Below are 57,671 nucleotides of genomic sequence, written 5' to 3'. Positions count from 1 at the left end.
GCCTACGGTCGCCCGGATGCGAGGCTCTCCGATATTCGGGAGGCGGCGGTTGAATCTGGGGCAGCCGAGTTCATCGAAACCTTGCCGGATCAGTATGATACCTCGATCGCTGAGGGCGGTCAAAACCTATCGGGGGGACAGCGACAGCGCCTAGCTATCGCGCGGGCACTCGTCACTAAGGCTCCCATACTCATCCTCGACGAACCCACGAATGCGCTGGACTTGAAGCACGAGCAGTGGGTATTAGAGACTTTGCAACGTCTACGTCGCAACAGAACCATCATCTTGGTCACGCACCGACTCGAAACTGCAGTAGACTGCGATCGGATTTTTGTGATGCAGGAGGGCGAGATTAAGGAGTCTGGCACCCACGGCGAACTCCTTACCCAGCAGGGGTTCTATTACCGAATGTTGGGCTACAACCCAGTCAGGTCAATAGGGCTTACTGATAAACCCTGCATCGAGTAGGAGTACGACATGGCGAACTTATTTCTTATCCTTTTGCTTCAATTGGTTGCCTGTCTGCCTAGTAAATTATCTTTTGGGTTAGTAGTGATGACTTCAGCCCTCCTTTAGCTTCGGCAGAAAAACTAAAGTCTTTACTAAGAACTAGGTTTAAGGTTTTTGTCCAAGTACAGACGAGAGGAGATTACTACTAAAAATATTGTTTCATACATCACAATACCATGCCGGGTACTTTTTGATAAACTTGTGCGATCTGGCAGCGAAAATCTATACTCATTAACTCTAACTCATCTCCTTGTCGGTAAATCTGAGAAACCCAATTTCCCTCAGCATTAAGCCGAAAACACTCAATTTTAATCTCAGATTGAGTGATGAGTACGTATTCTTGCAAACTCGGAGAAGTTTGGTAATCGGCAAATTTATCGCCTCTGTCGAAAGCTGCTGTTGAGGGCGACAATACCTCAACTACTAAAGATGGATATAAAATGAAATCTTCCGTAGTTGAGGTATCCCTTTCGTCGCAAGTCACCGCTACATCAGGATAGTAATAGCAATTTGCCTCTTCCAGTCGGACTTTTATATCTGATGAAAGAACTAAGCAGGAACTCTCGCGGAGATGATTGTTAAGCAAACTTGCTAAATTTACTGAAATAACAATATGAGGTTTTTTTGCCCCTGTCATTGCATAAACCTGTCCGCGTCTGTATTCGTGTTTGATCGGGCTTACTCGCTCGCCTTCTAGGTAATCTTCTGGGGAGATGTAGAAATTATTTTTGCTGATAACCATTGATTTTTACTCCGCTGATTTTATCTGATCCTATGTGTTGGAACTCACATATTTTGGGAAGGAAACGGCAGTGCCGTTTCCCTACAAATTTAACAAAACTCCAGAAATCGTGCGTGCCATAATTTGCCACTTTCCGTCAAACCCTGCGATCGCACTTTAATTTTGACATTTTTGGGGTTAGCCTCGTAGAGTCGGGCAATTTCCTGCATTTCCTCCCCGCTAAACCCGGTTCCCACTGTTCCTACTGGCACTAATTTGCCATCAATTTCTTGCGCTACTTTGACGGCGCTAAACGGCCTCCCCGCTACTTTTGTCGCCGTCAAACCCACAATAAACAAATCGTGTTCTTGACAGTATTTAGTTCTCACCATCGGATATTTTTTCACATCTTTTCCGCCGACATAGTGACAGTTGTGCAACACCCAAACTTCGCCTTCTTTGTTTTCAGATTCCTGCTGATTTGCCAGGACGAGTTTTTCGGCGGTGGTGCGAAATGTCGGTACAACTTCAAAGGCTGGGGATAAATTCGCCAGCATTTCGCCAACTTCAACTCCCGCTGCAATTCGTTCGGATTCTGCCACGGAAGTTAAATCATTGCCTTTGAAAAACAAACTTTTAAAAATGGCATAAATTGCGCTGGGCTGGATTGTCGGAAAACCGCTTTCAATATTAACTGTAGCAGCTTGTGCGCCGGTGCGGTGTTCGCTGCCCGTACAGCTTTTGTAATACAGTTCGCCGTCTAAAACAAAGGTGCCAATTTTAGCGGCTGTGTCGATTAATGTGCGATCGATCTCAATCGATGCTTGTTGCCGGAGGTTAGTCGATCGCGATTGGTAGTATACTTTATCTGGCGTCGCAATGACCACTACTCGATTGCCGTCGCGTTTTGGCTGTCCCCAATAATCGGGATTTTCGATGTAATAAGAACGTTCACTCGGCGCGTCAACCGGCTGCATGGTGACAATCCTTCCCGGCTGCAAATGCGGTGGCAATTCGGGAACTACGGGGTCATTAACAGTCTCTATTCTGGCAGCGGTAGTTGATTTTGCAGCCGCAGCAAGATTGGTGCTAGATTTGTTTGGAGTATTGAGGGCGATCGGCTTTTCTCCGGTTTCTAATTCAAACGCTCTTTTCCAAAAGCCGATCGCCATTTCCGGGTATCCTTCCGACTCGGCGCAGAGTGCAAAACCAATAACTTTTGCCGTACCGATGCCGCGCCCGTAATCAGCCAAATACTGCACGGCCCCCGCTTCTCCCATCAAGTGCAATCCTCGCGTAACGATGCGATTGTTCCAGCGTTCTCGAATGTCGGCGCTAATTTTTTTAGCTGCTTTTCGCTTGGCTTCTGCGTATTCGGTGCAGTCCATACTGCCTCCTTTATGTAGGGCTATTGATATACTATACTAAAGATTGATTTATTAGTCAAGGTTAATTTGACAATTAGGTAGTGTGAATAAATTTAACTCTTTCATTTGTGAACTAGATTTATTTTTTAACCGCAGAGGCGCAGAGGGCACAGAGGAAGAGAAGAAAGAGAGGGATGGGGTGTAGTGTTTTGATTGTCAAACGCGGTAATCTGTTCGCTGCCAATGCTAAGATAACTTCGATCGCGCATTGCGACCAATAAAGCCCTGAGTTGTGTCTTACTCGCGTTGAGTTCGCCAACTGCCGATCGCAGGTTTGATAATTTAAGATCGAGTTTAATCTTACTGTTATGATGCGATTGATTTTGTACAGCAAACCCGGATGCCACTTGTGCGAAGGGTTGCAAGAAAAACTCGAACAGATTGAAAGCCTCAATTTTCAACTCGAAGTCCGAGATATTACCGAACGCGATGACTGGTTTCAAGCTTATCAGTACGAAGTTCCTGTTTTGTTTAAAGTGCAGCCCCAACCAACAAATTCTGCTGGCGAGGCTGCATTCTCCGCTGAAGAACTGTTACCCCGCCCTTCTCCCCGCTGTAGTGTCGTCCAATTGGAGCAAATGTTACAGAAATATTTGCAAATCGATCCGTCACAATAATACGATTTACTCAGATGTTGCACCCTTGTCAAGAACGGGCTCTCCGGCCCGTTCCACAAACAATGAGTTTTCTTGTGGAACAGGCATCTTGCCTGTTCCTAAACAAGTAATTGAATGGTGCAAAATGTGAGATTTACCCAAAAACTCAGGTTTTAATCCTGACATCGGGGTACTCGGTGTGCAGCTTACTCTAGGCAGATAGATTTTACATCGCGCACCAAAAAAAATTAGGCTTTGCACCGCCCACAGCAAAAACCTGTAGAGAGTGGCTCAAAAATCGGTTCCGCCAGTCATATTCAAGACATTCAAGCGAGGAGTTTTTCAGATGAAATTGAGAGAATTATTAGCAGCAGTTCCCAGCATTTCCTTTGACGCCAAACATCCCGCCCTCGATGCCGAAGTCAAGGGTTTATCCACTAATTCCCACGCTTGTCAGGCGGGCGATTTGTTTTTGGGAATGCCGGGAACTCGGGTTGATGGGGGAGATTTTTGGCAAAGTGCGATCGAATCTGGTGCACTTGCCGCCATAATTTCCACCCAAGCAGCCGAGAAGACACCTTCCCAACCCCCCCTTGCTAAGGGGGGGCTAGAAGAGGTTCCCTGCGTCATCGCAGCAGCGGATATGGCTCAAGTTTGCGGTCAAATAGCAACTGCTTTTTACGGCAATCCAGCTAGCAAATTAAAACTTGTCGGCGTTACCGGGACTAACGGCAAAACTACAACAACTCATTTAATCGAATTTTTGCTTAATGAAATGCAGTTGCCGACGGCGATTTTCGGCACGCTTTATACTCGCTGGCCGGGATTCCAAAAAACTGCACTTTACACCACACCTTTTGCAGTTGACCTGCAAAAGCAATTAGCAGAAGCTGTAGCAGCCGGATGCAAACACGGCGTGATGGAAGTCAGTTCCCACGCTTTAGCGCAGCAGCGAGTTTTAGGGTGTAATTTTGACGTTGCTGTCTTTACAAATTTGACTCAAGACCATCTCGATTATCACCGCGATATGGAGGATTATTTTGAGGCTAAGTCGCTTTTATTTGGTTCCGATTACCTCAAAAATCGCGCTGTAATTAATATTGACGATCCCTACGGGCAGCGGATAGTTGAAAGTTTAAAGTCCGACCGAGTTTGGAGTTATAGCACTGTTCTGAAAACGGCAGATTTGTATGCTTTTGATTTGGAGTATCAGCCCAATGGAGTTAAGGGAATGCTGCACACTCCGAAGGGCGAAACGGCTTTTGTTTTGCCTTTAGTCGGTCAGTTCAATTTATCAAATATGTTGGCTGCTGTTGGTGCTGCTTTAGAATTGGGTTTAGATTTGTCCGCAATTGTGGAGAAATTATCTCAGTTTTCGGGAGTTCCGGGACGGATGGAACGGGTGCAAATTAGTCCCGACCAAGATATTAGCGTTATTGTGGATTACGCGCACACTCCAGACAGTTTGGAGAACTTGTTGAAGGCGTCGCGGCCGTTTATTCCGGGTCAGATGATTTGCGTGTTTGGCTGCGGTGGCGATCGCGATCGCACTAAGCGGCCGATCATGGGTAAAATTGTGGCAGAATTAGCCGATTTAACTGTTGTTACTTCCGACAATCCGCGCACTGAAAATCCCGATCGCATTTTGGAGGATGTTTTAGCAGGAATTCCCGCCGCAGTAAAGCCGATGGTTTTGTGCGATCGCGCCGCTGCAATTCGCACTGCTATTATGGACGCTAAACCCGGAGATGGCGTGCTGATTGCAGGAAAGGGACACGAAGATTATCAAATTTTGGGTACAGAAAAAGTCCATTTTGACGATCGAGAACAAGCGCGAGATGCCTTGAAAGCCAGAATGAATTCGGTTAACTGACTTCGGTTAACTGTTAACGGTTAACCGAATCCGGTTAACCGTTAACGGTTAGCTGTTCGCGCGCTGCGAAATTTGTTATATTTTTAAGTATTAATACCAAGGAAGAATCTGATTTGCACTAGATTGTAAGAGTAAATCAAATATTTATCTAAAAAATAATTATTGCTATGATAGAATTAACTGGCTATCAAATTCTCGCTCGAATTTATTCAGGCACTCGCACCCTAGTTTATCGCGGAATTCGCCTCTCGGACCAAAAACCGGTCGCCATCAAAGTCTTGCGAAACGAGTATCCCAGCTTCAGCGAACTCTTGCATTTTCGCAATCAATACACGATCGCCAAAAACCTGAATTTGCCCGGAATCATCCAAACCTACAGCTTGGAGCCCTACCGCAACGGCTATGCGCTGATTGTGGAAGACTTCGGGGGAATTTCTCTGAAGGAATGGACGGGGAAAGGAAAAGCCGTGCAATCTCTGGTTGATTTTTTCCAAATTGCGATCGATCTAAGCAATACATTAGATATACTTTACCGCCACCGCATCATTCACAAAGACATTAAACCCGCCAATATTTTAATAAATCCTGAGACTAAACAAGTCAAACTCATTGACTTTAGTATTGCATCTTTGCTGCCGCGAGAAACTCAAATGCTGATGAGTCCCAACGTGATCGAAGGAACACTCAGCTACTTATCTCCCGAACAAACAGGAAGAATGAATCGCGGCCTTGACTACCGCACAGATTTTTATTCATTAGGTATAACTTTTTACGAATTGCTGACAGGAAAATTGCCATTTCAATCCAGCGATCCGATGGAATTGATCCACTGCCATATTGCCCAGCACCCACCATCTGTACGTGAAATTAATCCCGAAATACCCATTGTCCTCTCGGAAATTGTCAGCAAATTGATTGCCAAGAATGCCGAATGTCGCTATCAGAGTGCATTAGGGCTGAAAGCAGATTTAAAAAAATGTTTGCAACAACTCAATGATACAGGTAAAATTGAGAGTTTTGCCATTGGGCGACGAGATTTTTGCGATCGCTTTATCATACCCGAAAAACTCTACGGCAGAGCAACCGAAGTCGCTGCATTATTAGCAGCATTCGAGCGAATAGCAAACCCCTCTAAATCTCGTTCCCCACAAGAGCCTGGGAACGAGAGAAACCAGGGAAAAGAAGACTCACGCCTTACTAAGGGCGGCTGGGCGGACTCGAACTTATCCCGCAGCCAAATGATGCTAGTTGCCGGATTTTCCGGCATTGGGAAAACCGCTGTAGTCAATGAAATTCACAAACCCATAGTTCGGCAACGCGGTTATTTTATCAAAGGCAAATACGACCAATTTCAACGCAACATTCCCTTTAGTGCTTTTGTGCAAGCCTTCCGAGATTTAATGGATCAATTACTCTCAGAAAGCGACGCTCAGCTAGAACGATGGCAAAGGAAAATTATCAAGGCTCTTGGCGAAAACGGTCAAGTTATTGTAGAAGTAATTCCTGAATTGGAACGAATTATTGGGAAACAACAGCCTGTCTCTGAACTTTCGGGAAGTGCCGCCGAAAATCGTTTCAATTTACTATTTAAAAAATTTATCTCGGTTTTTGCTACAAAAGAACATCCCTTAGTGATTTTTTTGGATGATTTGCAATGGTCAGATTCAGCATCTCTGAAGCTTTTGCAAGTGTTGATGAGTGAAAAAGATAGTCAGAATTTGCTGGTAATTGGGGCATATCGAGATAACGAAGTATCTCCGGCTCATCCATTTATGTTGGCAGTAGCAGAGATGGAAAAATCCCAAGTAACGGTAAATACTATTACCTTGGAACCTCTGAGTCAAACGGATATTAACGATTTGATAGCAGATACGCTCTCGTGCGAGATCCCTCTTGCTCAGCCATTAACCGAGTTAGTTTATCAAAAAACCAAAGGCAATCCATTTTTTGCCACGCAATTTCTCAGGGCGCTACAGGAAGATGGGCTGATTGCGTTTGATCCCACCCCCCTTTCATGCCCCCTTACGGAGGGGGGAGAGAGGGGGGTAACATCCCCCGTTATCAGGGGAGGACACAGGGGGGTAACAGGGGGGTGGCAGTGCGATATCGCCAAAGTCAAAGCCCTAACTATCACCGATGATGTAGTGGAGTTTATGGCGGTGCAATTGCAGAAATTGCCGCCAAAAACTCAGGATGTGCTGAAGTTGGCTGCGTGCATTGGAGCGCAGTTTGATTTGAATACATTGGCGGTAGTCAGCGAGAAGTCGCCGGAAGAAACTGCTGCCGATTTATGGAAATCCTTGCAAGAAGGATTCATCTTACCAACCAGTGAAATTTACAAGTTTTATATAGGGAAAGAAGAGGGGAAAAGCACCCCCAACGTGCCAAATACCGCCGCTCAATTACCTCACTACAAATTTCTCCACGATCGGGTTCAGCAAGCTGCTTATTCATTAATTCCCGCTCACCAAAAGCAAGCAACCCATCTCAAAATTGGACAGTTACTTCTTCCGAATTTCTCCGAGGTTGAAAGAGGAGAAGAGGTGTTCGATATTATTAATCACTTTATCATTGGCTCGGAGCTAATAACGCAGCAAGAAGAACGAACCAAGCTTGCTAAGATTAGCCTCTTTGCAGGGCAGAGAGCTAAACTCTCAACTGCTTATGAATCGGCGACTAAATATCTCGCTTTCGGTTTAACTTTTCTACCAGCTAATAAATGGGAGTCGGCTTATAAATTAACATTTACGATGTATCTAGAAAGCCTTGAGGCTGAATTTTTAGCAGGTCATTTTGAGGAAGCTGAAAATTTGATAAAAATCGCATTTAGTTATGCCAACTCAAGTCTTGAGCGAGCCAAAATTATTGCGATTCAGCTAACTCATTATCAAAATAATGCCCTGTATCAAAAGGCGATTCAGGTAGGAATTGAAGGGCTGACACTGTTAGGCTTAGAACTGGCGATTATGCCAAACGAAGCAGAGTTAGAAGAGATGGCTCTGGAAGTTAAAAAAACCTTAAATCAGCGCCAAGTTGCAGGACTAATCGACGCACCACTCATTGTCGATGAAGAACGCCAGATGCAGATCAAACTGCTAATGAACATGGTACCGCCCACTTACCTGACTAATCAGGAGTTGTTAGTGTTGGTTGTTTTACACATGACCAATCTCTGTTTGCAATACGGGAATACAAATGTGGCGGGTTTTGTTTATGTTTGGTATGGAACAATTCTCTGCCAACGCTTTCAAGACTATGAAGTGGGCTATGAGTTTGGACTTTTAGGGTTGAAGGTGAATGAAAAATTTCATAACACCAGCCTGAATGGCAAAATTTATATGTCCTTCGGCAACTTTATCAACCATTGGCGCAAGCACGTCAGTTCCAATCTTGTTCTGCAACAAGCTGCTTATCAGGGGGCAATGGAGGTAGGTGATTTTTCTTGGTGTCATCACAGTGCTCTGTTCAGTTTCTGGCAGCAGGCGATCGTCTCAAGCGATATTCACAGTTTGCTGGCTCGACATGAAAAGTACATCAGCTTTGCGGAACGGACTGAGATTACGACAGCATTTGCCCTAATTCTTCAGTGCAAGCTCCTAGAGAACTTGCAAGGGCTAACGATAGGAAAGTATAGCCTTAGCTCTGAAACATTTGATGAAGAGTCGGCGCTAGCAACATTCAATGAAATTGGCTATGGCTATGGCAGTAGCACTTACTATTTCGCTAAAGCATTTTTGTTTTTTACCTATGGTGAGTATGCTAAAGCTTATGAAATGTTAGTAGCGGCGGCCGACTTTTCTAATGCACTATATGGACAATTTCAACGTGTTGTGCATTGTTTTTATCAGTCTTTGACTGTATTGCAACTTTATGGGGAAGCACCGGAAAAACTACCCAAAGATTATCAAGAAATTCTTCAGAATAATCGGCAACAACTTCAAATTTGGGCACACAACTGTCCTGAAAACTGTCTGTCCAAATTTCTGCTTTTAGAGGCGGAGATGGCTCGTGTTGCTGAAGAAAAATGGCCGGCTGCTGAGTTGTACGATCGCGCCATTCAACTCGCTAAAGAAAACGAATTCCTCCACGAAGAAGCCTTAGCAAACGAACTCGCAGCTAAATTATACCTCAATTGGGGCAAAGAAAAAGTTGCCGCAGGCTATATGCAGGAAGCCTACTATTGTTACGCTCGCTGGGGAGCAAAAGCCAAAACCGATGACCTAGAAAAACGTTATCCCGATCTGCTGCGTCCCATCTTACAACAGTGCGTCCAACCCTTCACTATTTTAGAAACCCTATCCACCCTCACCAATCCCACCTACTCAATTCCTTCGATCACCCATCACACTACCTCAAGCACCTCCATTAACCAGGCTCTAGATTTTTCGACTCTGCTGCAAATCTCCCAAATGATTTCCAGCACGATCGACCTGGATGAGTTACTGCAAATTGTGACCCAAACCATGCTACAAAACTCTGGAGCCGATCGCTGTGTACTGATGCTGTGCCAAGATCAACAATGGCAAGTGCGGGCGATAGCTACCTGGGAAAACATTAGCCTGCAAAGGGAACCCCTAGAGAACAATCCCACCGTTCCCGTTAAATTAATCCAGTATGTCAAAAACACCCTAGCAGCAGTTGCCATCGATCACCTCAAAACTGATCTGCCTGTGATTGACGATTATTTAGAGCACCACCAACCAGAGAGTTTGCTGGGTTTGCCAATTCTAAATCAGGGGAATCTGGTCGGCATTTTGTATCTAGAAAATCGGATCACAAGTGGGGTGTTTAGTCGCGATCGCCTCCTAGTGCTGAATTTTCTCTCTAGTCAAGCGGCGATCGCTCTGGAGAATGCCCGCCTCTATCACCAAGTGCAGCAGACTTTGAATGAACTTCAGCAAGCTCAGATGCAAATGATCCAAAGTGAAAAGATGTCAGCATTAGGTAATCTAGTGGCAGGGGTTGCCCATGAAATCAACAACCCCGTTGGTTTTATTGCCGGGAACATTAATGAAGCTCATGCTGGAGTTCAAGACTTAATTGATTATTTGCGCCTGTATCAAGAAAAGTTTCCTCCATCCGAAGCAGAATTGATTGAGAAAGCAGAGGAAATAGATTTAGATTATCTAGTAGAAGATTTACCCAAGATGTTGAGTTCAATGAAAATAGGATGCGAGCGCATCAAAAACATCAGCACCTCCCTCCGCACTTTCTCTCGCGCCGATACGGCCCATAAAGTTGAGGCCAATATCCACGAAGGCCTCAACAGCACTTTGATGATTTTACGCCATCGCCTGAAAGCGAACGACAAGCATCCAGAAATTGAAATCATTAAAGAGTACGGCAATATTCCCAAAGTAAAATGTTATTTGGGACAATTAAACCAGGTATTTATGAATTTGTTAGCAAATGCGATCGATGCCTTAGAAGAATCGAATCAAGGACGGACTTTTGCCGAAATTCAAGCCCATCCCAATCACATCACTATTCAGACAAAAGTAGAAAGTGAAAAGGTAAAAATTTCCATCGCCGATAACGGAAAAGGAATGTCAGAAGAGGTGAAAAATCATATCTTCGACCATCTATTTACCACTAAAGACGTGGGCAAAGGAACTGGGTTAGGACTGGCGATCGCGCGTCAAATTGTAGAAGAAAAACACGGCGGCAAACTGAGTTGTTTTTCTACACCGGGAGAAGGAACCGAGTTTGTCATTGAGATTTTAATTGATTAATGCGATCCGGCTGTAGGGGCGGGTTTTACCAACAATATTTGAGGCTCACAAACAATCTATAAAAACCCGCCCCCACCCAACCAATAACCCTGATTAACCTGATGTTCGATCCCCTTCAAAAAATATTAATTCGGATTTGTCGTTGGGCTGGGGCGGGTTTATTATATTGTTCATTTCTGACAGAGATGGTTGGTAAAACCCGCCCCTACAGATTTGGCCAATAATTAATCACTATTGCAACGGCAAAAATACCGTCATCACCTCGCCCTTTTGGGGCCGCTGGCGAATTACCAACTTCCCGCCAGCAGCCCGAAATAAATTCTTAGTCACGCTCAAATTTAAACTCAAACTTCCCGTCTCCGGCTGCACCATCAACAAAGGCCCGATCGATCGCAAAGGAGCATTCGCCGCTTCTGCAAAAGTCGATGCGACATTACCTTCAGGTAAGTGTTCCGATTCCAACTGCAACTTTAACTGATCGCCCGCCAATGTCACCTCCACCTGAATGCGACTCCCCGAAGGCAAAGTTCGAGTAAAATTCTCAATCAAATTAGTTAAAACCTGATCCAGCATCGTCGGATCGCTGACTACCGCTGGCAACTTTTTCGGCACAATAACTTCCAAAGTGTGGTTTCGCACAGCCGCCTGTTTTTGCCAGCGGGGAATGCTATTTTGTAGCACTTCACCGAGGGACATTGCTGTTAGCTGCACGCCAGAATTTTTAGCTTGCGACATTTCCAATTCCACGGCGCGGAAAATTAAACCGAAGCGATCGATCTGAGCGGTACACTCAGCATCAATCATTTCCAAACGCTTGACCACCACCGCATCGAGTTTGGGACGTTTCAGCAGCAGCCGAGTCAGCGTGCGGATAGTGGCCAAAGGAGTGCGGACTTCGTGGGCGATCGCCTGTAGCAATTCCACCTCTTTAGTAGCCAGAGGCATTGGAGATTTGCAGTTGATATCTGTAGCCGATAACTTGTGATGTCTATGGTTCAAACCATCATCACTTCTTTCATCTTTTATCCTGCCTGCTTCATCTTTCCCAAGCGGCAGATTATGCAACAGCAAGCGGCTGAACTGCATCACTGTTTGATAATTGGGCTCCACAGGCAAAAACTGCTGGAACAGCCCGTCTAATTTAGTAGAATTATTAGTTAATTTGCTAACCGGTAAATTGAAGCTACCGTCAGAATTGGCAAGCAAACATTCGCTTTCAGTCACCCGGCGCCGCAAAACCTCCCAAGCTTTGGCGACTACTTGCGGATCGAAAGAAAATAGAAAAGCCGGAATTCCGGCAGAATTTTCACCCAAAACCATCACCAGGCTAAAACTAGCAGTTAAAACCAAACAAAACTGCTCGTTGGCTAAGGGATCGCCACTTGCCAAAGCCAAAGCCGGGGCCGCCGCAGGCACTGATATTTGCACATCAGCCGCCGGCATTAAAGCTAAAGTTTGTCTGGCCCGAAAAGACCACAAAGCTGCATCGTTGTCGGGAATACTGGTAAAAATCCAATTGGCAAAGCCGTTGGCCAAAGCGGGGTCAGTCAAAACCGAAGACGGGCCAGACAACACCAATCCCTGACAGGAATTGGGGATTGTCGATCGACCATTTGCTCGATCGGCATCTGTTTTTTGTCCTGCTTTTTGCCGATCGAGCATTTGATTCAAAGCTGCGATCGCCCCGTACCATTCCTGTTCAGCTTTCAGCCGAGAAGCCCCACGGCTTGCAGGACACCGATGGCGGTTGTTTTCTCCCGCCAACTTAGCATCAAAGAGACGGAGGTCATTTTCTTGGCCTTCGGAGGCTAAAATTTCGCTTATTGTCGGTAAAAAGTAAGTATTCACAGTTATAAACCCACCTTCGGAGGCATGAAGGGTGAAGTATTTATGTATAGGAAAGTTCAGGAGTTAGGAGTCAGTCGATTTTAGATTTTAGATTTTAGATTTTAGATTTACCCCACAGATAAATCTGGGAGATTGAACTAGGGTCTAAAATTTTTATCTTTCCACGACTTAAGTACGTGGCACGGTATCCGTTTTTGGGCTGGGTCAAGCACCAGCACGATCGAAAAATCCCGCATAATTTCTTGCGCCTTCCTCCTAACTCACAGGATATCCACATTTGTCAACGAACGATATTGGCAGAACCGTACCAATAAGTCGCAATCTCCGCGCTTGGGGCGATATTTTGGACGATCGCCCTGACAAAAGTGCAAAATGAAGTAAGTTAAACACCGTGCTTTCCTTATGCCCACCTCGATCGCCGACTCGAAAAATCTGCTGTCAGACTTAATGGCACGCTACCGCCACCAAGTCGATTATCTGGCAATTCGACTGGAAGAAGCCGAAGGCACCGACATCCTGCTGCGGGGCGAAAAAATTGAAACCCTCAGCGAAGGAGTCTCAATTGGCGGCCAAGTCAGGGCTTGTCACAAAGGCGGCTGGGGCTTTGCCAGTTTTAACCGACTTTCCACCCTCGCCGAAAGAATCGAAGAAGCCATCGCCGCGGCAAAACTGATCGGCGAAGAAGAAACGATCCTGGCGCCAGTTACGCCAGTACAAGACATTTGCTTGCTGCCGCTGACAGGAACAGACCCCCGTCTGGTTCCCCTAATTGACAAAAAGCAATTGTGCGATCGTTACGCGGCCATCCTCCGCAGCATTGACCCCCGCATCGCCACAATCTCCGTGCGCTACGGCGACAGCACCCAGCGCATCATCCTCGCCACCTCCGAAGGCACCATGCTAGAACAAGGTTGGGCAGACATGGAAATGCGCTTTGCCGCCACAGCCCGCAGCGGGGAAACCGTACAAACCGGCCGCGAAACTACTGGTTCCCGCAAAGCTTACGAAGATTTAACCGATCTTGATGTGCAAGTTCGCAGCGCCGCCCAGAGAGCCGTAGATTCCCTAGCCTTACCCCCCGTCCAAGGCAACACCTACACCGTCGTCATCGACCCAATTTTGACCGGATTATTCGTCCACGAAGCCTTCGGACACCTTTCCGAAGCCGACATGGCCTACGAAAATCCCGACATTTTGGAAATTATGACCCTCGGTCGCCAGTTCGGCCCCAAAAACTTGCAAATTTTCGACGGTGCAGCGCCAGAGGGACACCGGGGCAGCTATTTCTACGACGACGAAGGCACTCCGGCGACTACTACTCAGTTAATTAAAGACGGCGCTTTAGTCGGGCGACTGCACTCGCGGGAAACGGCGGGTAAATTGGGAGAAACGCCTACTGGTAATGCTCGCTGTTTGAATTATCATTATCCGCCGATCGTCCGCATGACGAATACTTGGATCGAACGAGGTGACACGCCAGTTGCAGACTTATTTTCTGGAATCAAAGAAGGGGTTTATGCGCGCAATTGGCAAGGCGGCACGACTAACTGCGAAATGTTTACTTTCAGTGCCGGCGAAGCTTGGATGATCCGCGACGGAAAACTAGACAATCCGGTGCGGGATGTTACTCTTTCGGGTAATGTTTTCAGCACTTTAGCTGATATTGAGGCGATCGGCGACGATTTCTACTGGGATGAATCCGGCGGCTGCGGCAAGGCAGGGCAAAGCGGTTTGCCCGTCGGCTGTGGCGGCCCGAGTTTGCGGATTCGCGATGTCGTTGTTGGTGGCGAAGCTGCTGAGGAGGATTGATATCAAGTCCGCTTAAATTCACATCAGGCATCATTCTTAGGAACAGGCTTTCCGGCTTGTTCCTAAGAAAATTAAATTGTCTGGTGGGGTGTCCCGCCCGCCCCAAAAATATAGAAATCTTAATCCTAGATTTTTGTTGGCATTCCGAGATTTAATTCTACATATCACTGACGTTATCTCGGCGAGAGCACCCCGGAGTCGGGGAGGAGTTACAGCGTTTTGATTTGCTACCGCTATCTTTAGCTAATAACAGTTTTTGAGATGTAGTAAACTGATTTTCCGATCTTAAACTGTTTTCTGGTTTTTGAGTAACAGCTATGGCGCTAGCCAATAGTGCGCTTAATAATGCCAATTGCTTCAGAGTATACATTGTGAAGTTTTAGCTCAAAGTTTCTTCTCCCCGATACAGACTTTTTTTTGCATATCCGGAACTAATGGCGGTTAATTTTTAGTTTGATAAATTCTGAATTCCTTCGTTAATATAAAAAAAGCAAAATTTACACAAGTAATAAGTCAGTAGATTTCGCTTTTTTTTTGCAAAAATAGCCATTTATTTGGGTTTATCTCCCGCCGCCTCGTGGTGGCGGGGTAGTTGGATCGTTGTTATCTGCGTAAAAGGTCTGAGTCTCGGCTACGGCGGTTAAAATTTCTGGAACACTGTTGTCTTGAGCAAAAAAGGTCGATCGAGTTTCTAAGCTTTGAGCATTAACTGCGCCAGCACTCAGTAACAGGCTTGACATCAGGATGGAAGAGTAAACGCGCATCATAAATTTTGGTGTTTGTATTTTCCCCTTCTTGATACGCAGTCTGTACTCTGCTATCAGGATAAAAAAATAATTGTGGCGAAGTCATCAATTAGTAAGTGACTGCACCTGCAATTTTTTTGATTTTTGGTTAAAAGCGGGTGAAATCCATCATCTAGCTCGCTTGTTCGCTGGTAATTTCTAGTTATCTGCTACTGGCGGGCCACCAGCAGAACTCAAGACCATGTTCAAAAAAATAATGCTACTCTTCTATGCCCGTATTCCCAACCCTGGTAGTTATAAATCATTCCCAAATCTAAAATCTAAAATCTAAAATCTAAAATGGTATCGCCCCTGGAATCCTTTTGAAACAGTCTTCCAAGAAAGAAACAAAAACCGCCAATTGTAAAGTTTTACTACTTTTATGATTAACTCGATAATTTATTGAGGTGAAGCGGCAACCCGGGGATTAAAGACACAACAGGAGAGTACCCAGGCGCGCCATCAGCACGTTACATATAAATATCTTGGTGAATGAGATTCCTTAAAGGGGGCAATGCCTAATTTTTCACATTAACTTCATAAATGGTTGCTATTGTATTTTTAAATAAATTGTGAACCTTTTATTTTTTCTGATCTTTTCTGATCTGGCTTTGTGACAAGAGCGCTGACGCGCCACTCCGAAAGAGGAGTCGAAAGCGGTTGGGGAAAAAAAAGCCCGTTCACAAAATCGTGGAGTCAATCTCAAATCTCAACTCTCAAATCGAACTGCCGCGCAGGAATTAAAAAAACCAGGTTTTAAAACTGATATCGCCGAGTCAATCTCAAGTATCAAATCTCACAGCGACTGACTTGCACATCTACCTGCAGGAATAGCGAGTCGAGGGTTGACGAGTTGTCCAAAATAACGTCAGCTTGTTGACACTTTTGAGCTAGTGGCAACTGGGCGTTAATACGGGCATTAGCTCGATCGTAACTTAAGCCGTCTCGCTGCATTAGTCGTTCTAACTGCACTTCGGGTGAACAGTACACTACCCAAATTTCGGTACACAAGTCAGTCATGTTAGCTTCAAACAGCAGCGGCACTACCAAAACCAAAGTCAACGTGTCAGCCTTGGCACAGAAACCGGGTTTTTTTTCAACAATACTCGGTTCTAGCTTGTGGTCAAACAAGTCGGTTTCTTGAGTCTTTGTACTTAAATCCTGTGTCCCTTGGGATACCAAACTCGATGCAGCAATGCAGCTTTGAGTTTCCTCAACTAATCGGCGGCGCACGTAAGGGTGAATCTGTTGTTCCAACCACTGCCGCTCGTCTGCGTTACAAAAAATAATACTTCCCAACTCTGGCCGATTTAAATTGCCGTCCGGGAGCAAAATACCCGCGCCGTATCGTTTTACAATAGAGTCAAGTATTGGCGAACCGGGGTTCACAGCTTCGCGGGCGTAAATATCGCCATCTAAAATCGGAAATCCACAGGCATCTGCCAGATAATTAGATATAGCGGTTTTACCCGTGGCGATGCCCCCAGTTAAACCGATCCGACGGACAATTAGATCGCTCATAATTTTCTCTGTTTAAACTTCCTGTGTTTCGACACTTACTGCCAGTCTTTGCTATGTTGGTGACACAATCAAATTTAGACTTAAATTTTAAGATTTGCGATCGAGAGTTCGCGTTAAGAAGTGTCAGCATAGGGGTGCGATCGACTCTTTTTTACCTAAAATCTCAATTTTCAACTCGAATTAAGGTCTAGACCGAGGCAAACTTATGAATGCTCAACGTGCTGTGCGGTCGATTCTGGCAGCAATTCCCTTTGCTGGATTTTTGATATTAGATTTTTTCCCCAACCTGGTTTTCCTCAAAGAAAACAGCAGGGGATGGGTACTGGTGGCAATTTATCCCCAATCTCAAATTGCTGCAGCACAATCCATTACTCCAGCCCCAGACGGCACCGGAACCACTGTCACCGCGCCAGGTACAGGGTCGCCTCCTCGCTACGACATTAAAGGTGGCACTACCTCCAGAGACGGAGCAAATTTGTTCCACAGTTTTACTCGGTTTGGTCTGAATGCTGGCGAAACTGCCAATTTCATCTCCAACCCAAGCGTTAAAAATATCCTCGGCCGCGTTGTCGGGGGCGACGCTTCCTTAATTAACGGCCTAATTCAAGTTAGCGGCGGCAATTCTAATTTGTTGCTGATGAATCCCGCAGGCATTATCTTCGGAGCAAATGCCCGACTCGATGTGTCCGGGTCTTTTTTTGCTACCACCGCTAGCGGTATCGGTTTTGACAACGGCTGGTTCAACGGTACTGGGGCGAACGACTTCGCGGCCCTCGTCGGAACGCCGAATGCTTTTGTTTTTGGCCCACAGCCCGCGAGTATTGTCAATGCCGGTAACTTGGCTGTCGGAACCGGGCAAAATTTGACTTTGCTCGGCGGTACGGTGATCAGTACGGGCCCACTTTCAGCCCCAGGCGGTCAAATTACTGTGGTGGCGGTTGGAGACAAAAATCTGGTGCGGTTTAGTCAAAACGGACTTTTGCTGAGTTTAGAAGTTTCTCCAGCAGCCGGAGTGTCGGGTTCCGAAGGTGTTCCCTTCTCTCCGCTGAGTTTACCTGGACTGCTTTCGGGCCCTGGCGTGGCTAACGCTACGGGTATAACTACGAACGCTCAAGGTGAAGTCGTGCTCACAGGCGGCCAAACAGTGCCTGCAGGTGCTGGAACTGCGCTGGTAGCGGGTTCTGCGGACGTGTCTGCCAGGGGGGGCGTCGGAGGCAGCGTCAACGTGTTGGGCGACAAGGTAGGGCTGTTTGGAGCGAAGATTGAGGCTTCGGGGCCGGACGGTGGCGGAACGGTGCGGATCGGGGGAGATTACCGAGGCGAGGGAACTGTGCCGAATGCCAGGATGACTTACGTGGATGGCAAAAGTTCGATCGCAGCCAACGCAACTGAATCAGGCAACGGCGGCCGAGTTTTGGTCTGGGCTGACAACACAACAGCATTTTTGGGCAGCATCAGCGCAAAGGGCGTTTCTGCAACGGGAACCGCAGGTGTTGGGGGGTTTGTGGAAGTTTCGGGCAAGCAAAGATTGATTTTTAACGGTAATGTTGATACCTCTGGGACAAACGGTTTGGGGACTTTGCTGTTAGATCCAGACAATATTTTCATTACAGATTCCCCAGAAGCTGCGGGCGATGCGGAAATAATTGCCAACAATAATATTTTGGCAACAGGAACGCTACCAGGACAGGAAAACAATTCTGAGCCTTCGCTGACAATTTCGGCTACAGCTTTGGAAAGTATGTCGGCTACGTCAAATGTGGTTCTCGAAGCCCTCAATGATATTACAATTGCTGATTTGGCGGACAATCAGTTGAGCTTTCAAGCAACTACTGGTTCGGTAACATTTAGAGCAGATGCCGATCGCAATGGTGCGGGTGCTTTTTCTATGAATGCGGCCGATACAATTAGCACCGGTGGCGGTGCGATCGCCCTGGAGGGAAGTCAAATTACTGCGGGCAATTTGTCAAGTAACGGCGGAAATATTAGTTTGATTAGTCCGGGTTCGACTGTTGCAAACAATATTTCTTCATCCAATCCCAGCACCGGCAGCAGCGGGAATATTGCGATCGAAGGCCTGAACGTAACGGCCCAAAAACTTGATGCCAGCGGCCCGGAAGCGGCGGGAAATGTAACTGTGACGGCTCGGAATGTTCTGGGGGTTAGCTCGATCGCAGCGGGTGCTGGAAACATTACTTTGACTGGTAATGAAATTAATTTCAAAGGCGACAAAAATTCAGTCAGCGGCACTGGCTTTTTGGTACTGCAACCTTGGAACCCCGGTCAAAATATTGCGATCGGCGGTTCTGGAGATGTCGGCACTAATATTTATTTGAATCTGACGGCAAACGACCTCGGAAGTTTGCAAAATGGATTTGCTGGAATTACGATCGGCCGCAGCAACGGTATCGGTTCAATTCTGATGGCCAACGATTTCACATTTTACGATCCGCTAATTATTCAATCGCCAGCGGGTTTGGGAACAATCACTACCACAAGTTCCCTGACAGGGGCCGACAATGCCTCAATTACTCTCAAAGCTGACGGCAATATCCGTACCGGAAATATCACTACCAACAATCAGGAAATTCGCATCGTCAGCACCGCAGGCAATGTCACAACCGGTCAGCTAGTTACTGGAACTGCGCGCACTATCAACACTTCTGTCAATTCTTCCCAAGATATACGCAATTCGGCGGGAGATGTTAGTGTTACCGCACAGGGCACGGTGACGGCCGGGGCGATCGACACGAGGGGCGATCGCGCGGGGAATGTGACGCTGACGGGACCTAATGGAGTCACTGCGGGCGCGATCGAAGCTGGCGGCTCGAAAAGACCGGGAAATATTACTTTAACCGGCAGCGAGATTGACTTGACGGGTGACAAAAATTCGATCGCCAGCAACGGCAATCTGGTGCTGCAACCGGCCGATCCCAGTCAAAATATTATAATTCAAGGTTCGGGCAGTACAGAAGCTCTGAACTTGACTGCTGCTGAATTGAACACTTTTCGGAATGGGTTTGCTTCGATCGCGATCGGACGTTCTGACGGTAGCGGTGCGATCTCGATTGGTTCTCCAGCGCCCAATTCAACGCCGAATTCCACGCCAGTAGCGGTGACATTTCAAGATCCGACGACGATTCAATCGCCGTCGGGCACCGGCGCGATCGTGGGAACGGGTGCGATCGTCGGCACTGATAACGCCACCATCTCTCTGATGGGCGGTACTGTAGCCGTCGGAGACGTTACCTCGACTGCGGGGATTAACATCACTAGCAGTCAAGGCAAGTTGACTGCTGGTACGGTTTCATCTCGCTCAACTTCCGGGGAGGCTGGCCCTATCAATATTCGCAGCGCCGGTGCGGTAGAAACCGGCAACATCGATGCTTTTGGTGCCAGAAGCGGCGGAAATATTTCGATTGCGGCGCCGGGCCGGATCGTTACAGGGGTGATCAATTCGAGTTCGCAGTCGGGAAGTGCGGGTTCGAGCCAAATTACCGGGCAGAAAGATGTTGAAGTTGTTTCGATCAAAGCTCGTGGCAATACGGGCGGCGATGTGGCAATCGAAGCTGGGGGAGCGTTTCTGGCTGCGGGAACAGGAACGGCTGCTGAACGCGCCGAGGTTAGCATTTCTACAGACGGGCTGGCTCGATCGGGTTCACAGACGCTGCTGCAAAGCACTTGCTCGTCGGGAACCTGCACGGCGGCGACTGTTGGGACGGGAAACTTGAAGTCGAACACTGCGACTTCCTCAACTGCGATCGGGCCGCTGGCGATCGTGCCGAGTCCGGCACCAACTACCACCGTGGAACTGAAAACTACAGCCAATTCTCAACAAATTGTGACTCAGGTGAGTCTCGGCCCCGCAGCGCAGGTGCCCAAGAGCACTAACGCAAATGTCTCGCCAGAAGCTGCTGCTGTCTCTTTTGAGGATCAGTCGAACGAGAATGCTGCCGGCTCGGTACTGCTGTCGCCGTCGGTGTTACAAGACAATTTAGGCGCGCCTGCGACGACAGAAAACGGCACCTTGCAGGCAACTTCACAGAAGTCGGCGAGTGCGGTAACAGCAGAAAGTATCGGGAATGTGAGGGTTCCTGAGATTTCTCGATCGAACTCGATCGCGCAAATAAATCCGATCGACGCAGTGCAGCAAAGGGATAGAACTCAGGGCCGGGAATTTGAACGTTACTTTGGGGGCACTGTCACTGAAAAGTCAGTCACGCAGCAAAGTATTCGAGATACTCTCAGCAGCGTCAATCAGTTGACTGGGGTTAAACCGGCCATCCTTTACGTGTGGGCGAAAGAAAAACATTTAGAACTTGTGTTGTTATTGCCAGACGGCAAAAATGTTTTTAAAAGCGTGCCTGCAAGCCGCGAGACAGTCTTGCAAGTTGCTAAAAAATTCACTAATGCTATCAGAAGTCCCAGGAGATTGAATACTGCTGACTACAAGCAACCTGCCGAGGAACTTTACCAGTGGTTAATTGCACCGCTGCAACCGGAATTGGAGGCTAACAAGATTGACACCTTGGTGTTTTCGATGGATGTCGGTTTGCGAACTTTGCCTTTGGCTGCTCTTTACGACGGCAAGCAGTTTTTGGTAGAAAAGTACAGTTTGGGCTTGATTCCGAGTTTGAGTTTAACTGATACTCGCTATGCCGATGTTAAGGGTTCTGAAGTGTTAGCGATGGGTGCGTCGAATTTTCCTGCCAAATACGATCAAAATCCTTTGCCTGCGGTGCCACTGGAAATATCGACAATTGTGGGCAAGATTTGGCCGGGTTCGTCTTTTCTCAATGAAGCTTTTACTTTGGCAAATTTGAAGCAGAAGCGCAATCAACCGCAATACAAAATTATTCATTTAGCTACTCACGGCGATTTTCAGCCTGGGGGAGCCCAAAATTCTTACATTCAGTTTTGGGATACTAAGTTGCGGTTGGATCAGTTGGATCAGTTGAAGTTATCTAACCCGCAGGTGGAGTTGTTGGTTTTGAGTGCGTGTACTACGGCGGTGGGGGACGAACAAGCTGAGTTGGGGTTTGCAGGGTTGGCGGTGCACGCGGGGGTAAAATCAGCTTTGGCGAGTTTGTGGTATGTCAGCGATGTTGCTACTTTGGGGCTGATGACTGAGTTTTACCAGGAGTTGCGTACAGCGCCGATTAAGGCTGAGGCTTTGCGGCAAGCGCAGTTGGCGATGTTGCGGGGAGAAGTGCGGTTGCAAGATGGTTATTTGGTACGATCGGGCAACAATCAAGCTCTGCCTTTGCCGTCGGAGTTGGCCACCAGGGGCGATCGAAATTTCTCGCATCCTTATTATTGGGCTGCTTTTACCATGATCGGTTCGCCTTGGTAATTCTGAAGGAAGAGGGTGCGATGCCCAAAAAACCGGGAGAGAACAAGTCGCAAAACTCGGAGGGTGGGAATACCTAAAAAAGTGCGGTCACTCACACTAGAGACCGCGACCTCAACATCCAAAACGGGATAAAATGGAACAATAAAATTTTAAAAAAAACTCGACTGCTAGCGCCAGAAATATTGAGCGTCTATAGCGGTTCTCAAAAAAGTGAGGTATGCCCACGGAGGCCTATGCCCTATGCCCTATGCCCTATGCCCTATGCCCTATGCCCATGAGTACCTCATATGAGAGCTCGAAAGGCTATACAAGTCTTTACTAAAAACTTTTAGCCCCGATAAATTATGATAATTCAATCAAAAAGTTTCGATTACCCAACAACAATCGCTCTTGGTTATCAAGCCATAACGCTCGGCGGTGAGAATAAACTCATTGGGAGCCACGCTTTCTCCGTTTTTCTCTACCATTCTTAACAAAATTTCCTAATGATCTAATGATGGGTTAGAGATAATAAAGCCAATCTTTTGGGAGTAGAGACAAAAACGATTGGTTTCTAACGCACGGCTGATTTTGGAAATCAAGTGCGTCTCACCACGTTGTCTAATTATATGAGTTCGCCATCATCTAGACGATAAACATGAACACAGTTGCGACCTTTGCCTTTGGCTACATAACAAGCTGCATCAGCCGCCCCCATAACCTCCATCAAATCTTGGCTGGTTTGGTTAATTGCAACAACTCCAATACTGACTCCTATGATAAAGGTTTTGCTATCCCAAATAAACCGAAACTGATGCACTATGTCTTTGAGCTTTTCCGCAATCTGAGTTGCTTTAGAGAGGGGACATTTAGTAAGCAAAAGACCAAATTCATCACCTCCCAAGCGAGCCAGTGTGTCATTAGCGCGGACTCCCTTTTGTAAAAGTCTAGTGATTTGGCGCAGTAGCTCATCGCCAGCAATATGACCTGCGGTATCGTTAACGACTTTGAACTTATCTAAATCTAAATAACAGAGAACGTGCTGCTGATTGCTATCTTGAACAGAGGCGATCGCCTCAATTAGTCGCTGCTCAAATCCTCGACGGTTGATTAAACCCGTCAGAGCATCGTGATTGGCTTCCCAAGAGAGTTGACGAGCAATATTGCGCGATTCGGTAACATCATGAAAGACGATGACTGCCCCGATAATTTGACCTTGGCAGTCTCGAATGGGTGCTGCTGAGTGTTCAATGGCATACTCAGTCCCATCGCGCGCAATGAGTATAGTATGGTTAGCTAACCCCACAATTCGCTTCTCCAATAGAGCCTTGTCGATCGGATTCTCTAATGGCTTTCGCGTTACTTCATTGACAATTTCAAAGACTGTAGACAGGGGGAGTCCCTTAGCCTCATGAGCCTTCCAGCCTGTCAGTTGCTCAGCGATAGGATTGAAAAATCGCACATTACCTTGAGCATTGGTAGTAATAACTGCATCACCAATCGATTGGAGAGTCACTTGAGCGAGTTCTTTTTCGGCAAAGAGGGATGCTTCGAGACGTTGGCGTTCTTCCATTTCTCTCAAGAGACGTAAATTCTGCTCTTGGAGGCTTTGTTGCAACCGTCGAATGGTTAGGTGAGTTTCGACACGAGCTAATACTTCTTCGACATGAAACGGCTTAGCAATATAATCTACGCCACCAACAGCCAGCCCCTGAACCTTATTGAAAGTTTCATTGAGAACACTCAAAAAAATTATCGGAATGCCTGCGGTTTGCTCGTCAGATTTTAATTTTTTACAAACTTCATAGCCATCAAAATCGGGCAATTTAATGTCGAGTAAAATTAGTTCCGTCCCTGGCGATTGGGCGGCTCGGATCGCCATTGCGCCTGTTGTGGCACAGCGAACTTTATAACCCTGTGCGATCAAAGTACGGCTCAGAAGACGCAAGTTATCAGGCAGATCGTCAACAATTAAAATATTGCCGCGGTAGTTGGTATGTGGCTCGCTAACTCTATCGCTAGTTCTATCGAGAATCCTACTCCTTTCCATAGTTTGTTGCCAGAGGACTATAAGCCTATGAATAAGAGTATAGTTGAATTATTAGGTTATAAACTCACTTTACGCAGCCAGAAGTCCTGCGATCGCAGAGTTCGAGGAGTGGCACGCTGGCACAGCCCATACAAAATCTGACTTGTGGAGGTAGGGAGAATCCCCCCGTGGTTGCCCTTCTTTGTTTTGGCTAACATTAAAAGGACATTTTTTTAACGCAATCTGCTGTATGAACAAGCACATTTCTGAAAGGGCAAGTCTACTCGTCATTGCGATCGGAGGTCTCGTGCTGCTAGATTGGCAATTTGACATCTCCCTACTCAAAAGTGGTTTTCCCGGTAAGACTTCGATGATGAAGCGGGCAATGGCAGAACTCAATCGCTAAGCACTTCAGCACTCATGAATAATGCAGGTTAGGTATGATTACACAATTTTTTGAAAGTGGAGGATTCATTCCTCATGGTCACTGCTATCTCTGGCAAACAAACTTAGTAGGATTACATATTTTATCCGATGGTTTAATTGCTTTAGCTTACTACTCCATCCCAATCATGCTAATCTACTTTGTTCGACAGCGCCCCGATACTCCTTTTCCGAAAGTATTATTTCTGTTTAGCGCCTTCATAATTGCCTGTGGTACAACTCATATCATGGAAATTTGGACGCTTTGGTTTCCTACTTATTGGGTTTATGGAGGACTTAAAGCTATTACTGCTCTGATTTCTGTATATACTGCATCTGAGCTAGTATTTTTAATTCCATCAGCCTTAGCTTTACCTAGTCCAGCTCAACTTATTGTGGCGATTCAAGCCTTAGAGAAGGAGATCGATGAGCGCAAGTGGGCTGAAAACGAACGCAAACAAATTGAGGTGGCTTTACGAAACAGTGAAGAGCAGTTTCGCAATGCCTTTGAAAATGCGTCCATTGGAAAGGCGATCGTTGCACTTGATGGGTACTGGGTTAAAGTAAATCCTGCCTTATGTCAGATTCTGGGCTACTCCTCAGAAGAGTTGTTAGCGTTAACTTTCCAAGACATTACCCATCCTGACGATTTAGACCTGGATCTTAGCTATGTACATCAGCTATTAGCAGGGATCATTTCAACTTACCAAATGGAAAAACGCTATTTCCATAAACAAGGACATATAATTTGGATTCTTCTTAATGGCTCGCTAGTACAAGATGAACAGGGAAATCCACTGCATTTTATTGCTCAGATCCAAGAAATTACCGCTAAAAAAGAAGCTCAAAAGGCGCTTGAGCTTCAGAGTCTTATTATCCATAACATGGCAGGTGGAGTGTGTTTAGTTAAAGCCTCAGACCTCACGATCGTCTACACCAATCCTAAATTTGACGCTATGTTTGGCTATGCAGAGGGTGAACTCGCCGGTCAACCCGTTGGTGTAATAAATTACGTCGATACAGAGGTTACACCCGACGAAACCGTTGAAGATGTTGTTGTTAAACTCGCTCGGGACGGAGAAGCACAATATGAAGTCCACAATAAGAAAAAAGATGGAACTCTCTTTTGGTGCAGGGTTCATACGTCTAGGTTTGAGCATCCTGAATATGGAACTGTATATGTTGCCGTTCAGGAGGATGTGACAGAGCTAAAACAAGCTGAGCAAGCCTTGCAATCTACCACAAATCGCCTCAACTTTCTCCTGAACTACAGCCCCGTCGTTATTTTTGGCTGTCAACCTTATGGCAATTATGCAGCAACGTTCATGAGCGAAAATATCAAAGATGTATTGGGCTATGAAAGGATTGATTTTTTAGAAGATTCTGACTTTTGGGTGCATAACTTACACCCAGATGATTTAGAACGAGTGGTTAATGGCTTAGACAATCTATTCGTCAATGATTTTTATTTCCATGAATACCGTCTTCGTCGCTCAGATGGGGTTTATCGCTGGATACTCTGTCAACTCAGACTAATTCGAGATCCTGCAGGTAGACCAGTGGAAATGTTGGGATATTTAATTGACATTAACGATCGCAAACAAGCCGAGTTGGAACTTCAGCAAGCTAAGGAAGGAGCAGAAACAGCAAACCGAGCCAAAAGTATGTTCCTGTCCAATATGAGCCACGAACTCCGTACTCCTCTCAATGCTATTTTGGGATTTACGCAATTGATGAGTTACGATCCTGTTCTGACTCCCGAACTCCAAGAAGATCTGGCGATCGTCAATCGTAGCGGCACACATTTATTGGCATTGATTAACGACATTTTAGATTTATCTAAAATAGAGACCGGAAAGATGACACTCTCTCTTTCTGACTTTGACCTAAAATCTTTGCTGATTTCTCTTGAAGAAATGTTGCAAATTAAAGCCAAATCGAAAGGATTGAAACTAATTTTCGATATCGACCCCAATCTTCCCCAATTTGTGCATACCGATGAGCACAAACTGTATCAAGTCTTAGTCAATCTGCTCGGTAATGGGATTAAGTTTACTAATAAAGGAAGCGTCACCTTACGAGTAAGATCGGAACAGAGCGACCAAACGTCCTGTCACCTATATTTTGAAATTGAGGATACTGGAGTGGGAATTGCTCCAACAGAAATTGAGAGTTTATTTAAGGCGTTCGTGCAAGCTGAAGCGGGGAATAAATTGAATCAAGGTACTGGTCTAGGTTTAGCTATCAGCCAAAGATTTGTCCAACTCATGGGTAGTCAGATTCGGGTTCAAAGCACATTGAATCAGGGCAGCATTTTTTACTTTGAACTTGGGGTAAAGTTACCTCAAGCAGTCTGCCTTGCCTCAGAATTGCTTAAACAAAGAGTAATTGGTATAGTTCCAGGACAACCAACTTACCGCATCCTTGTGGTTGAAGATATAGACGAAAATCGCCGCTTATTGGTCAAACTTCTTACCTCAGTCGGTTTTGAGGTGCGCGAAGCAACACAGGGAGTTGAAGCACTATTCCTGTGGGAAAGTTGGTCCCCACACCTGATTTGGATGGATCTACGAATGCCGATCATGGATGGCTACACAGCTACCAAACGCATTAGAGAACACTCTCAGGGACAAGAGACTGTCATTATTGCTTTAACTGCCAGTGCTTTTGAAGAAGATCGAGAGAAAGCTCTTATGGCTGGTTGTGACGACTTTATGAGCAAGCCATTTCAGGAATGCCTCGTCTTTGACAAACTCGCTCAATACTTGGGAGTAGAGTACATCTACACAGTTGTAGGAAAAGATCCCCAAAAACTATCTGTTGATTCTTTATCTCCAGAAGATCTAGCCGTGATGTCCTCTCAGTGGTTAGAAGAAATGTATCAAGCTGCCTACTATGTTGATCCTGAAGCCATGAACGAGCTAATCCAACAAATTCCCGCATCTAAATCAACCCTTTCCAGTTCGCTAATTGATTCTGTCAATAACTTTAACTATGACCAAATTGTGGAGTTAATTCGACCTCTGCTCCCGAATCCAGTTTAGCGATATAGTTTAAGGACAAAGAAGCTATAGCCTTTCTCAGTAACATGAGGTGTACGCTTGATAAGCGGGCATTGGGCATTGGGCATTGGGCATTGGGCATTGGGCATATCTCACTTTATTGAGAACTGTTGTATAGCGATCTAAGAACTGGCTAGGGAGTATCTCAATGAAAGCAGCCAAGCTAGAAATTGGATTTTTGAGGCTCTATTGCTGCGAGGAAAGAGTCAGAAGGAAGGAGCCAGAAGAAGTGTTTTTACAGATATGAGATGCTCCCCTCCCGATCCAAGTCGCTCTGACTTGCATTCCTCACGAAGAAATGGTAACGGTTATTTTATTTATTGAAGATGATATAATAAGTCAAAATTGAATTCTGCTAATTCCAAATTTTTTGCAAATTGAGAACAAATCCCGGTAAAACATTTTCCCCAGAAAGGGTGAGAGGAGATTGTAAAACTTCCACATCTTGACCGGGGCGATAAATTTCAACTTCGCGTTTTTTGCGGTTAATCAGCCAACCCAAACGGCAGCCATTTTCCATATACTCTTGCATTTTTTCCTGAGTCTTTTTTAAGCTGTCCGTTGGGGAGAGAATTTCCACAGCAAAATCGGGACAAAGCGGGATAAATTTTTCTCTTTGTTGAGGTGTCAAAGCTTCCCAGCGAGATTTCTCTACCCAAGACGCATCGGGAGAGCGATCGGCTTTATTGGGCAGAGTAAATCCTGTTGAGGAATCAAAGGCTTCACCGAGTTGGGTTTGTTCGTTCCAAAGTCCAATCTGTAAGTTGAATTTTGAGTTGCTTCTTCCCGTTTCTCCTCCGGTTGGCGGCATGACAATTAATTCTCCGTTGGCGTTGCGTTCGAGTTTCAAGTCTGGGTTTTCTTCGCACAGTTGATAAAACTGTTCTGAAGTTAGTTTAATCAGGGAGTTGAGGTTTAAGGTGATAGCAGTCATTGTTATTTACCTGCTGTTTTTATGAACTTGATTAAGAATTAAAAATGGGATTAGTCATTTTTAATTCTTAATTCTTAACTTCTAATTTTACTGCAATTGCTTGATTCTGTTGAGCGCGTCTTGATAGGCGCTGGTTCTGCCGCCTTGTTTGTAAAGTTCTGCTGCTTTTTGAAAGTCGGCAATTGCCTTCGGTTGGTTTTTTTGATCTAGGTAGGCTAGAGCCCTGTTGTAGTAGGCGTCAGCAAAGCCGGGATTGGCTTCGATCGCCCGCGTGTAAGCCAGAATCGGGTTAGTGCGTGTATCGGGAGTGCTGGCGATGGTGATGGCATTACCAATATTGAAATGCAATTCCGGTGTGTTGTTAGGTTTGAAAGAGAGTGCTTTGTTGAAAGCCTCGATCGCCTCGAAAGTAGATCCCTCATCTAAGTACACCAGTCCTCGAAAATAAAAGGCCTCAGCGTCTTTTGGGTTGAGGGTGGATAGGGGAACTGCGGTGGGGGGAGAATTGTCTACTTTCAAATCGGATTTGTTCATTCCCGCCGCCGCCAGTTTCGCCATAAAAGTATTGATCGGAACTGCTGCATTAAATCCCGTTTTAATCGGGGCGACTTCGCCGGAGCTCGTTTGGGCGAAACCGAATTCGCCTTGTCCGTGCAAGCCGATGACTCGGCCTTCGGAGTCAAAAACTGGGCCGCCACTCATGCCACTCCAGGTTACGGCCTGATACCGCAAAGTGTAACCTTCCGGGCGGTTGCTGGGGCGGCTGGTAACGAGTCCGGGAGAGAGTTCTGGTTCTCGTTGGGCGCCAAAAAGTCCGCCCGTAGCGGGGTAGCCGTAAACGAAGATTTGAGTGCCGATGACGGCTGTGTCGGAATCTGCGATCGTCGCCACTGGATATTCTTCGGGGCTTTCAAATTTGACTACGGCTAAATCCGCCTCTGTTTCGGCTGTTTGCAGCCCGGTGACAGAGGTTGCTTGATAGTTTTTGCCTGTGGAGGTGCGGACTGTGTATTTGAGATCGGGTTTTTCGACGACGTGGTTGACTGTTAAAACTGTGTAAGTTTTGCCGTTTTTGGCAATAATTACGCCAGAACCGTCTCCTAGGGAACTGTTAATTTGTACTGTCAGCGGCCCGGCAATGTTGGCGACTTGTTGGGGAGTTTTGGCGATCGCACTTTGGCTGATGATTATGGTTAGGGCAGCCGTAGTTCCTGCTAGCAAGGTGGTTAAGGTGTCGAAACGGGAAAAATTTACGTTCATGGTAGTTGCTGATTATATTAATTAGCCTAGTTGGAAATTCAAACATCAAAATGAATAGCTTCATTTTGATGTTTGAACTCTTAAAGGCTAAGTTTATTGCAACTGTTTGATTCTGTTAATTGCGTCTTGATAGGCGCTGGTTCTTCCGCCTTGCTTGTAAAGTTCTGCTGCTTTTTGAAAGTCGGCAATTGCTTTCGGTTGGTCTTGGTTGTCCAGGTAAGCTAAAGCTCGGTTGTAGTAAGCGTCGGCAAAACCGGGATTGGCTTCGATCGCCCGCGTGTATGCTTGAATAGCAGTGGAACCGCGTGTGGGACCGAGTTGGGGCACGCTGGCGGTCATGAAAGTGCGGGCATTACCGATATTAAAATACAATTCAGGGGTATATTTGGGCTTGAAAGCGAGTGCTCTGTTGAAATCGGCGATCGCCTCCCAAGCATCTCCTTGATCTAACAGCGAAAGTCCTCGAAAATAATAGGCTTGGGCATCTTGCGGATTGGCGGTGGATACCGGGCCACTGGTTGGGGGAGTATTGTCTACTTTCAACTCGGATTTGTTGATTCCCGCCGCCACTAGCTTGGCGATAAATGTATTGATGGGAACTGCTGCATTAAATCCGGTTTTAATCGGGGCGACTTCGCCGGAACTCGTTTGGGCGAAACCAAATTCGCCTTGTCCGTGTAAACCGATAACTCGGCCTTCGGAGTCAAAAACTGGGCCGCCACTCATGCCGCTCCAGGTTACGGCCTGATACCGCAAAGTGTAACCTTCCGGGCGGTTGCTGGGGCGGCTGGTAACGAGTCCCGGAGAGAGTTCTGGTTCTCGTTCGGCGCCAAAAAGTCCGCCCGTAGCGGGATAGCCGTAAACGAAGATTTGACTGCCGATGACGGCTTGATCGGAATCTGCGATCGTCGCGACTGGATATTCTTCGGGGCTTTCAAATTTGACTACGGCTAAATCCGGGTCAGTTTCGGCGGTTTGCAAACGGGTGACGGAGGTTGCTTGATAGTTTTTGCCTTGAGACGTGCGAACGGTGTATTTCACATCTGCTTTTTCTACGACGTGGTTGACTGTTAAAACTGTGTAAGTTTTGCCGTTTTTGGCAATAATTACGCCAGAACCGTCTCCGAGGGAACTGTTAATTTGTACTGTCAGCGGCCCGGCAATGCTGGCGACTTCTTGGGGGGTTTTGGCGATCGCGGGCTGACTGATGACTATGGTTAAGGCTGCGGTAGTTCCTGCTAGCAGGGTGGTTAAGGTGTCGTAACGAGAAAAATTTATATTCATGGCTATTGCTAATTAGTAGCTGGGTAGCGGGATTTGGTGGAGGAAGGGCGATCGGCGGTTTGTGCTTTTTTTCTGTGTAGTTTTATTACTGATTTGACGCAAAGGATCTCGGCTTTGTTCTTTAGTGATAATTTTACTCGCTTTTTTGTTCCTCGATTCCCTTTTTCACTCTAGGGTGCTTATGGGCGCACCTTACTTAATCTCGATGAAGGCTGCCCAACTTACTTATTAAAACTAAACAATACATGACTCTAACTCGGTGCTTAATTCTTCCTTAGTCATCGTTCCCCGCGCGACTCGCATGACTAAATCATATACTCCATCGTCCGTCAAATTCAGAGTGCAACCATTTAAACGCAAAAAGGTATCTGTCACTGCAAAAGCCGTTCGTTTATTGCCGTCAATAAAGGGATGATTCATCGCTATGTGATAGAGATAGGCGGCCGCTTGTTCGCTAATTGTTGGATGCAAAAAATACCCGCCAAAAGTTGCTGGCGGTTGAGCCAAAGCCGACTCTAACAAACCTTCGTCTCTGACGCCTGGAGTGCCGCCAAATCTCTCTATCTGTCTGGCGTGGATACTTAAAACCATACTTTTGCTGACAAAATTAGGAGTTGGCAAGGCGACGGTAAACCTCCTTTCTTTCGCGTTCTGAATCTAGATATGCCTGCCATGCTTTGGCTTCTAGTTTTTGTTGTTCTTCTTCACTCTTTAAGGAACGGACAAATTCAAGCACTTTCAGCAGCAAGGGTTCTGATACTTGGTCGAGTTCTTGAAGAAGTTGGTCTTTTGCGGTCATGTTTCTTTCCTCCTAATGATCGTACAACTATTTTACAACCTCGCTTGTGTCCATTCAACGATCGCCTCAGTCAATCCATCTAAGGTATATTCTTTGGCTTCAACGTCTAACTTACCCAATAAATTTTGGCAGCTTTTGGAAGTTTCCGGCCCGATGGATGCGATACAAACGCTTTCTAACCAATCGTTAGACAGGGACAATCCTGGGCTTTTTTCTAGGAGGTGACAAAAGTTATGCACAGTTTTGGAACTGGCAAATGTTATGATATTTACGGCTTGATTTTGGAGTGCGGATAGGGCGATCGGATCGATTGTTTCTGGACAGCAAGATTGGTAAGCTGGCACTTCTATTACTTGCGCTCCTTTGGCGGTGAATTCTTTAACTAAAACTTCTCTGCCGCCGCTTTCTACTCTGGGAAATAGGATTTTGCAGTTTGTAGGGGCGGTGCCCCCGTGCCCGCCCTGCCAGGGGAAGTTCTCGACGAGGGAATCGGCGACAAAGTTGGGGGGAATAAAGTCTGGTTGTAGAGAGTGCGATCGCAAACTTTCTGCTGTTTTTTTGCCGACAACTGCGATTTTAATGCCAAACAAGCTGCGGGCGTCTTTGCCTTTTGCTTGTAATCGTTGAAAAAAGCAGTCTACAGCGTTGTGGGAAGTGAGAATTAACCAGTGAAAGCTTGACAATTGTGCGATCGCACTGTCTAATGGTTCCCAAGTGGACGGTGGCCCAATTACCAAGGCGGGCATTTCGATAACGCGGGCTCCTTGTTGCTGGAGTCGATCGCTAAATTCAGCCGACTGAGAAACCGATCGCGTGACTAAAATGGTTTTTCCTGCTAATGGCAATTTGCTGTTATTAATGGTGACTGGTGTATCGATCATATTTGTGCTTTCTGGCTGGATTAAATATTCGCGCAATCTAACTACTTCCCCAATTACGATCACGCAAGGCGATAGAGATTGACCGGCTGTTTGGTGTACAATGTTGGAGAGAGTGCCGAGCCAAATTTGCTGTTCGGGGCGGCCGCAATCTCGGATAATGGCGATCGGAGTGTCGGTAGATCGTCCGTGCTTTTGCAATTGCCAAATTATCTCGCTTAAATTGCGCCCTCCCATCAATATTACCAAAGTTTCTATCTGCACTAATGCTTCCCATTCCAAAGCATCCGGTTCATGGGCGCTCATCACTGCAAAACAGCGACTCATCACCGGATCTGTGAGGGGAATTCCTGCTAGTAAAGGTGCGGCTAATGCGGAGGATATTCCGGGTATTACTTCAAACTCGCAGCCCGCTGTTTTTAATGCTTGAATTTCGGAACTAGAACGACCAAAAATAAACGGATCGCCACTTTTTAAGCGGATCACTTGTTTTCCTAGTTGGCAATTTTTTACCAGCAAACGGTTAATTTCTTGCTGCTGGGTGGAAGGTTTGCCGCCGCGTTTCCCGACTTCGATTTTTCGACAAGTTGCTGGGATTAATTCGAGTTGCGGGATGTCGATGAGAGCATCGTAAATTAAAACTTCTGCTTGGGATAGCAGTTTGTGCGATCGCACCGTCATCAAGTTACAATCTCCGGGCCCCGCACCGACTAGATAAACTTTCCCTTTGTGGTTTTTCACAATTCCTCCTCCATAGTATAATTTAAGGAAGAAGGAAGAAGGAAGAAGGAACAATGAGCAATTATGAAATAACAAATAACCAATGCCCAATGCCCAATGCCCAATGCCCAATCCCCAACGCCCATTCCTTAACCAGAAATCCTATATTTATGCAGATTATCATCATCACGGCCGCCGATGCAAATTACTTTGAATTGGTGCAAGGTACTATTTTATCGGTGCGGGAAAAACCAGAGGGTGAAAATGTGGCGATCGGCTTTTTCGATCTCGGCTGCACTCCCGAACAGTTGCAGTGGCTGGAAACACAAGTTAATATCATTAAAAAGCCCGATTGGGACTTTGACTTTCCTGGCAGAAATGAATCTCCCGAACATTTAAAAGGACTATTAGTTAGACCTTGTTTGCGAAAATACTTTCCCAATTTTGATATATACCTTTGGATAGATGCAGATGCTTGGGTGCAAGATTGGTCAAGTGTCGAACTGTTAGTTAAAGGCGCGGCAAAACGCGGGCTGGCAATAGTTCACGAATTAGATCGAAATTATAATTTACCTTACGGCAAACAGGCTTGGTACTGGCAATTTGTTTACCGCGATTATCAAGCAGTTTGTGGAGATGAAGTAGCCCAGCAGTTATACAGCTACCCTACCATCAATGCCGGGGTGTTTGCCCTGCACACAACCGCGCCGCACTGGGAAATTTGGGCAGAATACTTGGAACAGGGATTGCAAAATTCCGTTTTAATGACCGATCAAGTAGCATTAAATCGGTTAGTTTACGCTACTGAAATGTTCGACAAAACAGAGATACTTCCAGCTCGCTGCAACTGGAGCTGCAACTTTGGTTTGCCGATTTGGGACAAGCAAAAAGCCTGTTTTGTGGAGCCGTACTTGCCGCAGGAAAAAATTGGTATCCTGCACCTGACTGGATACAAACACGATCGAGTTAAACTAACCGCAACAGACGGAGATACAGTAGAAATTAGCCTCCGCTACCAACCCATTAAAGCGAAAAAAATGACAGCACAAGGACACTCGCAAATCGCCAATAATACTTTATTGCCTACTGGAGATTACGTCTCGCCCGGATTGAAAGTTATTCTCCCAGATGCGTACTTTCCAAACATGATTGTTGGGGATACTCAGACTTCTTCGTGGCCTTATTTGCGCCGGGAAATCAAGCACAATTGGTATGTCGATCGCCGTGCTAATTCAGTCGGATTTCTCAGCCGCGACGAAGCACACATTCTTTACAATACAGCCCTGCAATTCAAAGGTAAAAAAGCCTTAGAAATCGGCTGCTGGCTGGGTTGGTCTGCTTGTCATTTAGCACTCGCCGGAGTTGAATTAGATGTTGTCGATCCGCTGTTAGAAAGAGAAGACATCAGACAAAGCGTCATCGCTTCAATTCAAGGTGCTCTCAATGCGTCGGGAGTTCAAACGACCGTCGAGCTAATACCGGGCTACAGCCCCCAAAGAGTAGAAGAATTTTCCGATCAATTCAACCGCAAATGGTCGTTAATTTTTATTGACGGAGAGCACGGAGGTGATGGGCCGTTAAATGATGCCATTGCGTGTGAAAAATTGGCTGAGGAAGATGCAATAATTTTATTTCACGACTTAACCGCTCCAGATGTTGGTAAAGGTTTAGATTACTTGAAGCAAAGGGGATGGCAAACAGTAGTATATCAAACAATGCAAATTATGGGGGCTGCTTGGCGGGGCAATGTCGAGCCAGTAAAACATCAACCCGACCCTAATATTTCCTGGCCGTTGCCAGCACATTTGCACGGCTACAATATTAGCAGTTTAGAGGCCATTCATTCTCAAACAAGCCGCCAAACCAATCACAACCAACAGTCATCTTATACAAGAAATTTTTACCAATTAATCGGAGAAGGAACTCGCACTTCTGCTAGAGAAATTATTCCCCTGCTGTTAGACTTGCTGCAACCCACTTTACCTAAAAGTGTGGTGGATGTGGGCTGCGGTACGGGAAGCTGGTTAGCGGCATTTCAGAAGTTGGGAATTGCTGATTGTTTGGGAATAGATGGCGATTATGTCGATCGCACTCTTTTAGAAATTCCTTTAAATCAGTTCCAATCCGCCGATTTAAAGCAACCGCTGCAAATAAACAGAAAGTTTGACTTAGCAATTTCCCTAGAAGTTGCGGAACATTTGCCGGCTACCTGTGCCGAAAACTTTGTTAATTCTCTCACTCAACTAGCGCCGGTGATTCTGTTTTCGGCTGCGATACCATTTCAAGGCGGTGTCGAACACGTTAACGAACAGTGGCCACAATATTGGGCTTATTACTTTCAGCAAAATGGTTTTGCAGTCATTGATTGCTTGAGAAAAAAAATCTGGAACAATGAAAAAGTAGAGCCTTGGTACGCTCAGAATATCTTAATTTTTGTCAAACAAGAATACTTATCGAAATATCCCAGGTTAGTAAATAAGTATCAAAATACCGATTTAAATCTATTAGCGATTGTTCATCCAAAGATTTATTTTTACGGCTTACAAGCGGCTCGAAATTCTAGCGAAAATTCACAGTCAAACCCTCCTGAAAGCGTCCAGCAAATTGCGGCTTCGCCACAGCTTGAAAGTCAACCTTTGATATCTGTGATTATTCCCTGTTACAATCAAGCTCATTTTTTGTCGCAAGCAGTAACTAGCGTTATCAATCAAACTTACAAAAATTGGGAAATAATCATTGTCAATGATGGCAGCTTAGATACTACTAGCACAGCAGCCAAAAATTTGATAGCAGCAAATCCCCAGCATCAAATTAGGCTAATAGAACAACCTAATCAAGGGATATCAATGGCTAGAAATACTGCCATATCGGCAGCAAACGGCGAATACATAATTCCCTTAGATGCCGATGATATTTTAGCTCCAAATGCCTTGATTTGTCTTTTAGAAATATGTCTAAAATCAAAAGTACCTTGCATAGCATTTGGTTCTTATCAACTTTTTGGCACTGAAAATCGCACCGTACCCAGTTATGATTTATATTCACCAAAAAAGATCAAACAATCTAATATGATTTGCACGTCTTCATTGTATCACAAATCAGTTTGGAATTTGGTCAACGGTTACAAAGCAGAGATGAAAGAAGGTTATGAGGATTGGGAATTTTGGGTTAATTGTCACAAACATAGCATTCCTTTTTTAGGAACGAGAGAAATAGTTCTTAATTATCGTCGCGTTCATGGTACTAGGAATGAAACTGCTCAAAGTTACCATCATAAATTGGTAGCACAAATTGTTTCTTACAATCCAGAACTATACGATATTGAAAGTGTAAACAGTGCTAACAAACTATTGAAATCAATCGGAAATTAATCTTCTTTCTAAGGACTAAAGTCTTTACTACGAACAATTTTCCGAAAATTTGTAGTCAGGAGTTTAGTGTGATCTACATATCGGCAATCACATCCAAAAAACGCTTAACCTGTTTTTCCCAAGTCCAATCCAGCATAAAATTAGCCGCAGCTAAACCGCGACGTTTTGATTCTTCGCGATTAGTATAAACTTGTTCCAAAGCCTCGACAACTTCTGCAACCTCAGACTCTCCCCAACCTTCTACACCGGAAAAAGGAGCAGTCGGTTTAACTCGTCCTTGACTCCATAAAGGATAGCAAATGTGGCTGTAAATTAAGTCTAAATGACCAGTATTTGCTGATAGAATAGTCGGAATTCCGCAGGCCATACTTTCCATCGCGACTAAATTAGTACCGCCTTCACAGCGGTTGGTGAAAACAGCGCAGTCGGCTTCTCGCAAAATTTGTCCGGTGAGGTAATTGGGAATTAAGCCGATGTCGATAAAAGAGTCAATCGGCAAACCGTTAGCCACTAACCATTGGGAAATTTCTAAACTTCCGTCGCGGTTGATATTGGGAAGTCCGGCTACGTTTCCGGTTTGTTCGATTCCTAGCATATACTGAGGCCAGAAGTTGTGCCATGTTGTTAGTAACAAAGCCTCTGGATGTTTGGCGCGAAATCGTTTGAAAGCGGCAATTACAATATCTTGACCTTTGCGATATTCCAGTTTGCCGCCGGAGAAAATGACGAAGCGATCGCCAAATAGATTAGATTTGGGTGCAGGATGGAAAATTGTTGGGTCAATTCCTTGATGTACCATCGCCACATTAGTCAAGCCGCAGCTTCTCAAAACATCCGCATTCCAGTTAGAACCTGCGACAATCACGCTATATTTTTTGGCCGTTTCTAGTGCTTCTGCTGTGATTCGTGTGTCTTCAAAAAATATGACTCCTATTTGACAAGCGCTGGTAATTTGATTGTCAACTCCAGAGGATGCTAAATTATTCCCCAAAGCGTAAAGTACGGGAAAATTACAACTGATTTGTTTGTCGGAATTTGCTGCTACTAATTCCTGAAAACTTTTGTGCTTTTCAATTACAGGTAACAACAGCGATTTATGCAGCGGATTCATCGATTCTGAGGTGATTGATGGCGGTGCTAAAAGTGCAACTTCCCAGGCAGGATTTTGCCGCAGTTGTAGTGTTAAATTCATGGCGTAAATTCCCCAGCCGCTGGTGATGCTGAGGGGCCAACTAATGCCGATTCCGGTAATTTGTGGGGGAGTTTCTGGGGGTTGAATTTGAGGCGGAGTTTCTGGGGGTTGAAGCCGAGGCGGAGCCTCTGAATATGCGTTACCAGGCAGAGCCTGGTAACGAGTAGATTGTAGGGGCGGTGCCCCCGTGCCCGCCCTCTCTAGCAAGGCTGCTTTTATACGATCGCAAACTCCCTCCCAATCACCAGCTTTTTGCTGCCTAAACAGACGCACAGTGGGATACCAAGGGCTATCTTCGCGTTCCAACATCCAGCGCCAATCGGGAACAAAAGACAGCAAAATCCAGACAGGTTTGCCCAAAGCACCGGCCAAGTGCCCGACAGAAGTATCTACGCAAATTACTAAATCGAGTTGCGAAATAATTGCTGCTGTGTCGGCAAAATCGACGCAATATTCGCTCAAATCTTCAATTTGGTGTTGCTTTAATAAAGTGCGTGAAGCGCTGCTATCCTGTTGGGAATCGCCCGCTGACAAATCTTTCTGAAGACTGTAAAAACTCACTCCCGGAACATCTACAAATTTCAAAAAATCGCTCAATTTACACGATCGCTGATGATTGTTGCGGTGCAGCGGGCCGCCCGCCCACACAAGACCTACTTTTAGTTTATTGTTCGGCTCTATGGAAAATTTAAAATCCTGTGGCGGGGCTAAATAAGGAATATTTGCCGGTATATTTTCCAAAGTCGTTCCCAGAATTCTGGGCAAACTTAGCAGGGGGGCTTGCACTTGAAAATCTATCAAATCGCTCGGCCTGACTCCTACTCGATCGACTCCTGCAATTCCTTCAAATAAACGCTTCAGCAAGACATGACAAGCAACAATAACTTTGCCGCCTTTTTGCTTAACTAAAGGCGCGTAACGGATAAACTGTATCGTATCACCAAAACCTTGTTCAGGGTGCAATAAAATTGTTTTTCCCTGCAAATCAGAGCCGTCCCAAAGCGGTTGCTCAAAAGAGCGCTGATCCAATTCTTCAGTTTGCCAGCGCGATTCGTACTCCGCAAAACCACGCTTCAAATCTCCAGTTAAGAGCAAAGCGAAGGCTAGTTTCAAGCGCCAATTTGGCGAGTTGGGACGTAGTTGAATTGCTTTATTGTAGAAGTCGATCGCCTCTGCGACTTGTCCCTGTTCTTCGAGGGCTGCACCCAAGTATAAGTTAGTTTCAGCCTGGTTGGGATTGATTTTTAGCGATTTTTGGTAATGAGCAATAGCCTCGGCTATTTGCCCGTTTTCCTGTTTGATATCACCTAAACAACTGTGGGCTTCTGCGTGGCTGGGTGAGGCAGCAATTACTTGTTCGTAGCGAGCGGCTGCTTGTGCTTTTTTACCTTGTTTTTGTAAAGCATTTGCTATGTGAAATTGTACCTGTGCGGGCGATAAATAAAATCGAGGCGAAGCCTCGGAATCTGCGTTACCAGGCACAGCTTGGAAACGAGTAGATTGTAGGGGCGGTGCCCCCGTGCCCGCCCTCTCTAGCAAGGCTATTTTTATGCGATCGCAAACTCCCACCCAATCGCCCGGTGTTTGCTGCCGAAACAGCCGCGCTGTCGGATACCAAGGGCTGTCTTCGCGTTCCAACATCCACCGCCAATCCGGCATAAAACACAGCAAAATCCATACCGGTTTACCCAAAGCACCGGCTAAGTGCGCGATAGCAGTATCCACGCAAATTACTAAATCTAGTTGCGATATCACCGCCGCAGTATCGGCAAAATCGTTCAAATTGTCGCTCAAATCAATCACGGGAATTTGAGTTAACAAAGTACGATTCCCAGCCGACATTTCTTTCTGAAGACTGTAAAAAATTACACCGGGAACATCTAAGAATTGCAGGAAATAGCTTAAATCGCTCGATCGCTGAAAATCCTTCAAATGTTCCGCACTTCCCGCCCACGCAATCCCAACTTTAAACTTGCCATCGGAATTTAGAGAGAATTGCCAATTCGGCGGCGCAGCTAAATAAGGAACATTGGCCGGTATATTTTCTAAATTTGTTCCGAGAATATACGGCAAACTCATCAGCGGTGCTTGCAGTTGGAAATCCGGCAATTCATCCATCCGAATCACCACTTGTTCAATCCCCGGAATCTGCTTAAATAAACGCTTCAGTTCTTGATAGCAAGAAAGGATTACTTTGCCGCCTTTTTGCTGCACAATTGCCGCGTATCGCACAAATTGAATGGCATCGCCCAAACCTTGTTCGGATCGGAGCAAAATAGTTTGGCCGTTCAAATCTGAACCGTCCCAAACTGGTTGGTCAAAATTCAACCGTGGTAATTTTTTCGCCTGTTCTGTTTGCCACCGCCACTCGTATTCTGCTAAACCGCGCGCCAAGTCCCCAGTCAACAGCAAGACTAAGCTTAAATTGAAGTGAGCCTTAACACAATTTGCATCAATTTCGATAGCTTTAGTGTAACAAAAAATAGCTCGATTTACGTCTCCTAATTGTTCAACAGCACTGCCTAAATTAGTAAGAGCTTCTATATAATTAGGACTCAAAGATATGGCTCGTTCCAGACTAGAAATTGCCTGTTCTATTTTTCCCGCAGCCAAGCATAACGTTCCCAGGTGATAGTGTCCTTTAGGATTGTGCGGTTCTGCTTCAATTGCACGCTCGTAAAGGCGTTCAGCCTCGGCTAGCTGAGATTGTGTTTGCATCGCCGCACCCAAATTTACCAGCGCTGGCGCATAATTGGAATTGACAGAAAGTGCTTGATGAAAACAGGCGATCGCAGTCGGCAACTCGCCCTGCTGCTGGAGTGTCGCGCCAAGATTGTTGAGAGCTTTGACGTAAATCGGATTCAGGGCGATCGCCTTTTGAAAACAAGATACAGCATCGGGTATATTGCCTCGATCTTGCAGCAAAATACCCAAGTTATTGTGCGCTTGAGCGCAGTTCGGATCGATTGCGATCGCGCGCTGATAATAGGCGGCAGCTTCGGCTAAATCGCCTGTTTGGTGCAGCGTCACTGCCAAATTCGTGGCGGCTTCGATCGAATTCGGCTGCCAAACTAAAGCATTTTTAAAACAAGCGATCGCCTCGGAGAATCTACCTTGCGCTTTCAGAACATTTCCGCAATTGAACTGTTCTTGAGCTAAGTCAACATTGGACTGAGCTTCTATTCGTGGTTGAGCTTCCTGATGCTGAGAAATTATTTCTCTCAGCGCCAAAGCAGCCCGCTCTAAAACTCCTTCCCAATCCCCCGCAGTAGACTGGCGAAACAGCCGCGCCGTCGGATACCAAGGACTATCTTCGCGTTGCAACATCCACCGCCAATCCGGCACAAAACACAGCAAAATCCACACGGGTTTGCCCAAAGCACCAGCCAAGTGCGCCACAGAAGTATCTACAGAAATCACTAAATCCAGAGCCGATATTACAGCCGCAGTATAGGCCATATCTTGCAAATTAGAGCTTAAATCTGTTACGGGCATTTGCTCTAACAAAGCGCGATCGTCTGCTGTCATTTCCTTTTGCAAGCTGTAAAATTCTGCTCCCGGAATATCTAACAGTTGGGACAACAAATTTAGCGGTAACGATCGCACTTTATTTTGGGAATGTTGAGCATTTCCCGACCACACAATCCCTATTTTCAAATTAGCAGTTTGGCGAATAGTACATTCCAAACCGGGCGGCGGAGCTAAATAAGGAACTTTGGCGGGTATACTTTCTAAAGTTGTTCCCAGAAGGTGCGGCAAACTCATTAGATGCGCGCGAACTTGAAAATTTCGCGCATCCTCTGGATTAACTATTAACTCATCGATTCCCGCAACTTGTGCAAACAAGCGGTGCAACTGCGGCAAACACCAAACAATTACCCTACCGCCTTTTTGTTTAACTAAATCTGCGTAGCGGATAAACTGAATTGCATCGCCTAAACCCTGTTCCGGGCAAAGCAAAATAGTTTTTCCTTGCAAATCTTTGCCGTCCCAAACCGGCTGTTGAAAACTGTAGTCCGGGTACTCTTTTTGTGGAACCAGCAGTCGCCATTCGTACTCGGAAAAACCGCGCTGAAAATCTCCCGCCAGCAGCAAAGCTAAACCTAAATTTAGGTGAGATTCGGGGCTAGCGACATTGAATTTAACTGCTTGGCTGTAGTAGGTGACAGCATCCGCAAATTGTCCGCGATTGTGCAAAGCACTTGCCAAACTGTAGAGGGGATTGATATAACCGGGTTTGAGTTCGATCGCCCGACGGTAAAAATCGATCGCCTCTGCCATGTTTCCCGCTTCCTCAAAAGCTTTGCCCAGATTGTTCAAAGCTTCTGGAAAGTCGGGTTTCAGGCTCAAAGCTTGCTGATAGCAGGCGATCGCATCTTCAATTTTGCCCTGTTTCTGCAGGACAATTCCCAGATTGCAGCGAGCCTGTGCACTGGCTGGCAATTTCTGAATCGCTTGCTGGCAAAAAGCTAGAGCCTCATCTAACTTATCTTGGTTAGACAGCCAACTCCCCAAAGCGAGATCGATTTCTGCCAAATGCGGTTGCAGCGCCAGAGCTCGATCGTAGTATGCGATCGCATCTGAAATTTTGCCCTGTCGGATCGAGGCGTATGCTAAATGCTGCAAAGCCTCCACATCATTGGGAGCGATCGCGATCGCCCGTTCGTAATTCGCGATCGCCCGTTCGTAATTTGCGCCCGCTTCCGCTTCCTCCCCTTGCTCCTCCAAAGCAATTCCCAAATTCAAATAAGCCACCGCGCAATTAGGATTGACTTGAATCGCTTGCTCATAGCAGCTTATAGCCTCCGCCACATCCCCTTGCTCTTCCCGCAACAGGCCCAAATTAATCAGCGCTTCCGCGCAATTCGGGTTCAAAGACAGCGCCCGCTCATATTCTGCGATCGCCTCTGCAGTCTCCCCTGCTTCCGCGAGCGCGCTGCCCAAATTGCTTGCAGTTTCCGCCAAATTCCCGTCGATTGCTAGGGCTTGTCGGTAGTGCGCGATCGCCTCTGTTAGCCGGCCGCTTTGCTGTTTGACAACGCCTAAATTGCTGTGCGCGGCTGCGTAATTAGGATCGATCGCGATCGCTCGCTCATAACATTTGATGGCACCGCCAAAATCGGCTTGCTGCTGCAAATCCACGCCCAACCGAAACTCTGCATCCGCTGAATCCGACGGCACAAATGCTGCAGCAACCGCGCCTAGAGCTTCCGCCACCCGATCAAAAACGTCCTCCCAGTCGCCCCGCTGATGCTGGCGAAACAGCCTTGCGCTTGGATACCAAGGACTATCTTCGCGCTCCAACAGCCACCGCCAATCCGGCGAAAACGCCAGCAAAATCCACACTGGTTTGCCCAAAGCGCCCGCCAAATGGGCGACAGCGGTATCGACACTAATGACTAAATCCAGTTTGGCGATCGCAGCAGCAGTATCGGCAAAATCGCCAAAATGCGGGCTCAAATCTACGATCGACGTTTGATTCAACAGCGCGCGATCGGCCTCGGAAACCTCTTTCTGCAAGCTGTAAAAACTTACCCCCGAAACGTCCAAAAGCGGCAGAAACTGACTTAAACTGCAAGAACGCTGCTTGTTTTTGCGGTGTTTTGGATTTCCCGCCCAGACAATGCCAACTTTCAAAGTGCGATCGGGCCCAAGCGTAAATTCAGCACCCGCAGGCGGAGATAAATAAGCAGTATTTGCTGGTATTGTTTCCAGCTTTGTACCGATAATATAGGGCAAACTCAACATCGGCGCTTGCACGTCAAATTCCGGCAGTTGCTCCCCTTTAACTATTAGCAAATCAATGCCGTCAACCGTTGCAAATAAACGGTGCAATTGCGGGTAACAGCCCACAATGACCCTACCGCCTTTATTTTTGACGATCGCAGCGTAGCGAATAAACTGAAGCGAATCGCCTAAACCTTGTTCGGCGTGCAGCAAAATAGTCTTTCCCACCAAATCAGAACCGTCCCATAGCGGCCGGTATTCTCTCGCCGAAACAGTATTATCCGGCCCCGTCAAAAAACAGGAATGACCAGTGTGAAATTCTTTAATTTGCCAGCGCCACTCGTATTCAGCGAGACCATTTTCCAAATCTCCCACCAACAGCAAAGCCAAGGATAAATTCAGGTGAGCGCTAGCATGATTCGGACTTAAATGAATCGCTCGTCTGTAGCAGGATATGGCATTTTCTACCGCGCCTTTTTCCAGAAACGTCCTGCCTAAATTGTTGATAGCTTCCACAAAATCCGGCAGCAATTCTAGAGCTTTGTGATAATACTCCAACGCATCTTCTAAATTGCCCTGTTCTTGCAAAACAGTTGCCAGATTGTTGTAAGCTTCCCAGCTATGCGGATTAATTTCCAGCGCTCGCCGGTACAGCTCGATCGCCCTGAAAAGTTCGCCTTTTTCTTGCAGCGCCACCGCTAAATTAATCAGTGCGGGTACGAAATTCGGTTCAGCGACAAGAGCTTGTTCGTAATGTGCGATCGCCTCTTCCGCTTTACCTTGTTCCTCAAAAATCTTTGCCAAGTTGTAAGATGTTTGAGGAATATTGGGATTAAGCGCTAAAGCTTCTCGGTAATGCGACATAGCTGCGTCCAATTCGCCCTTTTCTTGCTTGAGAAAACCAAAATTAATCCGCGCTTGGACGCAACTTGGGTCAAGAGATATAATCTGTTCGTAAATGGCGATCGCCTCTTCCCGATCTCCTGTTTCCATCAAATGCTCTGCTTGCCGCAATAAATCCTCTAAAACAACCAAATTCTCCCCGCCGTTTTCGATCGCAATCGATGTCTCAATCCCCTGCGATTGATTAACTGTGGAGCGTTCCGCTAACCCTTCGCTCGCAATCACAAATGTTTGTTTACTCTCTTGAACTACGCTTGCACCTGTCATTTTGAGAGCTACATAATCGAGATCCGGCGTAGGATTAGCAGTCATTCCGAGTGAAACTAAGTCAAGCTGATCGTGGGCAGAATCCTCGGAATAACTAGCAGTATTGGCAATCGCAAAAGAACTTAAAGCCACCTGCACTTCCTCAAACAATTCTTGCCAACTTTCCGGCTGACTTTGACGGAAAAGCCTCGCAGTTGGATACCAAGGATTGTCTTCACGATCCAGCAGCCAACGCCAGTCAGGAGCAAAAGAAAGCAGCACCCAAACCGGTTTTCCTAAAGCACCGGCTAAGTGCGCCACAGCCGTATCGACAGTAATGACTAAATCCAGTTGAGATATAGCCGAAGCGGTATCAGCAAAGTCGTTCAAATGCGGAGTTAAATCCGGCACTAAGTGTTGATGCAACAAAGTGCGATCGCTCTCGGACAAGTTTTTTTGTAAACTATAAAAAGCAATTCCCGGAACATCCAAAAATCGAATAAAATCGCTCAAGCTGCAAGAACGCTGATTGTCTTTCCGGCGCTGCGGACTCCCCGCCCAAACAATCCCTACCTTCAATTTTGCATCAGAAGAAAGCGCAAACTTGCACTCAGCAGGCGGAGCTAAATAAGGAACATTTGCTGGTATTGTTTCCAGAGTTGTCCCCACAATTCGCGGCAAACTCATCAGAGGTGCGTGAACGTCAAATTCTGGCAAACCCTCCAGACTAACTGATAAATATTCAATACCAGCAACTGTCGCAAACAACCGCATCAGTTCTGGATAGCAAGCCACCATAACTTTAGCGCCTCGGCTCCGAAGAATCGGCGCGTAGCGAATAAACTGAATAGAATCGCCGAAGCCTTGCTCGACGTGCAGTAAAATAGTTTTTCCCTGCAAATCCGAACCATCCCAAACCGGCTGTTTAAATTGCCTCGGTTGTAGTTGCGGAGTGCGCCACCGCCACTCGTATTCAGCAAAACCGCGCTGAAAGTCTCCGAACAATAGCAAAGTTAAGGCGAATTCCAGGTGGGCGGTGGCGTTGTCTGGCTGCAATTCCAAGGCTCGACTGTGACAAGAAAAAGCTTCTTGAAATTCTCCTAAATCGACCAAAGCGTGTCCTAGATTGTTAATAGCCTCCACGAAGTCTGGCTTTAAGTTTAATGCTTGTCTGTAGTAGAATATGGCGGCTTTTACATTACCTTGTTCGTGGTAAAATGCTCCTACATTGTTGTGAGCTTCGGGATTGTTTGGTTCTAGTTTTACAGCTTGCTGGTAGCAGTTGAAAGCTTCGTCTAATTTACTTTGCTGCTGCAAAACTGTTCCCAAGCCCATCAGGGAATATGTCAAATTTGGATTAATTTTTAAAGCGTGCCGATAACAGGCGATTGCCTCGTTTAATTGATTTTTTTGTTTATATAAATGTCCTAAATTGTGGGCTGTTTCCGGCAGGTTGGGGTCGAGTTGCAGCGCGGTTTGGTAATATAAAATTGCCGAGTCTATTTCGCATAATTGCTGTTTTGCCCAGCCCAAATTATTGTAAGCGAGTGCGGAATTGGGCTGGATTTTGATGACTTGTTCGTAACTGGCGATCGCCCTTTGATACTCGCCTACATCCAGTAAAAGATTAGCTTTATTTAAATGTGCTTCTACAAAATTGGGGTTTTGGGCGATCGCCTTTTCGTAAAAGTCGATCGCCTCTGCAATTTTTCCCTGCTGTCTCGCCGCTATTCCCAACAAACACAGCACGTTTGCTGATTCCGGCTGTACTTCTATGATTTGCCGGTACAAATTCTCAGCTTCTAACAAACGTCCCGCTTGGTGATGTTCCCAAGCTATTTTCAAACAGTCTTCTGCACCCAATTTGCCAGCAGATTTTAGAGATTTTTTTTGAGAAGCCATAGTTGTCTTGGTTGTTTGGGAGTTCGCTAACTTGTAATTGCCAACTTCTTCTAATTTGTTAACTCTTCCTTCCTTTTTCCTTCCCCCTTCCTTCTTCCTTCTTCCCCCTTCCCCATTCCTTCTTCCTTCTTCCGACTTCCATCGGACTGACATCCGTTACATCCGTTACATCCGTTACAGAATCCGTTGCCGAACTTCCTTCTTCCTTCTACCTGACATCCGTTACATCCGTTACATCCGTTACACAATCCGTTGCCGAACTTCTACCCCAACAAACAAGCTGCGGGAAAAATCAGATATTCTAAGAAAAACAACTTCCAGATAAACTGATAAAATGCAGCAATTTCTCTTTTATCGTCCAAATCAACTTTCGCGCTCCAAAACCACATCAAACCCAAAGCCGCCAAATGAGAAACTGCCAGAAACACTAAATTAACATTAGACAATACGATCGCTCCCGCCAAAGTCGCGCCCAAATAACAAACCGTCAACACCCAGCGAGATAAATTAAAGACGGCCGGCTTGCCCAGCTCAATCGTAAACGTAGTAATATTATATTGCTTGTCCCCTTCCATGTCGGGGATATCTTTAAAAATGGCGATCGCAAACGTAAACACCACAACAAAAACCGTCAGCACCCAAACTTCCGCAGGAATCTCAAAAGACATACTCTTCAAACTCCAGCCCGAAAAAGCGCTTTTCGCCATTCCCAAAGCCAACACCCAATTAAAGTGCAAAAATAACCCTAAATTTACGATCGCGCCCCGCACAGTAAAAATGCACAGCGCCGCCCACAAAGGAAAGCGTTTCAGCCGAATTGGCGGCAGAGAATAAGCAGTCCCAATCGCCAAACTAACGCCAACGGTAGCCAGCAAAAACGGGCCTTGCAAAACTGCCGTCAAAATTGCTATAATTCCCGTGGCAATTACAATTAATTCCCCGGTTTTCCGAGAAAACACTCCCGATGCGATCGGCAAATACGGCTTATTAATTTTATCAATTTCAACATCTTCTAACTGGTTCAATCCCACAATATAAATATTGCCGCAAATGCAAGCCAACCAGGCACAAGCTAGGGGCCCAAATACAGGATTCACAAACAGCCGCGCACTTTGGGCTATCGCGTACAAAGCCAATACACTCAAGCTAGTACCCACAATTGTGTGCGGCCGAGAAAACTCCCAAAATGCCCTCACCCAGCTTTGCGGAGCCGAGCCATTTTTATCAATCCAAGACTTGCCCATCGAATCATTGCCCATAAATCTCACACCCGCACCAAACAAATAATATTCTGTAGGGTGTGCAATGCACACCTTACTCATCAACTCAAGACTCAAAACTTCTCTGATATATGCCTGTTATTTTACAGCACAAATCAGCCCAAAACGAATCAACCCGCTCTGATATCCACGGCTCATCAATCCGAGAGCAAGTGCAGCTTGAATAGTAGTCCAACCGCTAGTTAGCAAACCCCAAATCGCGCTCGGAGTCAAAGCAGAATCGATCACCACATCCCAAAAAGGAGCCACAGCTTTTGACCAATCAGCGGTGCGAATACTTGTCAAAGGCAAACTGCGAACAATTTCCTCGTATTCCGGCAAAGAAATCACATAAGGCAAAGCATAAACTCGGTAAATTTCTGCCAATTCCTTTCTTTCTTCATCAGTTAATTCTCCCGCCGTTTCTCCCAGCGGGCGGTGACACCAAGTTGCCAAAATCAAAGTTCCTCCCGGCTTCAGTACGCGGCAGCATTCCTGCAAAAACTTAATTTTGTCTGGCATATGTTCGCCACTTTCGAGCGACCAAACCAAGTCGAAGGACTCATCAGGAAAAGGCATATTCAAAGCATCGGACACCAAAAAATTCACATTGCTTTCTAACCCAGCAATTTTAGCGCGTTCAGTCGCTCTGTTTGCCTGTACCGGACTCAGAGTTATCCCGGTAGCTGTAACGACGCTAGCGCCCGTTTTATTTGGTTCGGCAGATATGCTAAAATCACGATCGCTCCTGCCATCCAACTTTAAATTATTTTCCGCGATCGAACTAAACTTTTGAGTCAAATACAGCGTGCTGCCGCCGATACCGCAACCGACATCGAGAATGCGGTAAGATTCACAGAGTGCCTTCTCTGACGGTACTCCAGCCCAGCCCAGCAGTTCTTCTATCAAATCTATCTGAGCCTGTCGGCGCTCTTTTTTCAAATTGCCATCCGGGCCGTAGTAACCGTGGTGCATATGTTCGCCCCACACCTGCTCCCACAAACCGCTAGAAGCGTCGTAAAGTTGCTGAATTTGCTGGTAAAGTGTTGATGTCATCGCCGGATCGCAAGTTATTAAAGGAATTCTACCGTTATTTTCCCGATGTTGTCATAGAATTTGGCGATTGAGTTCGATCGGTCTCCGGCATTCGCCAGATAGAGATGTCCTGATTTCCAGCCCGACGCTCTATTTGTGGGTTCCCTCTCAAACCTCAAATCTCAAATCCATTTGTGGCTTCCCTCTCAAACCTCAAATCTCAAATCGATTTGTGGGTTCCCTCTCAAATCTAAAATTTCACATTGATTTGTGGGTTGCGTCTCAAATCTAAAATTTCACATTGATTTGTGGGTTGCGTCTCAAATCTAAAATCTAAAATCTAAAATCTAAAATCGAATGACTGTCTCGCGAACCATTGCTTTGGGCTTTCTCGCTGTCATCCTCATAGGTGCTCTATTACTGATGATGCCCTTTTCCACAATTGATGGAACTTGGAGCGATCCAATAACAGCACTGTTTACCTCTACTTCCTCTGTCTGCGTCACGGGCTTGTCGGTTGTAGATGTCGGAAAATATTACTCTTTTTGGGGGCAACTGTGCCTAGTTTTACTGGTGCAAATAGGAGGGTTGGGCTACATGACAGCCACGACTTTCTTGCTGCTGTTATTGGGCCGCCGCTTTGGCTTGAAAGACAAAGTTGCCCTGCAACAATCTCTCGACAAATCCGGGCTAGCCGGCGTCGTACAACTCGTGCAGTCAATTCTAGCAACAACGCTTTTGTTTGAATTAACAGGAGTGTTTTTGCTGATGACGGTTTTCGTCCCCCAATACGGATTTAAACAGGGTGTGTGGTCTGCTATATTTCACAGCGTTAATTCCTTTAACAACGCTGGTTTTAGCATCTATTCAGATAATTTGATCGGCTACATCAGTTCGCCTATGGTTAACTTCACCGTCACTGGTTTAATCATCTTTGGGGGAATCGGCTATCAAGTAATTATGGAAATGTACCTGTGGCTGCGCGATCGCTTCAACAAAAGCCCTATCTGCACAGTTTTTTCCCTGAACTTCAAAGTTGTTACCACTACAACGGCTGTCCTTTTAATTTTAGGAACGCTAGCCTTTTTGGTGCTGGAATACGACAACCCAGACACTTTCGGCGCTCTAAATTTTCCTCAAAAGCTGATGGCAGCTTGGTTTCAATCTGTTACTCCCCGCACGGCCGGGTTCAATACAATTAGCATTGGCCAAATGACCGAAGCCTCGCTATTTCTGACCATCGCGCTGATGTTTATCGGCGCCAGTCCTGGCAGCACCGGCGGCGGAATCAAAACCACAACTTTTAGGATATTGTTTTGCTGTACCACAGCAGTTGTCGAAGGCCAGGAAGATGTGGAGTGCTATCAGCGTCAGATCCCGCCACCAATGATTCTGAAAACCATTAGCGTAGTCTTCGGTTCCCTGTTGGTCGCGTTCACCTCTGCAATTTTAATCGAGCTGACCAATCCCCAAGTAGAATTTATCGCAGCGCTGTATGAAGCAGTTTCAGCTTTTGGCACGGTCGGTCTTTCCACTGGGATTACACCCACGCTTTCAGCGATCGGTAAGTTGATTTTGATTGCTACAATGTACATAGGTCGCGTTGGGATACTGCTGCTGGTGAGTGCTGCCTTCGGCGACCCAAAACCCAGGTCTTTTAAGTATGCTGAGGAAAGTTTGTTAGTGGGATAAAAAAATCCTGTCTCGTTGCTGATAATCTAAACAATGGGTGACAACCCAAATCAACTTTTACTACTTACCCAAAAATCAAAAGGAGGCGGCGCTGTCTCTGTTCAAATTTAAACAGCAAGACGCTCAGCGCTGGAAATTTAGTGAACCTGTCATCTTTGAATTTTTTTCGCACTTTGCGCGCCGACAACAAGCAGTTTGCCGTTATTGGTTTGGGACGCTTCGGCAAAGCTGTGTGTTCGACTCTGCACGGCTTGGGTTACGAAGTCTTGGGAGTTGACACCGATGAAAAAAAAGTAACTCAAGCTTTGACCGATCGTATTGCTGCTCACGTTGTGCAGTTAGATTCTACTGAGCCTAGCGCTCTTGCTGAAGCCGGCATATTTGAATTTGAAACAGTGATTGTTGCGATCGGCAATTACCTAGCAGAAAGCATTACCACCACCCTTAATCTTAAGGAAGGGGGGGTACGTCACGTAATAGCCAAAGCTTCTTCGGAAACTCACTTAAAACTGTTGAAAAAAGTCGGCGCAGATCATGTAGTTTTTCCAGAACGAGAAATGGGCTGCTCTTTGGCCCGCCTTCTTACAAAACCCAGCATTTTAGAACGCTTTGACCTGGACCCAGATCACAGCATCGTTGAGTTGCTCGTTCCTGAAAAGTTTGACGGTAAAACCATCTCCGAATTGGAGCTCCGGCGCAAGTATGGTTTGAACTTGCTAGCAGTCGGGCGCGCCGACAAGTTCGAGATTAATCCGGAGCCAAGCGAACGCTTGAGAAAGGGCGACGCGATGGTAGTAATTGGTTCTAATAAAGATATCAATCGCTTGCCAATTTAACAGAGCGGCATTTTATGCACATATAGCAACAGTCTTGGACTCAGAAACCCGGTTTCTGGAGTTCCGAGTGTCTAAGTCCTCAGCAATTCTTGCGGGATGTGTGAAAATTTCAGACTCTTACAAACCCGGTTTATCTTAGATAAACCGGGTTTCTCTGTCAATCTTGATGTTCTAATTTTTAACTGAAATATCTAAATTGAATTTCACCAGTTCTGGGGTTGGTTCCGTCTTTGCGACCCCCTCGGAGAACCTAGCCAGACAAATCGCGAAAAATTTTAACAAAGTAGCAGCACTCGATCGCGCTCCCGCAAATCATAGGAGCGCTAGCCCTGAAAATTCAGCCGACTTTCAATATTTTTTGCAAATAAGCTTTGCCAAAAACCACCACCGCCAAGACTAGAGCGAGTTCAACAGGCCAAGGACACGCCGCCACAAACCAAATTAACGAACAAACTCCAATAATTGCAGCTATCGGAGCCGGAATTCCGTCTAGCGTTCTATTGTCAGTCCCGGCAGTCACCCACCCAGCAATCAAGCAGACCGTCAACGGAATCAAGCAACTTGTGATCATGATTTTTACCCCATCAATTTTTTTACATATGGCATCTGAACATATTGTAACAATACATCAAAAATTGGGAAATGCACCATGAATTGCGATAAAATTTAAGATTACATACTTAATAAATAGGTAGGCGGAATTAAACTGATCTATGTAACAGTATGTAAACAGGCTTGACGTAGCCACCATTAGGGAATTGGGATACTTTACAATCATTGACATACTTGCGTTTGACAGCGCCTACCTACTGACGCTGGGATCATAATAGTTGGTAATTTTTAGCTTCGGCTATCTCCGAAGGCAGAATTATAGCGGTTCTCAAAAAAGTGAGGTATGCCCTATGCCCTATGCCCTATGCCCTATGCCCTATGCCCTATGCCCATGAGTACCTCATATGAGAGCTCGAAAGGCTATAGGTTGGCATCAGGTAGAATTGAGGGATTTTTTTTTCTAAAGAAGTGCTGAAAGCTTTCTACCTTGAGATGAATTGCAATGCGGCCATCTCTGCAAGTTATAGTGAGGATTGCAGTCAGTTACTGTAGAGCGTGAATCAATGCTGGGCAAATTTTTTCGCAAGCCAGAATCAGAAAACATCGATCGCGTCCCGCCGGGTCAATACCTCGCCAACGGCTTTCCTGTGCTGACCTACGGCGATACACCCTCTGTCAGCATTGAAAGTTGGGAATTTAAAGTCTGGGGATTGGCAAAACCAAAAACCTTCACTTGGTCGGACTTCCAGGCCATGCCCCAAAGTAACTTTACTGCGGATTTTCACTGCGTCACCCGGTGGTCAAAACTCGACGTGCAGTGGACGGGAGTCAAAGTCACAGATTTTATGAACTACATAGAAGTCGATCCGAAAGCTATGCACGTCTTGGAACACTGCTACGGCGGCTACACGACTAACATTGCGATCGCCGACTTCCTCCGAGAAGAAAACTTTTTCGCCCACACCGTCTTCGGCGAACCTCTATCCGCAGACCACGGCGGCCCAATGCGGCTCGTAGTTCCCCACTTGTACGCTTGGAAAAGCGCTAAATGGATTAACGGCCTGGAGTTTACAGAAACCGAAGAACTCGGTTTTTGGGAACGCAACGGCTACCATCGGCGGGGCGAACCGTGGGCAGAGGAACGCTATAGCGGTCTGTTTTGATGCGGGCGATCGGGAGCAAGGACGGGGCCAGAGCTTCTCTATACAATCTTTGTTGAGAGGCAATCCGCTCTTTTACCGCTTCAATCTGCAGAAATTGCATCGGGTCGATCGCATCTTTGGGATATCTGACGCGACGGGCTCTATCTAATTCAACCAAAATACGTAAACGCAACGATCGCATTTTGTACGTAATTTACCCGATAGATAAACTACTTTAACTCCCCTACACAAGTCCCAAAAAACAAATATTCCCAGTTTCGGGTTAATATCAAACTCCTTTAACTGTCAGTGTACACAAATATTACCGTATTTATACTTAAGTATCGGCGGTTGAGGATGGAGACTTGACAATATAATAAAAAATTAGCATAAGCCCGATCCAAATCAGTTTTGCTCACCCGCCCTCCCATGCCCGCGACTGCAAGGTTTCAATCCACAATATTTATAATTATTTAGTGGGTATTATTAGGGAGCGATCGCCCGTCTGCAGATGTGATCGACAGCATTTATGAAGGTTATGTAAAGGCTTGATAAAGAATTGGTCAAACTTTACCTAAAGTACCCCAACTGCAAACAAAGTATCGCATAATGAAAATATTAAGACCATCGCACAAAAGGAACAGGTTTATGAATACCAAACTCTTATCCGCCCTAGCAGCTACCGCCGCCGCCACAGCTCTGTTTGGCGCCGGATCTCCCGCTCAGGCCTTCTCCTTTGGTACCAACGGCATCACATTCAGTCAAGATCAAGATGTCAAGTTTAAATTCAAAGAGTCTCACGGTGGGTATACTTCCTCTTTGGGAATCTACCAGGTGAACGGCTTCACACTCGCTAACGTTGCCAAGTTATTTTCGGAAACTAAATCCTCAGACGACGGCAGCGCTAACGAATGGAAAGGAACTTTGGGCAATACCGTCACGGGTTCTGGCGAGGTAGTATTCAGATTCTTGGCAAATCAAGTTTACACTTTGGGACTCTCCAGCACTTTCGGGGAGGCGTCGAAGGGCATGGTCTACTCGACATCAGGGCTGAACCTGAACGTCGCCTCTACCGGCAGCCAGCAAGCCGTGTTTGGCGCCGCGCCGCTGTGGAGCGCACTCAACACAGCAGCAACCAACAGCTTCGGAGATGCCGGAAAATTCACAAGCGGAGTAGGTTCTCTGTTTAGCGGCGGCACGGTGATCTCCTTCGACGATCGTGGTGGCGGAAACGACGCAGACTTCCAAGACTTCACAGTCAGCGCAGAAGCAGTTCCCGAACCGATGACAATGACTGGTTTGGCTCTCGGTTTGGGTGGCTTGGTTGCAGCCCGCCGTCGCCGCGCTAGCAAGACGACTTCATGATTTTTTCAACCGGAACAATCTCCTCAATGACGCTTGACAAAATAAAATTCAATTAGGAGGCGCGCTAATGAGAAATCGGCTCGCCTTTTGCTTAATTTGAAAAGTCAGAAGGGAGAAGTCATATCAATTCTGGTGGCACTCCTCCGGAATTATTGACTGTTGACTGTTGACTGTTGACTGTAGAAGGAGGGGTCGCCAAACTGAATGATGGTTGGGTGTTGGATGTTGACTCGATTTTACGCCCGACTTTCGCAGCGCGGATTTGATATCAGAGGAAAGTTCGGCCACGCCCAGTGTACGGGATTTAACGGAGTTAACGGATGGGTGTTGAGGGAAGAAGTCAAGCGTGAAGCAAGAGGATTTTTCCAACTCTCCAACTCTCCCACTCTCTCCCTCTCTCCACTCAAAATTCAAAACTCAGTCACGGTAAATTGTTCGATCGTACAAAGTCACCAGTACCGATTGAGGAATTTTAATGTCGGCCCGGATGCACGCTACTTTAATCGCCACCACAGCCCTGGTGTTTGTCCGTCGCACATGTGCTTGTTCGCGCAGCGTCCAATAGCGGACAATAAGATGCAAAGAACCATCGTTAAAGCCTGAAGTATCAACATCATAGGCTAAATTTAAAGGCAAGTTAGTTCGCCTGCGGGGCAGGCCTATTAGTAAGCTGTTGTGCATTTAAATTGTATATTGAGGGCGTGATCACCTGCCCAACCCCTACTCCCCACACCAGTAAAGATTTATTTGACTATGCAATTTAAATGCGGATTAGCTTACCCGCACTGAATTGGCAAATACGATCGCCTTCGGCATGATAACTCTCTCTCCCCGATCGCTAATAATTTGAGTTGAACGCAGCAAAATCTTTTCAACAGTACCTTCAAAGCCTTCTACAATTATTATCCGATCGCCCCATTGAAACGGTTCGTGCAACAGCAAAAATATTTCCGCTAAAAAGTATTTGAAGATGTCTTGGAACGGGAAACTAATCCCTACTGAACCAAGTCCTAACCAACTGATGATATCTGCAGGCTGCCAAGCTGGGAACGCCACGCAGGCGCTCAAACTGCCAGCAGCCCAAGTGAGAGTGTCAAATAATTAAAGAATGCCACGCTAACACAAAAGATTGAGATCGATCGCCGGACAGGAATGTTTGACTCTCACTGTGCAGGTGACTCCATCGACTAGCTCGCTAATCATAAAAATTTTTACGGGATGCGGGAAACGAGCGCGGCTTTAGCCCTGAGAGGGAAGCGACACGGGGGACTTCAGTCCCCGTGTTCTTCCTTTCTTAATTAGCCGAATGGTGCGGATCTTCTATGTATTTTTTCACAACTTCACTACTAATATTACCTGCGGTGCTAACAAAATAGCTGCTCGTCCATAAGGACGGCAGCTTTTTTAGTTGTGGAAACTCAGCCCTTAAATGATGGCTAGAACGTCCTTTGAATGCCTTAACGACTAGCGCAGGAGTATCCATCGGATTGACTGCAACGAATAAATGTACATGATCTGGTGCCACTTCTAAAGCTAGAATATCCCAACCTTTCTCAGTCGAGAGTGCTAAAAACAGCTCTCGCAGCCTAGTTGCTATATCTCCAACTAAAACTTTCTTGCGACGCTTGGGTATAAAGACAAAGTGGTAATTAAGTAAGAACTTGACGTGGTTGTGGGTTTTGTACTCCGGGAGAGGCAACATAAAGTTTTGTTGTTATAGCTTGACTTGTCCACTATATCCACCTAAACTGAATAAATCAACTAATTTGCAGGAAAAAGAGGTGGCTAAGCCTAAGAAAACAATGGGAGTACAGCAAGTATTGCTGTCTCCCACCAAAGAAGTTGAGGCAGTGCTAAATTACCTTTGTCGGCAATCTGGTAAGCTGTACAATAGTGCTGTTTATTTTGCTCGCCAGACATTTTTTAAGACTGGAAGGTTGCTGACGGGGAAGTTTGATTTATCTTTTGAACCGTCAATTGCAAAGTCGATGGTTGCTAAGTCGTTACCTTCGACACCCATGCAGCAAACTTTAATGTCGGCAACAGAAGCGTTCAAAAGTTTCAAAGAGCTAAAAGCTTTGTATAACAAGGGTCAACTACATTTTAGACCCAAGCCTCCGAGCTATTTAACAGGTTCTAAATTGTTTAAAGTTGCCTACCCGAATTCTGGTGGATTAAAGCCAGTGCTTGTCGGCGACCAGTTGAGATTTTCTCTGGGTTTAACAGTACGGCGCTGGTTTGGGATTTCTGAAGTATTTTTGCCCAGGCCGTCAAATGTTGACTGCTCAAAGGTTAAAGAGTTTACGATTCTCCCGAAGAATGGCGCTTTCTATTTGGAGTTGTCTTACGAAGTAGAATGTCAGCAGCACGCTTTAGATTATAGCCAAGCGCTATCAATCGACTTGGGAACTGCTGACAACTTAGCGGCTTGCGTGGACACGCTGGGAAATTCCTTTTTAATTGATGCTCGCGTTATGAAAGCGATGAATCAGCTTTGGAACAAAAAAGTAGCAACTAGAAAGGAAGGAAAGCCCACGGGTTACTGGGATAACTGGCTAGACCGTGTAACCCGCAAGCGCAATCACCAGATGCGCGATGGCATTAATAAGGCTGCGAAGTTAATTGTTGAACATTGCTTGAAACACGGTATCGGCAATTTAGTAATTGGATGGAACCAAGGTTTTAAGTCTAATGCCGATATGGGTAAGCTGAACAATCAAAAATTTGTTCAGATGCCGTTAGGAAAGCTGAAAGACCGACTAAGCCAATTGTGCAATTTACACGGCATTAAGTTTACTGAAACAGAAGAAGCGTATACGTCTAAAAGTAGTGTGCGTTTCGTTCTGAAGAAACCCAGAAATGGGGGGAATTCAGGCTCTAGCAAGGTAATCCAATATGGATTGAGT

General features: G+C 46.0%; 34 protein-coding genes (1 of these 34 running past the window's edge). 14 read left to right on the top strand and 20 right to left on the bottom strand.

Annotation, left to right across the window (positions count from 1 at the left end; all coding sequences use genetic code 11):
• Nucleotides 1-468 carry the final stretch of an ABC transporter ATP-binding protein gene (locus tag QT990_RS20305; protein ID WP_333465684.1) on the top strand. Its footprint begins 1,443 nt before the window's first position, so only the last 468 of its 1,911 coding nucleotides appear in the window; its start codon lies off the left edge, out of view; its stop codon occupies nucleotides 466-468.
• Nucleotides 469-676: 208 nt separating this feature from the next.
• Here the strand turns inward: QT990_RS20305 and QT990_RS20300 are convergent, their stop codons facing one another.
• Together QT990_RS20300 and QT990_RS20295 are read right to left on the bottom strand one after the other, a co-directional pair.
• On the bottom strand, nucleotides 677-1,252 hold the full coding sequence (locus QT990_RS20300) for a Uma2 family endonuclease (RefSeq protein WP_333143419.1): 576 nt from the start codon (nucleotides 1,250-1,252) through the stop codon (nucleotides 677-679).
• An 89-nt stretch (nucleotides 1,253-1,341) separates the two neighbouring features.
• Entirely contained in the window at nucleotides 1,342-2,619 is a 1,278-nt protein-coding gene (locus QT990_RS20295; RefSeq protein ID WP_333465683.1) for an ATP-dependent DNA ligase, read from the bottom strand.
• A gap of 350 nt (nucleotides 2,620-2,969) precedes the next feature.
• Between QT990_RS20295 and QT990_RS20290 the strand changes: the two genes are divergently transcribed.
• Complete coding sequence (locus tag QT990_RS20290) at nucleotides 2,970-3,275, top strand: glutaredoxin family protein (RefSeq protein WP_333465685.1); 306 nt, start codon at nucleotides 2,970-2,972, stop codon at nucleotides 3,273-3,275.
• A 6-nt stretch (nucleotides 3,276-3,281) separates the two neighbouring features.
• On the opposite strand, the gene QT990_RS20285 is transcribed toward QT990_RS20290, so the two are convergent.
• Entirely contained in the window at nucleotides 3,282-3,440 is a 159-nt protein-coding gene (locus QT990_RS20285; RefSeq protein WP_333465682.1) for a hypothetical protein, read from the bottom strand.
• A 160-nt stretch (nucleotides 3,441-3,600) separates the two neighbouring features.
• Here QT990_RS20285 and QT990_RS20280 point away from each other — a divergent pair, with 160 nt between their 5' ends.
• Nucleotides 3,601-5,127, top strand: coding sequence for a UDP-N-acetylmuramoyl-L-alanyl-D-glutamate--2,6-diaminopimelate ligase (locus QT990_RS20280; RefSeq protein WP_333465681.1), 1,527 nt, complete (start codon nucleotides 3,601-3,603; stop codon nucleotides 5,125-5,127).
• Between the two features lie 167 nt (nucleotides 5,128-5,294).
• Nucleotides 5,295-10,859, top strand: coding sequence for an AAA family ATPase (locus QT990_RS20275; RefSeq protein WP_333465680.1), 5,565 nt, complete (start codon nucleotides 5,295-5,297; stop codon nucleotides 10,857-10,859).
• A 231-nt stretch (nucleotides 10,860-11,090) separates the two neighbouring features.
• Here the strand turns inward: QT990_RS20275 and QT990_RS20270 are convergent, their stop codons facing one another.
• Nucleotides 11,091-12,707: a HAMP domain-containing sensor histidine kinase gene (locus QT990_RS20270; RefSeq protein WP_333465679.1), complete on the bottom strand. Its 1,617-nt coding sequence runs from the start codon at nucleotides 12,705-12,707 to the stop codon at nucleotides 11,091-11,093.
• A gap of 402 nt (nucleotides 12,708-13,109) precedes the next feature.
• Here QT990_RS20270 and QT990_RS20265 point away from each other — a divergent pair, with 402 nt between their 5' ends.
• Nucleotides 13,110-14,516, top strand: coding sequence for a TldD/PmbA family protein (locus tag QT990_RS20265; protein ID WP_333143414.1), 1,407 nt, complete (start codon nucleotides 13,110-13,112; stop codon nucleotides 14,514-14,516).
• A 560-nt stretch (nucleotides 14,517-15,076) separates the two neighbouring features.
• On the opposite strand, the gene patX is transcribed toward QT990_RS20265, so the two are convergent.
• Both patX and coaE read right to left on the bottom strand, forming a co-directional pair.
• Nucleotides 15,077-15,283: a heterocyst-inhibiting protein PatX gene (patX, locus tag QT990_RS20260; RefSeq protein WP_333143413.1), complete on the bottom strand. Its 207-nt coding sequence runs from the start codon at nucleotides 15,281-15,283 to the stop codon at nucleotides 15,077-15,079.
• An 807-nt stretch (nucleotides 15,284-16,090) separates the two neighbouring features.
• Nucleotides 16,091-16,822 (bottom strand): dephospho-CoA kinase, encoded by a 732-nt coding sequence (gene coaE, locus QT990_RS20255; RefSeq protein ID WP_333143412.1) that lies wholly within the window; start codon nucleotides 16,820-16,822, stop codon nucleotides 16,091-16,093.
• 205 nt (nucleotides 16,823-17,027) lie between these two features.
• Between coaE and QT990_RS20250 the strand changes: the two genes are divergently transcribed.
• Nucleotides 17,028-22,175 (top strand): CHAT domain-containing protein, encoded by a 5,148-nt coding sequence (locus tag QT990_RS20250; protein ID WP_333465678.1) that lies wholly within the window; start codon nucleotides 17,028-17,030, stop codon nucleotides 22,173-22,175.
• A gap of 604 nt (nucleotides 22,176-22,779) precedes the next feature.
• Here the strand turns inward: QT990_RS20250 and QT990_RS20245 are convergent.
• Nucleotides 22,780-24,204: a diguanylate cyclase domain-containing protein gene (locus tag QT990_RS20245; RefSeq protein WP_333143410.1), complete on the bottom strand. Its 1,425-nt coding sequence runs from the start codon at nucleotides 24,202-24,204 to the stop codon at nucleotides 22,780-22,782.
• 229 nt (nucleotides 24,205-24,433) lie between these two features.
• On the opposite strand from QT990_RS20245, the gene QT990_RS20240 reads away from it, so the two are divergent.
• Together QT990_RS20240 and QT990_RS20235 are read left to right on the top strand one after the other, a co-directional pair.
• The gene (locus QT990_RS20240) at nucleotides 24,434-24,589 is read left to right on the top strand and encodes a hypothetical protein (RefSeq protein ID WP_333143408.1); all 156 of its coding nucleotides are present in this window, start codon (nucleotides 24,434-24,436) and stop codon (nucleotides 24,587-24,589) included.
• A 34-nt stretch (nucleotides 24,590-24,623) separates the two neighbouring features.
• Complete coding sequence (locus QT990_RS20235; protein WP_333143407.1) at nucleotides 24,624-27,650, top strand: PAS domain S-box protein; 3,027 nt, start codon at nucleotides 24,624-24,626, stop codon at nucleotides 27,648-27,650.
• Nucleotides 27,651-28,023: 373 nt separating this feature from the next.
• Here the strand turns inward: QT990_RS20235 and QT990_RS20230 are convergent, their stop codons facing one another.
• The 6 genes from QT990_RS20230 to cobA form a co-directional block, all read right to left on the bottom strand.
• Complete coding sequence (locus QT990_RS20230) at nucleotides 28,024-28,602, bottom strand: Uma2 family endonuclease (protein ID WP_333106196.1); 579 nt, start codon at nucleotides 28,600-28,602, stop codon at nucleotides 28,024-28,026.
• Between the two features lie 87 nt (nucleotides 28,603-28,689).
• On the bottom strand, nucleotides 28,690-29,862 hold the full coding sequence (locus QT990_RS20225; protein ID WP_333143406.1) for a tetratricopeptide repeat-containing serine protease family protein: 1,173 nt from the start codon (nucleotides 29,860-29,862) through the stop codon (nucleotides 28,690-28,692).
• A 93-nt stretch (nucleotides 29,863-29,955) separates the two neighbouring features.
• Nucleotides 29,956-31,146, bottom strand: coding sequence for a tetratricopeptide repeat-containing serine protease family protein (locus tag QT990_RS20220; protein WP_333143405.1), 1,191 nt, complete (start codon nucleotides 31,144-31,146; stop codon nucleotides 29,956-29,958).
• A 234-nt stretch (nucleotides 31,147-31,380) separates the two neighbouring features.
• Entirely contained in the window at nucleotides 31,381-31,737 is a 357-nt protein-coding gene (locus QT990_RS20215) for a type II toxin-antitoxin system death-on-curing family toxin (RefSeq protein WP_333143404.1), read from the bottom strand.
• A gap of 16 nt (nucleotides 31,738-31,753) precedes the next feature.
• A complete protein-coding gene (locus QT990_RS20210; protein ID WP_333143403.1) occupies nucleotides 31,754-31,945 on the bottom strand; it encodes a DUF2281 domain-containing protein in 192 nt (63 codons plus the stop codon).
• Nucleotides 31,946-31,977: 32 nt separating this feature from the next.
• Nucleotides 31,978-33,564 carry a uroporphyrinogen-III C-methyltransferase gene (gene cobA, locus QT990_RS20205; RefSeq protein WP_333143402.1) on the bottom strand — a complete coding sequence of 529 codons (1,587 nt, stop codon included), beginning with the start codon at nucleotides 33,562-33,564 and terminating at the stop codon, nucleotides 31,978-31,980.
• 53 nt (nucleotides 33,565-33,617) lie between these two features.
• Between cobA and QT990_RS20200 the strand changes: the two genes are divergently transcribed.
• Complete coding sequence (locus QT990_RS20200; RefSeq protein WP_333143401.1) at nucleotides 33,618-36,914, top strand: glycosyltransferase; 3,297 nt, start codon at nucleotides 33,618-33,620, stop codon at nucleotides 36,912-36,914.
• A 73-nt stretch (nucleotides 36,915-36,987) separates the two neighbouring features.
• On the opposite strand, the gene QT990_RS20195 is transcribed toward QT990_RS20200, so the two are convergent.
• The 3 genes from QT990_RS20195 to QT990_RS20185 all read right to left on the bottom strand — a co-directional run bounded on the left by QT990_RS20195 (nucleotide 36,988) and on the right by QT990_RS20185 (nucleotide 49,199).
• The gene (locus QT990_RS20195; protein ID WP_333465677.1) at nucleotides 36,988-47,037 is read right to left on the bottom strand and encodes a tetratricopeptide repeat protein; all 10,050 of its coding nucleotides are present in this window, start codon (nucleotides 47,035-47,037) and stop codon (nucleotides 36,988-36,990) included.
• Between the two features lie 110 nt (nucleotides 47,038-47,147).
• Nucleotides 47,148-48,206, bottom strand: a complete 1,059-nt coding sequence (locus QT990_RS20190) for a homogentisate phytyltransferase (RefSeq protein ID WP_333143399.1) — start codon at nucleotides 48,204-48,206, stop codon at nucleotides 47,148-47,150.
• 36 nt (nucleotides 48,207-48,242) lie between these two features.
• On the bottom strand, nucleotides 48,243-49,199 hold the full coding sequence (locus tag QT990_RS20185; RefSeq protein WP_333143398.1) for a methyltransferase domain-containing protein: 957 nt from the start codon (nucleotides 49,197-49,199) through the stop codon (nucleotides 48,243-48,245).
• Nucleotides 49,200-49,535: 336 nt separating this feature from the next.
• Between QT990_RS20185 and QT990_RS20180 the strand changes: the two genes are divergently transcribed.
• Together QT990_RS20180 and QT990_RS20175 are read left to right on the top strand one after the other, a co-directional pair.
• Nucleotides 49,536-50,870 (top strand): TrkH family potassium uptake protein, encoded by a 1,335-nt coding sequence (locus QT990_RS20180; RefSeq protein WP_333143397.1) that lies wholly within the window; start codon nucleotides 49,536-49,538, stop codon nucleotides 50,868-50,870.
• A gap of 140 nt (nucleotides 50,871-51,010) precedes the next feature.
• On the top strand, nucleotides 51,011-51,706 hold the full coding sequence (locus tag QT990_RS20175) for a TrkA family potassium uptake protein (RefSeq protein WP_333143396.1): 696 nt from the start codon (nucleotides 51,011-51,013) through the stop codon (nucleotides 51,704-51,706).
• Nucleotides 51,707-52,043: 337 nt separating this feature from the next.
• Here QT990_RS20175 and QT990_RS20170 read toward each other — a convergent pair whose 3' ends face one another.
• Complete coding sequence (locus tag QT990_RS20170) at nucleotides 52,044-52,277, bottom strand: hypothetical protein (RefSeq protein ID WP_333143395.1); 234 nt, start codon at nucleotides 52,275-52,277, stop codon at nucleotides 52,044-52,046.
• A 544-nt stretch (nucleotides 52,278-52,821) separates the two neighbouring features.
• Here QT990_RS20170 and QT990_RS20165 point away from each other — a divergent pair.
• The gene (locus QT990_RS20165; protein WP_333148216.1) at nucleotides 52,822-53,421 is read left to right on the top strand and encodes a sulfite oxidase-like oxidoreductase; all 600 of its coding nucleotides are present in this window, start codon (nucleotides 52,822-52,824) and stop codon (nucleotides 53,419-53,421) included.
• Nucleotides 53,422-54,048: 627 nt separating this feature from the next.
• The gene (locus QT990_RS20160; RefSeq protein WP_333148218.1) at nucleotides 54,049-54,765 is read left to right on the top strand and encodes a PEP-CTERM sorting domain-containing protein; all 717 of its coding nucleotides are present in this window, start codon (nucleotides 54,049-54,051) and stop codon (nucleotides 54,763-54,765) included.
• 417 nt (nucleotides 54,766-55,182) lie between these two features.
• On the opposite strand, the gene QT990_RS20155 is transcribed toward QT990_RS20160, so the two are convergent.
• From QT990_RS20155 to tnpA, 3 genes are all read right to left on the bottom strand, one after another.
• Entirely contained in the window at nucleotides 55,183-55,446 is a 264-nt protein-coding gene (locus QT990_RS20155) for a hypothetical protein (protein WP_333148220.1), read from the bottom strand.
• Between the two features lie 90 nt (nucleotides 55,447-55,536).
• Complete coding sequence (locus QT990_RS20150; protein ID WP_333300625.1) at nucleotides 55,537-55,821, bottom strand: mechanosensitive ion channel domain-containing protein; 285 nt, start codon at nucleotides 55,819-55,821, stop codon at nucleotides 55,537-55,539.
• Nucleotides 55,822-56,059: 238 nt separating this feature from the next.
• Entirely contained in the window at nucleotides 56,060-56,467 is a 408-nt protein-coding gene (gene tnpA, locus QT990_RS20145; RefSeq protein WP_333148224.1) for an IS200/IS605 family transposase, read from the bottom strand.
• Nucleotides 56,468-56,546: 79 nt separating this feature from the next.
• On the opposite strand from tnpA, the gene QT990_RS20140 reads away from it, so the two are divergent.
• Nucleotides 56,547-57,671: transposase (locus tag QT990_RS20140; protein ID WP_333465676.1), on the top strand; the 1,125-nt coding region annotated here is incomplete at its 3' end.

It is taken from the genome of Microcoleus sp. T3_B1, assembly GCF_036700445.1.
In the GTDB taxonomy this organism is placed as follows: Bacteria; Cyanobacteriota; Cyanobacteriia; order Cyanobacteriales; family Microcoleaceae; genus Microcoleus.
The sequence above is the reverse complement of the archived record's forward strand: the minus strand, read 5'-3'. Positions and strand labels throughout refer to the sequence as shown.

What these genes read in the sequence shown, in the direction of transcription:
- coaE (WP_333143412.1), bottom strand. Translation starts at nt 16,822, where the DNA reads ATGAGCGATCTAATTGTCCGTCGGATCGGTTTAACTGGGGGCATCGCC.
- QT990_RS20180 (WP_333143397.1), top strand. Translation starts at nt 49,536, where the DNA reads ATGACTGTCTCGCGAACCATTGCTTTGGGCTTTCTCGCTGTCATCCTC.
- QT990_RS20165 (WP_333148216.1), top strand. Translation starts at nt 52,822, where the DNA reads ATGCTGGGCAAATTTTTTCGCAAGCCAGAATCAGAAAACATCGATCGC.
- QT990_RS20250 (WP_333465678.1), top strand. Translation starts at nt 17,028, where the DNA reads ATGAATGCTCAACGTGCTGTGCGGTCGATTCTGGCAGCAATTCCCTTT.
- QT990_RS20300 (WP_333143419.1), bottom strand. Translation starts at nt 1,252, where the DNA reads ATGGTTATCAGCAAAAATAATTTCTACATCTCCCCAGAAGATTACCTA.
- QT990_RS20265 (WP_333143414.1), top strand. Translation starts at nt 13,110, where the DNA reads ATGCCCACCTCGATCGCCGACTCGAAAAATCTGCTGTCAGACTTAATG.
- QT990_RS20190 (WP_333143399.1), bottom strand. Translation starts at nt 48,206, where the DNA reads ATGAGTAAGGTGTGCATTGCACACCCTACAGAATATTATTTGTTTGGT.
- QT990_RS20245 (WP_333143410.1), bottom strand. Translation starts at nt 24,204, where the DNA reads ATGGAAAGGAGTAGGATTCTCGATAGAACTAGCGATAGAGTTAGCGAG.
- QT990_RS20215 (WP_333143404.1), bottom strand. Translation starts at nt 31,737, where the DNA reads ATGGTTTTAAGTATCCACGCCAGACAGATAGAGAGATTTGGCGGCACT.
- tnpA (WP_333148224.1), bottom strand. Translation starts at nt 56,467, where the DNA reads ATGTTGCCTCTCCCGGAGTACAAAACCCACAACCACGTCAAGTTCTTA.
- QT990_RS20220 (WP_333143405.1), bottom strand. Translation starts at nt 31,146, where the DNA reads ATGAATATAAATTTTTCTCGTTACGACACCTTAACCACCCTGCTAGCA.
- QT990_RS20210 (WP_333143403.1), bottom strand. Translation starts at nt 31,945, where the DNA reads ATGACCGCAAAAGACCAACTTCTTCAAGAACTCGACCAAGTATCAGAA.
- QT990_RS20170 (WP_333143395.1), bottom strand. Translation starts at nt 52,277, where the DNA reads ATGATCACAAGTTGCTTGATTCCGTTGACGGTCTGCTTGATTGCTGGG.
- QT990_RS20290 (WP_333465685.1), top strand. Translation starts at nt 2,970, where the DNA reads ATGCGATTGATTTTGTACAGCAAACCCGGATGCCACTTGTGCGAAGGG.
- QT990_RS20160 (WP_333148218.1), top strand. Translation starts at nt 54,049, where the DNA reads ATGAATACCAAACTCTTATCCGCCCTAGCAGCTACCGCCGCCGCCACA.
- patX (WP_333143413.1), bottom strand. Translation starts at nt 15,283, where the DNA reads ATGATGCGCGTTTACTCTTCCATCCTGATGTCAAGCCTGTTACTGAGT.
- QT990_RS20280 (WP_333465681.1), top strand. Translation starts at nt 3,601, where the DNA reads ATGAAATTGAGAGAATTATTAGCAGCAGTTCCCAGCATTTCCTTTGAC.
- QT990_RS20230 (WP_333106196.1), bottom strand. Translation starts at nt 28,602, where the DNA reads ATGACTGCTATCACCTTAAACCTCAACTCCCTGATTAAACTAACTTCA.
- QT990_RS20285 (WP_333465682.1), bottom strand. Translation starts at nt 3,440, where the DNA reads ATGTCAGGATTAAAACCTGAGTTTTTGGGTAAATCTCACATTTTGCAC.
- QT990_RS20200 (WP_333143401.1), top strand. Translation starts at nt 33,618, where the DNA reads ATGAGCAATTATGAAATAACAAATAACCAATGCCCAATGCCCAATGCC.
- QT990_RS20275 (WP_333465680.1), top strand. Translation starts at nt 5,295, where the DNA reads ATGATAGAATTAACTGGCTATCAAATTCTCGCTCGAATTTATTCAGGC.
- QT990_RS20185 (WP_333143398.1), bottom strand. Translation starts at nt 49,199, where the DNA reads ATGACATCAACACTTTACCAGCAAATTCAGCAACTTTACGACGCTTCT.
- QT990_RS20195 (WP_333465677.1), bottom strand. Translation starts at nt 47,037, where the DNA reads ATGTCAGTCCGATGGAAGTCGGAAGAAGGAAGAAGGAATGGGGAAGGG.
- QT990_RS20295 (WP_333465683.1), bottom strand. Translation starts at nt 2,619, where the DNA reads ATGGACTGCACCGAATACGCAGAAGCCAAGCGAAAAGCAGCTAAAAAA.
- QT990_RS20225 (WP_333143406.1), bottom strand. Translation starts at nt 29,862, where the DNA reads ATGAACGTAAATTTTTCCCGTTTCGACACCTTAACCACCTTGCTAGCA.
- QT990_RS20235 (WP_333143407.1), top strand. Translation starts at nt 24,624, where the DNA reads ATGATTACACAATTTTTTGAAAGTGGAGGATTCATTCCTCATGGTCAC.
- QT990_RS20155 (WP_333148220.1), bottom strand. Translation starts at nt 55,446, where the DNA reads ATGCACAACAGCTTACTAATAGGCCTGCCCCGCAGGCGAACTAACTTG.
- QT990_RS20240 (WP_333143408.1), top strand. Translation starts at nt 24,434, where the DNA reads ATGAACAAGCACATTTCTGAAAGGGCAAGTCTACTCGTCATTGCGATC.